Genomic DNA, 57,671 nt, shown 5'->3' with positions numbered 1-57,671 from the left:
TTGAAATCAGCTTCCTTACTGACGCTTGGTTGCGGCAACAAAATCGACGTCAGAATGTGAAGCTGACCATTATTACCCCTGCCTCCGTCCCCGGGGAAGCCTTTGGGCCTAAAAGCCAGGCATTGTTAGCGCGCTTCTTAGCCCAGCGCCACATCGACCTCATCACCCAGGCCCAATATCATCACGTGGAACATGACGCGATTCATTTGGTTGGTCATCTTGCAGTCCAAGCCGACCTCATGATCTGGATTCCTCCCTATCATGGGTCAGAACTCTTGCGCGTTAGCCAGTTAGACGATGGCTACGGCTGGTTTCCCGCCGACCCTTTTTGTGTCCATGAAAAGTGGCCCAATATTTACGGCGTGGGCGATATCAGCCGCACAGCATTGCCCAAACTCGGACATATTGCGATGATGCAAGCCCGCACAGCGGTTCATCACTTTTACGCCCTGCGCCATCATGGCACCCCTAAGCCGTTTAATCCCTACGTTTTGCATGTCGTGTGGATGGGACGGGGCCAAGGGCTGCTTACCCTGAGCAATTGGCTTTATGGTAAAGGGCATGAATGGGCCCATCCCGGCGTTTCCTCCGCCCTAGCCAAATCACTATTTGACTATAGTTACAAACTATTTTCGGGATGGATGCCCATTATGCCCTAATATCTTAGGGACTGACTAAGAGCAAAACGCTCGAAACCGCGACGACCCCTAAGACAACCCAGCGAAAGTAGCGGACATTAATCTTTTTGTGAAGATATTGACCGGTGCGTGCGCCTAAAATGATAGTGAGAATCGACGGAACGGCCATGCCAATCTCTGACCAGTGCAGCAGCCCTGTGAGACTAAAAGTCACCATCTTAAGAGCCGTCATCACGAGGTACAAAAAACTCATGCCTCCCACAAAATACACGGGAGGGGCATTCTCAGACAAAACATAAGGCGAAAGCAACGTGCCGCCAATGTTGGACAACGTACTCACGACGCCCGCCACCAAACTCAAGGGCACCCCAACCCACACGGGAAATGCCGCCTGTTTCTTCAACAGTACGCCCCCAAGCACGGTAAACAACAAAAAAAAGACCGCAACGCCACCTATTACCATCCGCAAGAGTTCCTCAGACAAATGCGCCACAATCCCGGTCCCGCCCATAATGCCGATGATAATCCCAGGCAGCACCCACAAGACCCGGCGAGTCCGAAAGGTACGGCGGTAAATCCAAAAGGTCACGATGGCGTTGGCTAAAAACATGGGCAATGTCGCCGCAATGATTAACCGGGCAGGGAAAAATAAGGCCAGCATGGGCATCACTAAAAGTCCGCCGCCCACGCCCAAAGTGGCTGTCGTCAGCGAGGCGAATAACCCCGCAATGGCAAGTACCACCACAATAGTTGCCATGAAGAGCCCACCTCTTTTCCCGCATCGCTCTAATTTTACCATGTCCCGCAAGACGACCCCTTACGGCCATTTCAGCCTGTATCGTTTTCCCCCAACCCACCTGGTCCAAAAAAGGGGGTCATGGTACACTAGCTAGCGTAAAGGAGGATGTTCGTGCCTATTTCTTTATCAGCAGCGCCTGATGACGCCATTCGCCGCGCGCTTTTGCAACGGCCCGCAGGATACTGGGACTTTCCGGCTGCCAACACGAAAGAATGGACCCACGGATATCACAGCTATCCGGCCATGATGATTCCCCAAGTGGCCAGGCATTTGATTCAGCTAATTCGCACGCATCAACCCCAGATCCGGACGCTCTTTGATCCCTTTATGGGCAGCGGCACAAGCCTTGTCGAGGGGATATTGCAACACTTAGCCGTGACCGGTTCCGATTTAAATCCGTTAGCGCGCCTTATCAGCCAAGCGAAAACCACCGTGTATGATCCCGGCTGGTTGGCACAGACGATCCCTGACGTGTTAGCGTATGCTGCAAGCTTGTCCGTATCAGAAGCCGATTGGCCAAAGTTCGCCCATCTGACGTTTTGGTTCAAAGAACCCGTCATCGCGGCGCTTATGAGGCTTCGCCGCGCTATTGACGACGTAGTCCCCGCCGGTCTTCAGCCGTTTTTCTGGGTCGCCTTTTCGGATACGGTGCGGTGGACATCTAACAGCCGCAATGCCGAATTCAAGCTCTACCGTCTCGATGCCAAACGCCTAGAGGCTTGGAATCCCGATGTTTTCGCGGTCTTTCGCAAAGTCCTTAACCGCAATGAAATCGGCAATCGTCAACTCGCATCACAAAAGCCATTGCCGCCTGTCAGACTGCATGCGGCCAACGCCATGAACCTGTCTGCGTTTGCTGATGCATCATTCGACTTAGTGGTGACGTCTCCCCCTTACGGAGACAGCCGAACAACGGTGGCCTATGGCCAATTTTCTCGTCTTTCACTGCAGTGGCTAGGCCTTGACGCAAACGAGGAGCGTCCGGCTCCCCACCAGTTGGATCGATCCTTATTGGGCGGGCAACCGACCGATGCGCTTGCCAACACCTTACCCTCACCAGTCCTCCAAAAAGCCTTAGGCCAAATTGCGGCCCGTGATCCACGCCGCGCCCGCGAAGTGTTGGCCTTTTATCAAGATCTCGACCAAGCTCTTGGTGAAATCGCCCGCGTACTGCGTCCGGGAGGCTATCAATGCTGGGTGGTCGGCAACCGTATCGTCAAAAACGTTCAACTGCTCACCGACCACATCATTATCGAACTATCAGAGCGGTACGGTCTAAAACCCATCGTCAACGTTACCCGGTCAATTCCTCTGAAACGCATGCCCAAAGAAAATAGCCCGACGAATACTGCCGGGCAAAAAGTGGCGACCATGAATGGCGAGCAAATCTTCATCTTGCGTAAGATCTAGAGGTGTATAATCAAGATTGCTTCAAGCGTTGCCCTTACCGTTCTCAGTTTCCATCGGTTTTTTGTTGGGCACGGGGCATCCTGGCATTCATCACCACGTGTTCTGGTGTGCCTACCCCTTCGCGAACCCTGTACAAACGCCGATCAGTCAGTGAATATTTTTGTTGAATTCTGCCTTCTTTCTGTCATCTTGGATCACTTGAGGCGTAACACCCAGCAATTTAGCGACCTTACCAGGGGGCAAATCCTCTTGAGAACTTGTACACCCCCAAAAATTGTAGGATGAGCGGTGGATCGATGCATGACTAGAGTGAGGCCTTTGACCCTAGACCGGGCGGTAACCCGCCCCCGGGTGCGTGCTGCGTCACGCAAATCGGTAGTCAATATACTGCGGCAGCGTAGTAAGAGGCCTTACGCATTATATCATCCACTCAACATACGGCGGCTCGGCGGTAAAGGTTTGATGCAGCACGTTTGCATGCATCGGCAACGTGTACCGCGAATGGGGGCTCGCTTGATATTTCCCCGTCGCGCCGAACTGCAGCGGATAGTCATGCATCAACCGCGCTACCGTTGTTTGGCGGATGCATTCTCCCTTTCGCTGTCACACGGCGGGGATTTTGGGACGGCCATACCATTCGCCGGAAGCGGTAAACACCCCTCGAATCCGTTCGATTTGCTGAGCTCTGGTTTAAGTCCGAACACTCGTCGGAAGATCTGGCACCACTTCGTGATCGAGATGGGGAAGCGGTGTTCATGAACGGACGGAACCACAACTTCCAAAGTGACGAGGCGCATTGCTTTTTTTGGAGTCGCATTCTCCTCTTCGAGATCTTGCAGGCGTTACCGTCAATCACGTGGGGTTTGGCCTTCCACTTTCGCAAGCCCATTCCCTACGTATGGTTTCACCGGCTCAGCGTTATACGCGGCACCCTAGCCATACAAGGTCTTGCAGGGAATTCCCCGTTCACGGACCACTTGAGCCCCACTTTTTTTGCTAGGTCCACACCCGTTTTTAACGCTCGGTCATCCGGATCGACCCATGGAGACCTCAACAGGGAATAATTGTATCATTGTGTCGCCAATCAAGGTCCACAAACCGTGCAATGGCAGAACAGCACTCACTTCCCCTCCGAGAATCCGCCAAACCGCCCATGTCGGGGCGATTCCGACTAAGCCTGCTACGTTTTTGTAATTGTTGGTATACGTTCCCATCCTTCCGCATACAATAACCGTATTCGATGGTTGACAAGATCGGAAAGATAACACATGATGCAAAAAACGGAATCATCCGCTGTATTGTAAAGAACATGGAATGCCACTCGCAGATTGTGAATGGGCCAGTAAGCGATTTCAGTAAATAATCTGAGAACACACAGGTACAGCTTGATTTACCGATCACACGCCATGTGATAGCAGTAAGGGGGATGTCATATGCCGCAGCGCGTGAATATTCCTGAACGCTTGCCGATCTCAATCGATCCGGACAGGTTGACAACTCTTTGCCATCGCTATGGGATTCGGGAATTGGCGCTTTTTGGTTCGGTATTACGGGATGATTTTACGTCTCAGAGTGACATCGACGTGCTCTATGACGTGGAACCCACATCACCCATCCGATCTCTGTTTGACGTCGGGCGTTTGGCGTTAGACCTAGAAGAGCTATTGGGGCGGCGTGTCGATGTGGCCAACAAGCAACGCCTCTATCCCGTGTTGCGCGACGAAATTCTTGCGACACGGCGGGTGATTTATGCCGAAACGTGACAACGTCAGGACGTTGACCCATATCGAGGAAGCGGTCCAACGGATCAAGCGCTGGACGGAAAGAATCTCGCACGAAGAATTTTTGGATGACGAAATCCGGCAAAGCGCGGTCATACGTCAGCTTGAAATTATCGGGGAAGCAACGGGGCGACTAACGGTGGAATTTCTACGTGCTTATCCTAATCTGCCATGGAATGTCATGAAAAGCATGCGCAATCTGCTCATACATGGGTACGACGAGGTCGACATCGATATGGTATGGACGACAGCCACCACGGACATCCCCCAGATTCATCCACCACTCCAAAAGCTTATATCAGAGGTTCGCGACGGCTAATCTCTATTCGTGTAACTCCATCATTTTGCAACGCACATGGAAACCCTAATACACGCGCATCTTCTCTTCCCTCAATCCAGAGCAGAGTCCTCCATATTCATAACGGCTTTCCCTCAGACCCGATGTAAAAGAACAAGAAGAAAAGGACGAAGAATGGATCGCCGTCTTTCGCCTCTACCTACCGCCCACATCCCCCCTCTCAACCACCCATCTGACCGCGGATGGCCCCATGCATTGCATGATTTCTTGTAGTTCAACAACGAAAGCGCCCGGGTCACATCGAACACGGACGCTTTCGTCACTTCTTGCACCATGGCCACGTCGTACGTCGAAGCGACGACCAGGTGTAGCTTATATCCGAACCTCTAGCTGCCATAACCCGTATCCCCCGTCATGTGATGGGGCAAAATTCTTCATGGCTTACTTTGTATCCCCTATCCCTCACGATTTCCCAGCGAAAAACTTCATCTCGCCAAAGACGAGGCTTAGGTACATGGCCCGTTGGTAGCGAGCAGAAGACATTTCGCCCACCCTACGAGTTGTCGTGACCATCACCGAAGCGGATGGGTCCGGCGCATGGGACGAGATATAACCTTCTCAGGTCCTTTGGCGTGGGCCTTGGCGGTATGGGATTGTTGATGGCGCCAATACCGACGCAACATGGGCCGAATCCTTGAAAACTTCAATATACACACTTTACCCTGTGAGGAGTACAATGCATGAAGCACCATGCGTCCCCTCCACTGCTCCCACGCCGTCCACAACCGTTCCACATTGACGGTCAGCCATGCCAACGCAATCATCCCGACAATTAAAAGACCCACCATGGCAAGACCAGGCCAGATATGGGTGGTAGACGGATTATATGAGGAAAATGCTTCCGCCATCCTCGAACACTCCCTTGCATTCGTATATATTTAGCATAGTCCGTGCAACACTAACGCAATACGGCCACTGTGCCTGTCATCGAAGGTCCAATGAGACCGTTCACGGCATGCATCGTGCCCGGTCTGCCTGGTTCCAAAGCACTAGGCCCAAATGCACTCGTCTGGACTATGTAGTACGGGTCGACAAACGGAGTATAATCAATGCAATTGCAAGCAGGTTGCAAAAAGGAGGATGTTCCCATGGCTGATGTTGTCATTGCAGGGAGTGGCTTTGCCGGACTCACCGCTGCCATTAAGCTCAAACGGTTGCTGCGACACAGCGGGCACCGTATCACAGTGGTAGCCCGTGATGCCACCTTTGTCTATCGCCCATCTTTAGTCTTATTAGCCTTTGGTAAAAAGTCGCTAAAAGATATTACTTTTGATTTGCGTACAATTTATAAACGGACTCGTATTCATTTTGTCGAAGCCGCCATCACCTCCATCAACCCCGAAGCGCAAACCCTTATGACGGATCAAGGGCCTATCAAATACGATAAACTCATCGTGGCCTTAGGGGAAAAACTCGCCTATGACGAAGTACCGGGCTTGCGCGAATACGGCTATAACGTGTGCACACCGGACGGTGCTTTGGCCCTTAAAGACGCTCTCACCCGCTATCACGGCGGACCGACTGTGGTGGGATGGGCCCAAAACGTGCAAACCGGCGGACCCGCCTTTGAGGTGGCCTTAGAGCTCGAAGAATGGATGAAAGACCACAAAGTGGCGGGGTCCATCGATTTTGTTGACCCTTTACCCAAACTCTGGGCCCCTGCAGGACCAGAAGCCACAGAATTTTTAACCAAAGTTTTTGCTGAACGTCACATCACGCGGCATGGTCCCGTTCAAATCAAAGAAGTCAAAGCCGACCGGGTGATCTTAAGTAATGGGGAAGAACTGCCTTCCGTTTTAACGATTATTACGCCTCCCTTTCGCGGAGAGGATGCCCAAAAATCCTTGGCCGGAGATAACCCCCGCGATTGGCTAGAAACCGGTAAGGATATGCAAAGCGTGCGTTATCCTGATATTTATGTCGCGGGTAGCGCTGTGGCCTTTGAAGGGCCCAAACAAGGCCACACCGCGATGCTGCAAGCCGAGACGGCGGTGTACAACCTCACCCAAGATTTGCTAGAAACTGGTAAACCCCATAAGCTTTATGACCATGAAATGAGTTGTGTGCTAGATCTTGGTACGGGTGAAGGTTTATTTGTGCGGCGTTCGTTGTGGTCACAAGAACATCAAGAATTTAAAATCGGCCGACAATGGCCGCTAGCGAAAGCCGCCTTGGCTTACACGTTTGTGCACACTCCCGTGTTCAAAAAATGGGGCTTGTCCATGCCAAAATAGCTGTCCGAAAATCGAGCCGCCCTGGGTGTCCGTGGCGGCTCGCTCCTTAGAAACCCCAAAACCCGGTGGTGAGGCCCCGGCCATACATGGCCCAGAGAAACAAGTTTAAGCCAAAAAACCACCACGCTTCATTAAATTTGCCGTGGCCATAATCATGCGCCAGCACTTCGCGCAATTGCCTGCCTGGACCCAAACCTCGCTCCACGAGGACCGTTAACAATGCCATGAGGCCATAGAGAATATGAAAGATCACTTTCGGACGGCCCCCCATTAAAAACAAGGTCATCCCAAAGAGCCCTAAAAGCACCGTAATGATTTGTACGTACGCCTGATATTGCCAAAACTTCGCCGGCAATTCCCCCGTTTTACGCTGACGATATGCCGCGACGACAAGGCCTGTAGCGCCCAAAAACCCGGTGATGGCACAGGTGACGTGGGCTACTAAAACGATCGTATAAACTGTTGCCGTATCTATTCCTTCTTTCTCAATACGCATGCTTATGACCTCTTTCATCATACGCCATTAAATACAGTCTCTGAAAGAATAATGCAGGCTTTGTCTAGTCCATGAATTGCTAGGATTCGATCCCCTCGGTTTTGGACAGATTAGGGTTAGTAGCGTATTGATAGGAGGTGGCTTATCTGTGGGAAAACCGCACGTTGTTGTGCTGGGTTCGAATTTTGCCGGACTCGGCGCAGCCCAAAAAATCCGGGAGTTTGCCCGCGATTCCGTTGATATTACGGTCATTGATCGCAAATCCTACTTGTTATTTGTACCGAATATCGGGATCGAAGTCTTAGAAGATCGTAACCCGATGTATTCCATGCATATGCCATTAATTCCTGCGATGAAGGAAGATCATTTGGACTTTATTCTAGGTGATGTCCAAAATGTGGACGTGGATGGTCAATGGGTAGAATATCTCCCGGTGGAGCGCCTAGGCGCTACGGTGGCAAAAATCCACTATGACTACTTAGTTATCGCCGTCGGTGCCCGTCTGGCCTATGACAAAATCGAGGGGTTTGCCGAATATGGTCATACCGTCAGTGATACATACTACGGCAACCGTCTGCGCCATTATCTCTATCATGATTATCAAGGAGGCCCCATCGCCGTCGGATCCGCCCGCTTTCACCAGGGCACCAAAACTCGTGATTTGATTCCCACCGCCGAAGCCGCTTGTGAGGGTCCGCCCGTCGAAGTGATGCTCAGTATGGGGGCTTGGCTTGAATCTCATAATCTCGGTGGGCCTGATAAAGTGACCGTCTTTACTCCGGCCGAATGGATTGCGGAGGACGCCGGCCAAGGCATTGTCCATGCCCTGTTGTCCAAAGCCGGGACCATGGGCTTTCACTATGTCAACAATACCCACGATATTAGCCGTATTACCCAAGACGGCATTGAGTTTGCCCATGGTCCCAGTATCGAAGCGGAGCTAAAAATTGTTTTTCCTGACTGGGTGCCCCATGCCTTTTTGAAAGACTTGCCCATTTCCGATGACGTTGGCTTTGTTTTAACGGATATGACCATGCGCAACCCCAAATATCATAATGTCTTTGCCTGTGGCGACGCTGCTGCGGTCACTGTACCGAAACTGGGGATCCTCGCTCATATGGGAGCGGACGTTGTCGCGCATCAAATTGCCAAGGACCTGGGCATGATGAATGCCCGTAAAGCTGACGAACCAATGCGTCCAATCGTGGACTGTATAGGCGATATGGGCCACAATCAAGCGTTTTATATCAGTTCCAACACCTGGTACGGTGGAGACCGGGAAGTCTTCCGTATGGGCCACGTACCTTTTTTGCTGAAACTGCAGTATAAAGAAATGTTTTTCCGGACCAAGGGTAAAGTGCCCGACTGGGGGATTCCGGTGGCCGACTTTTTGACCGAAATGCTGACGAAGGGGTGATATGATGAGTGATACAGCCACCTTACAGGCCAAAGACATCCCCAACCTAACCCAGGACCAATGGCAGGGTTTGGCACAGCTCGGAGATCTTGTCACCGTCGTCAACAAGCTTTTAGCAGGACCTGCCGGCGCCGTAGCGACGGAATATCTCGCCCAAGGAGCAACCTTCCTGCCAGATGGGGCTCTGCCCGCCCTACGTGAAACGATGGAGGTTTTAGCGAGTCTACACGAGCAAGGCATTATCACCCAAATTGGCACGCTGCTTGGCCTTGCGACCACGATGTTGACGCAAGACAACCTCAACCAATTCTTCGTTTCGCTATTGGATATGGCCCAAGAAACATCCTTTGCGGAAGTCTTAAAAGCTTCCATTAAGGACGCTGCGCGCCAATCGGCCCAGGAGAGCGAGCATTTGGGCGGCTTTTTGGGGTTAATGCGCGTGATGCAAGACAAAGAAGTGCAAACAGGATTGCGGATGATGGGGGTTATGGCGGGCAAGCTCGCGCCTCTCTTCCGACACCGAGCACTTCCGCAGCAAAAACACGAACACAAATAAAATGAGCCCAGGCGCCCCTTACGGGGCAGCCTAGGCTCCTCTTTATTCTTCTACCATTTCACTGGAAGCCCCTAATCCAAAAGCGGTATGAATAGCCTCAAGCGCTTGTTCGGCATGTTCACGGGCAATGATGCATGAAATCTTAATTTCAGATGTTCCGATCATTTGAATATTAATTCCTTGGCTAGCCAGGGCTTGGAAGATACGCGCGGCAACTCCAGGCCGTCCTAGCATTCCTGAGCCAATGGCGGAGACCTTGGCCACATCGGTGTCAATGACAAGCGACTGACCTCCTAGTTGACGGAGGCAGTCCTCTACAATGGGCTCAGCACGCCTAACATCTTGCTCTTCAATCGTAAAGGCAATGTCATTGAGCTGATTATGGGAGACAGCTTGAATGATGAGTTCTACATTCACCCCATGCTCAGCCAATTGCCCAAAGAGCAAGGCCGCCACGCCGGGTGCATCCGGCACGCCGATTAAACCGATTTTCGCAATATGGCGGTTTAACGCCACCGCGGTGACAGCCGGTTTCTCCATGTTGTCCGCTTCCGCTATCACAGTGCCGGGGTCATCACTGAACGTCGACCGCGCATAAATGGGCACCTGCTGGCCCTTGGCAAATTCCACGGCTTGCGTTTGCAATACTTGCGCGCCTTGACTGGCGAGCTCCAACATTTCATCATAGCTTAACGTTCCCAGGGGCGTTGCGGATGGTACGATACGTGGATCGGCCGTGTAGACTCCCGCTACATCGGAATAAATTTCACACCGGTCGGCGCCTAGCGCATTGGCCACCGCAATGGCGGTCAAATCTGAGCCCCCGCGCCCAAGCGTAGAAATGTCTCCCGCCTCCGTAATCCCTTGAAAGCCCGCGACCACTGGTGTTAGGCCTACCGCTAAGGCATTGCGTAACTCTTTGGGGTCAACGTGTTCAATGCGAGCTTTGCCGTAGTCATATGTGGTCACGATGCCTGCTAGCCGTCCAGAAAACGACTTAGCCGGAATCCCCATGTGTTCGAGCGCCATCGCCATCAGCGCACTCGACTGCGTTTCTCCTGTCGAGAGCAATTGGTCCATTTCACGGGCAGAAGGTACCGCACTCATTTGTTCTGCCAAACTGACTAAAGCGTCTGTGCTGTCCCCCATCGCGGATACCACCACCACCACTTGATACCCTTGGTCCACCGCCTGTTTCACTTTGCGCGCCACGTTGAGCAAATGTTCAGCGCTGCGCAAGGAGCTGCCACCGTATTTTTGCACAATAAGCATGTCATTCGTCACCCTTTACAAACTTTTCGTCTATAATAACAAAGTTAGAGCCTGACATCGCATGACTTTGCATATTTTTTCACATGGAAGGAGCAGACAGTGCATCGCTTGCGGATGATAAGCGTAGATATTGACGGCACGCTGCTGAAAAATCCCTACTGGCGACTTCATCTCCACCCATGGCTAGACCAGTTGGCGCGCAAGGAGCAGACATCGGTCGCAGAATTGTGGTCCTTGATGGAGAAGGAAAGTATCCGTCGACTGCGCCAAGGCCGTAAATCGGCCGCCTATGATTGGGAAAGTATCGCCCAAAAGGCCTTAGGACGCACATTGCCGCCTCCTGTCCCCATTGATCGGCGCCAAATTTTAGCGCTGGTTTTCCCCGACGCTTGGCCCTTCTTGCTGTGGCTCCAGTCTCAGCCTCTTTTAGCCGTGCTAATCACCAATGGCTGGTCTTGTCATCAACAGCCATATATTGCGACGCTGGGTTGGGACGTTCTCTTCTCCCGCATTATTGGAGCGGAATCAGGATGGGTTAAACCGGATCCCCGAATTTTTGCCCAGGCTCCTACCATTGATTGCCATATCGGCGATAAAGTGGCGCAGGATGTTCTGGGCGCACGGCGTGCCCATATTACGAGTATTCACCTAAGCCGTCGGTCAGGCGATCTCGGAGGATGGGAACCCCTTTCGCCATCCGTACTCCGCCCGGATTTCACCATCTCCTCGCTCCAAGCCCTTCCCAATTTGCTAGAATCATGGAGTGGGATTCATGCCAATAATTCAAATTAAAAAGGGAGGAGCGGGAAGAAGGGGTCACTCTTCCCCGTACATGCGATGAATGATCTGGTGATTGGCGGCAAACGTTTTGTGCATGAAACGATAATACGCGTGCGGTTTTGTGAAACAGATGCGAACCGCCACGTCAGTCAAGTCTCTTATGCCATATACTTTGAACAAGCCCGCACAGAATTTTTTGATGCGCTGATGGACGAAGGGTTTGATTGGTGGTCGTCGCAGTTCTCGATGGTTCTCGCCCACCAATCCATTACGTACTTAGCCCCTGCCTTTTATCGTCAAACCTTGCGCATCTATACGGGAGTCAGTGCCATTGGACGGTCCTCGCTTGGTCTATATCACCTCGTGGTGGATAGCGAATCGGGCACGCTCATTGCTAATCAAGATAGCACGGTCGTTCTTGTGGATGCTCTCACCCAAAAAAGCCACTCGTGGCCAGATTCCTTCCGTACTAAGATAACCCCCTTATTGCCCGAATCATGAGGCGAGAAGGACAGGCCAATCCTCGATACCGTCCAAAACATGTGAATAACCTTGGGAGGAAGCCCGTGCTGCGTAAATCCCAACGCCCCACACGCCGCGCGACGATATCATTTTAGGGTGTTTCCAAGACATCGCAGATTGACGAGAGTTCATGATTCATTACCTTAGGAAGGTATCCGGCAAGATACCTTCCCAGGTAATGAATAACACCGCCTAGGAAAATCCTTGTCAATCATATAACGGCAACTGCGGCAGGAACTGGACCTTATAGTTGATGTAGGAAGGATCACGGATTCTAGGATTGAGCGGACTCGTCATTACTAAGCGTTCTATCGTAATCGAAATGGGGGCAGGATATGATTGTGATGCCTTACCGCTACGCGTTTATCGTTTACGGGGCCGCGGCAATTATGATCGTAGCACTGCTGTTGCCGACGCGACAGGGGTTGCGTTCGCGGTACTGGAGAACTCGGTCTCAGACCACGAGCAAAAGAGTGACCTCCATGGTATCAAAGGTCGCGCTGATCGGTCTCGTCGCCTGGGCGGCCTTGACTGGAATCGCAGATTATAATCCTCATGGACAGCCCACCCGAATTCACGGCATATTCAGGGGGGAGTCGAGTTCCCAGTATTTTTGGAACTGGAACGATCCCGTAAGCTACAAAATCGGCGATACATGGGTGTCGTTCAAGCACACGACCTTTGATCCAACATCAGTGGATCGCGTATGGTTGGGGACCGACGGTACGGCGACAATCCTGAAGGCCTATCCCGTTCTTGGGAGCCCAGTGCCGGTGGTCACCTCCTTCAATCAATACCCCGCACGCAACGAAAAATGAGGCAACGTGATGAACGATCAGGCTGAAATCAGACGCGTTCATATTCATCGGCGGGATACCCTACATTAATATTTAGGCGCCGCGGGCTTTTGATACCCAAACGGCCACTTCCAATTTAACCCATAGACACTCTGGAAGAGCGGCTGGGCTTTGGGATCTTGAATCTTGAAGTACTGATCATAAATGGCGCGTGCAACAAACCCCGAATCGGCTCCCCAGTTGCCTTCCCGGATATACACTAAAATCAAAATGGTTGGGTGAGGCATGGGACCATACGTGAGGAAAAAGGCGTTATAGTTGTTGGACTGGCCCACCACCTGCGCCGTTCCGGTTTTGGAAGCGACGGGCACGGGAAGACCCGCAAGCGCCCCATACCCGGTTCCGGACACTCCCTTAGCGATGTTGGGATCTTGGGCTGACATCTCCATGCCAACATGAACCGTATGAAAGTCTGAATAGGGAACATTCACCTTGCCCTGCACAACGGGTTTAAAGGTCTTAACGACTTTCCCGGTAGGAGTCGTAATTTCACTGACCAAATGCGGCCAATACAATGTCCCCCCATTGGCAATGGCCGAGTCGGCTCGGGCCAAAGCAATCAGCGTGTAGCGGGCAATCCCCTGGCCGATGACGGTGTTTAAGTTCCATCCCCACGTCCAAGGTCCCTGTCCTGATGCCGCCAACCGCTTCGGTGTCGGAATCTGGCTCGTTATTTCATCCGGCAAGTCAATCCCTGTGGGCTTATTCAGCAAAAATGTCCGCATCCAGTGGTCCATAGTCTGAATGCCCATATCATAGCCCATGTAGTAGAAAAATACGTCGTCTGACAGTCCTAGCGCTTGCTCGATATTTAACCATCCAAAGCCTGGCGCATACCAGTTGCCAAAGGCATGGTCTTTCGGGAAATAGCCGGGATCAAAAATTTCCGTCGTCGGGGTCACCACGCCTGATCCTAAGGCTGCAATCGCCATAATCGGTTTGAAGACGGAACCCGGAGCAAACCATCCCGAAATGGCCTCATTGATAAAAGGGCTAATGCCTTCTTTCACGAGCGGACTGGACATTAACTTAGCATAATAGCTGCTGTATTCCTTGGGATCAGTCGGAATCAGCTTATTCGGGTTATACGTGGGCAAACTCGCCATCGCCAAAATGTCCCCGTTATTGGGGTTCATGGCAATCACCGCGCCTTGCACTGCGCCCGTACTATGGGAAAATGGCACGCGTGAATTTTGCATCGCCTTCATGACAAACGCTAAGGAGTTTTGCGCTGTCTCCTCAAGTCGCCAGTTAATAGTCAAATGCAGGGTATCCCCAGGAACCGGTCCCGATTTGCTTAACAGCTTCTGCAGTTGACCTTGACGGTTAACCTCGGCATACTCGCCTCCCGCATGCCCATGCAAATATTGATTGTATTCTTGTTCAAGCCCGGCCGCGCCCACAATGGACGTCATCGAAAACCCTTTATTTTTTAACTGCTGATACTCCGCCGCATTGATACGTGACGTATAGCCAATAATATTCCCCATGAGATTGCCGTAGGGATAATAACGAACCGCAATCGGCTGGATGCGTAAGTTCGGCAAGTTATTGATATTCTCTTCGATCTTGGTCATTTCCGCCGCCGTCAGTCCAGAGGTAATGACCAGAGGATCATAAGCTGGCAACTGAGCTAGCTGTTGGGCAATGACCTTTTTGAGAGAAGCCGGGGATTGCCCCAACTCTTGGCTCAGCAAGTTGAGTTCCGCAGACGGCATTGGTTGTCCGTTGGCGAGGTAGTACAGTGTCCAGGACGGCCGAGACGTGGCGACTACCTTGCCGTCCGCAGTCACAATATTACCTCGAGGCGCTGGAATAGGTAGCTTGCGTAACGTATCAGCTTGCGCCAACGTCTGATAATGGGCGCCCTCTTTGACTTGCAGATACCAAAACCGCGTTCCGACCACTCCAAATGCGGCCGTAACCAACGCCATCAAGACGATACTGCGGTTACGGGTCTGACGGTTGACCATGCGTGGTGTCCCCCTTGTTGTCTTCTCTACTTATTGTAAACGGTTTGTCTTCATTCTTGTTGGCCCATAAAAAATTACCACCAATCCCATTTCTCAACGTTGATAACCTTATACAAAACCAATATGAGAAATTCCTCAATGCCATAAACCACAACAGGCCCAAAGTAAGAAGTCTTTGCCCAGACAGCAACCGAGGCAGGAGAAACTCACCGCCGAGCTTAACCCGGCATTAATAGCCCGTAATCACTGTTATCCGTTGCACTAGTACGACGGTTGCTCCGTACGCAGCAGACAATTTCCGGAAAAATGCAACAAAAATTCCCGTTTAGCAGGAATTCTTTAGTGCTTTAGCGAATTACCGACAATCCACAGAGAGTTCTCACAAGAGCTCCCGAAGGAAAGGAGGAGGATCTATGCGCAAATGGACTATGCTGGGAGCTCTCAGCATTCTATCATTGGTTGCCGCTGGTTGCGGATCCGGGTCGGACTCGACCCCTACCACCGCATCTCCGCAATCAGGCGGCACCGTCGTCATTGCGCTGGCCGCGCAAACGTCACCTAACTGGTTTTTTCCTGAATTGTCCTTGACCGCGGACACAACGGTTAACTCGGAAATTGATGATATGAGCTACGAGCCTTTGCTGTACTTTAACAGCAAAGACCAGTTTGATCCCCGTCACTGCCTGGCATCCTCTGTCACCTGGAATCGCCAGGGCACTGTGTATACGGTGAAATTGAACAAGAAGTGGCATTGGTCCAACGGGCGTCCGGTGACCGCCAAAGATGTGGTCTTCACATGGCAGGTCATGAATGCCGGCAGCCAAAGCAATGTCAATTACGCTTGGTCTTTTGCCGGGTCAGGATCGGGCGGTGTACCTACCCTATGGAAAAGCGTCGTAGCCACAGGTCCTTACACCATACAATTCACCCTGCAGCATCCCAGCAGCCAACAATGGTTTGTTCGCAACGGAATTGGTCAAATCTACCCAGTGCCTGAGTCAGTGTGGGATAAGTATCCAAATAATATGAGCAAGGAAATGCAGTTCATCCAAAACGTGTCGAATGCCCCCAATAACGCCGTTTACCAAGTCGTGGATGGTCCCTACCAATTTCACTCCTCGGCGACCAATAGTTATTGGGCTTATGTTCCCAATCCCCATTACGATGGCCATAAGTCCTATGTCAAAAAGGTCATCTTTCAATACGAAACGTCCTCATCGGCGGAATTTACTGCACTCAAAGAAGGCACCGTCAACTACGGCTATCTTCCTGCCGCTTTGTTGGGTGTACGCAATGAATTGACCAATGACGTACTGACTCCTTTATATTCGCTAGGATTTAACTACATCCAACTCAATATGAGTCCCAAAGCCCCAGACGGCGTTGGAAAGGCTTTTGATGAACTGCCTGTCCGCCAGGCGCTGCAATTAGGTGTCAATCAGCCGGGGATCATTGACGCCGTCTATCACGGCTACGGTGTGATTGATGACACGACCTTGGCGCCCAAGCCCCAGAACATGTTTGTCGATCCGGCATTAGCGCATGACCCGTATGCCTACAATCCAGCGCGCGGCAGAAAGATTCTAGAAGCAGCGGGGTGGCACGAAGTCAACGGCGTGATGACTAAACATGGTATCAAGTTGGAGTTCACGATGTTTGCCGCGTCCGGCAGCACCAGCTACGACCATATCGACCAAATCCTACAGCAAGGCTGGGCTCAGGAAGGCATCGTGTGCCATATCGAATATCAGCAGTTCAATACGGTGGTCAGCTATAGTCCTAGCAACGCCTCTCAATGGCAAGTCTTGAACTGGAATGGCGGATGGGGATACGCTTCCGGCTATCCTTCTGGGGGTGTGCTGTTTAAGACAGGAGCGGCCGAAAACTCCGGTAGCTATTCCAGCCGAACCATGAATCATCTGATTGACGCCACCTATGCTCCCGGAACAACCAAACAAGCTATTCAGCGGATGTATGCCTATGAAGATTATGCGGCTAAGCAGTTACCCGCAGTGATTTACTTGCCAGAGTTTCCCGCGTTGGTGGTGCATGCCAAGAATTTACACGGAACATTGACAGACTACAACCCGATTGGGGGCGTGATCTTTCCCAGTCATTGGTGGATTTCGCATTGACGTTCGTTGCAGTATGCGCGCCCTCAGAGTGTTTCTGAGGGCGTGTACTTTCGACCTTACGCCGTAGGTCTCCTTATTCCGCGCTGTGAAACCCTTCGGCACCGTAAGCGCAGCCCTGGATTCCCGTGTTTAGGCCCGCTGGCTCAAAACCCACCAAGTCGGCCTCCGCATCACTGATCCTGCTCAATACCTGCTCCCCACCTGGCAAACCATCGATCAATGCGTGCTAAACGGTCTATGGCCCGAGCAGGCTGCGAATCAGCTTCATGATGCTCTTTAGGATAAATCACCAGCTCCGTGGGTACGCCTCGCTTCTTTAACGCCACATAAAGCTGTTCGGCCTGGCTCAACGGACAACGCCAATCCCACTCTCCTGCGGTAATCAGCAGAGGTGTCTTGATTGCTGTCAAGGCACTAGCCGGGGAGGAGTCATAGTATTGTTGCGGATTTTGCCAGGGAACGCCCATGTCATCTTGCCACCACAAATGGCAGTCGTCGGTACCAAAGGCCGAGCGATAGTCAAACAAGCCATGTTCGGTAACAGCCGCACGAAATCGGTTCGTGTGGCCAACGGCCCATGTCGTCATAATGCCTCCCATGGAAAATCCGGTGCAGTAGAGACGGTTCGGATCAACCCATCCTTGTTCCACCACATAGTCGACACCACACATCACATCATCATGCTCTTTGGGTCCCCATACGCCTTGGATTGCCTGGCAAAAGGCTTCTCCATACGACGTAGAGCCCCGGTAATTGACCTGAAGGACCACAAAACCGCGCCCCGCCCAATATTGGCTGTCAAACTCAAACTCCGGCGCATCATAAGACATCGGGCCCCCGTGAATGGATACTAATAGAGGAGCGGGGCCTTCGCGACGGTCAAAATCTGGTGGGAACAGCACTAAGGCCTCAATCATCGCTCCATCGTGATCCGGATAGCGAATCCATTGAAAGGTTCCCAATTTGCGCTGCGACAGCCACTGGCTGGATCCTTGACTTAATTGCGGCCCTAGACCGTCTGGCCCCCAGACAAAAATCTCCGGCCCCGTGTGGGGCAAGCCCATAAGCAGCACCACCGTTTCGGAGCACACATCAAAGCTATAGACTGTACCCATACGTTCTGTAGGATACAACACGTCCCAGGTGCCATCCATGGAGAACGCCACCAATTTTGCTTGACCAGCCATCGACGCCACCGTCAACAGCCGTCCGTCGCGGTGCCAACGCAGCGGTCCATCCACGGTGCCATCAAAAGACGGCGATATCTGTATCATGGCACTATGTTTCACGGGCACGGGATAGACACGCGCATTGGCGACAGGATCTCCGTTCCAAACATCGGGGACAATTCCGCCAATCGTCCGCCATCCTTGTCCAATATACTGTGACAAATCCTCCACCCGTTCTGCCTTCTCTAGAGAAATGCGCCATAGCCGCGGCAGCACATAGTTGTTTTCCGGTTCGGCGGACGAGATGAACCAAACCTCCTGCCCGTCGGGACTAAAGATGCCTTGCTGGGCGTCGACATCACCCCACGTCAGTCGGTAAGTTTGGTCCTCGTGGAGATTCATCAGCCATAAATCGGTGCGTCGATTGTTATCCGCGTCACCCGTTCGATTAGATTGAAAAAGAATCCATTGCCCGTCGGGCGACCACCGCGGCTCCAGTTCACTCGCCTGGCCAAAGGTTAGCTGGCGCACCGCGCCAGTCTCGCACTCGAGAAGAAACAGGTGGGTCTGCACCCCATCAAGGTATCCTTCCCCATCGTACTTATGTTGCACACGATCTAGCACCCAAGGCCCGGGTCCTTTCTTGTCTTTGAGACTTTTAAGATAAGCCGCCTCCTCCTCAGAGGGATCTCGGCTCGCAAATACGATGCGGCGGCTGTCGGGAGCCCAATCAAACGAGGCCACTCCTTGGTCCCGGTTGGTCAATTGCCGTGGCTCGCCGCCCCACTGCATGTCGTACACCCAGATTTGGTCGACGGCGTCCTTGGTCTGCTCCTCCCCACTAGACCCCCTCTTATAAGTCAGATCCGGCGAACGTTTTGACAAAATCGCGAGATATCGGCCATCGGGAGACCATCTGGGCATCCGGTCAGTCACATGATGACGACTCAATTGATGGGGCCTTTCCTGTCCATTCGTGGCTGTCACCCACAAATTGTTTGTATAATCGTTTTCATCTTTAAGAACCTGCTGCTGGATATAGGCCACCAAGCGCCCATCCGGTGATAATGCAACTTCTTTCACCGGCTTCAATAAATAGAGGTCATTTAGCGTGAGGGTCCGCATCATCATTGTCTTTGTCATAAATCGCCTCGCTTTGCGTGGGTCAGCCAGCTAGCCGTCTATGAAGACCATGCGAGTGTCGCACCGTCCCTGTGATTTCCCGCACAGATTAAGCGGCTAACAAAAAAACCCGCTCAAACTCCGCGGGTTAAACTTTTAAAAATATGGTGCCGGGAACCGGACTTGAACCGGTACGACCATCCCTGGCCGGAGGATTTTAAGTCCTCTGCGTCTGCCTATTCCGCCATCCCGGCAGGTGCCTAGTGGCTTGCGCCGCGGCCACCTCGTTTAGATTCTGTATTTCGGCGCAAATCCTGCAGACGATCTTCACTGTCTTTCATAAATCGCTGCATCTTGTCTTCAAAAGTGACTTGAGGAGCCGCACGCCGTTCACGGTCCCTGTGCCCGCCACTTTCGCGAGACGATTCACGGTGAGCGGGTTTAGGCTGCGCTTGGCGAATAGATAGCGCAATCTTGCCATTAGGATCCATTGAAAGAACTTTGACTTTAACCTTGTCATTTTCTTTCAGATAGTCCTTAATATCCTTGACGTATGCATCAGCAACTTCCGAGATGTGGACTAACCCTGTCTTTCCCGTGGGTAAAACAATGAACGCTCCAAACGGTGCAATTCCACTGACCGTTCCTTCAACAATCTGCCCAACTTCAAGTTCAGACGGCATACGTCGTATATTATCCTCCTATAACTCTCAACTCACCGATCAATGGGTTCATTATACGGTGTGGAGCTTCTGGTGTCAACGCATGAAGAGCTGGTAAATCCTTTATTGTTGGCCTATTTCCGGATTCGGAATCGGCACTGTGCCTGTAATCATGCCTTTTAGGACGGAGGGATTTTTAATTTGGCTAATGTCTGCACGCAAGACATTGTTTTTCGCTTGGGTTTGAGCGATTTGCTGTCGCAATACCTGTTCATCGTGATTCAACACCCAAATATGCAGGACCGATTTGATCGACCAAAACATCAAATAACTTAAAACAAAAATCGTCACAAATTTTTTCCAACGAAACCTTATCCGCTTATGTGGGACCACGGCCATTACAATTCATCCTCCTCCATCTCCTCATCACCGCCCATCACCCCGAGCGGGTCGCCGGCAATAATCAGCACCACTTGATAGCCTTTGGTTTTGGCGCGGTTATACAAAGTCGCAACCGTCGCTGGCGCCAACCCCAGCCGTTTGGCGATAGCTTCGCTTGAGACCCCCGTTTCTTTCAAGGCCACGACTTGGCGTTCACGAAAAGACAACTTCTCCATACCGCGAATTTCTATTTGCATAGTAAATCCCCAAGTTATCCACAGATTGTGCACAAACTGTGTACAGATTTATTACAAAACAATGACAGGTCTATTATAAGGGAGCTTGGCCATCCATGCACTACATTTGGGGTGGATTAGCGGGAGGTAATTTTTTTGACCGTCTAACACGCCAATGTCGCCCTAATGCTGTCAGCCGCTGTCCTATAAACCGGACGGGCACCGTAAGATAAAAGACCACGCGGGCCTGAAAAAAAATCACCGGCGACACGATCTTGAGGACCCAAGGGGCAGCAAGCCATGCCCATAAGCCATAACCTATGGCAATAAGGAGCAAGCTCCACACATGGAATACACCCCAGTCCGTCCACAAATAGACGGCTAAAATGATAACCGCCGCCAAGACAAACCACAGCCAGTCCATAATGTGCCCAAAGATTTTCCACCAGTGCCATTGGATGCGAAAAGCGCCATAGACGGTTGATAACAAGCCTAGGGCCATGCCGGTTAAGAGCCAAGATGCCATCACTGCTGCTGGATTCACCGTGGTACACCCCCCTTTAACGCCACAGGCGGGTCCATGTGTTTTCGGATTTCCCTGGGCGTTTACGGGAATAACTCAACGCATCGACTTCTCCTTCTGCAACGAAGTGGCCCGATTCGAGATCCAACTGTAAGATGCGCAAGCCTCGGCCCTTTACCGTCATCATGCCCATATCCGTAGAAAGAATAATGGCATCGTCATCAAAGTTTTCCACGTGCTGCACACCTTCAATCGTCAGTTGCGCACGATTGACCAATTGAACCAGATGCGCACGGTTCTTCTCATGCCTGTCTTCAGCCATAGGGGGCCCCCGCTTTCCATAGTCGGTGTCATTTTGACGTTATGCCCCCACAAGGCACTTTAGACCTCCCGGTATAATTCCGCAGCAGCTTTTGCAGGCACGTTCTCGGCAATTTTTTCAATGACAACCCGGCGCACGCCTGAGGGAAGTTGCAATTCCAACTCGTCGCCGACATTCACCTCATGGCCCGGTTTCACCACTTTTCCATTGACGATCACATGCCCGTGTTCACAGACTTCTTTCGCCAACGTCCGGCGCTTGACCAACCGGCTGACCTTTAAATATTTATCAATGCGCATACGTCCACGTTGCTCCTTCCCGAAGAAAAAAGCCCTGCCGTAGCAGGGCTAGCACACCAAGACAATTATTTAGCAACCGAGTCTTTTAAGGCTTTCCCTGCCTTGAATGCGGGCACTTTACCTCCGGCAATTTCCAAGGTATCTCCTGTCCGAGGATTCCGTCCCACACGGGCTGCGCGCTCCCGCACTTCAAACGTGCCAAATCCCACCAACGACACTTTTTCTCCCTTGGTTAGCGCATCTTCAATAGATTCCACCATGGCGTTTACGGCACGCTCCGCGTCCTTTTTACTCATCCCTGCGCGCTCTGCTACATCTGTAACCAAATCTGCCTTGTTCACTCTAATCCCTCCTGCAAATTCATAAAATCATCACGGCTTTTCCTGATCCGTCACCGGGTGACTGTCTCTTTCCTGACTGGCGAAGGCCAGACGTTTCCACAATGCCCACTCAGCATCCTGCTGATGCTGACGAGCCACATCTGCCACAGCCCATGCGGCATCGGCCAGAATTTCTTCTAGTGTCCCCTCTTGATTGGAAATATATACCTTCAAAAGCTCTGAAACCGCTTGAAATACGCGCGTTTGCGGCTTAAGTCCTCGCTTGGATAGACGCTTTGCCCAGACCAAACCAGGAAATGTCCACTCCGCGTCATGCGGTCTGGAAGGCTCTAAGGCCTTTAAACGTTCCCACCGGTCGTTAATGGCCTCGACGCTTTTCGCCGGATCCTTGGCAAACACATGTGGATGCCGCCTCACCAGCTTAGCCACTTGCGTTTGCACCACATGGTCAAACACCTCAGGCGAAGCGAGGGCACTATGAAAGACCACTTGAAATAACACATCGCCCAACTCGTCGTAAAACGCCTGACGGTCTCCCGCCACCAAAGCTTCAGCAGCTTCATAACTCTCGTCGAGCAAGTAGCGGAGTAGGGATAGGGAGGTTTGTGACTGGTCCCACAGACATCCCCCCTGAGGATCAAGCAGCCGCTGCATCACATGTTCCAAGGGGCCACACGATGTGGGATTGCCCGGCAATTTAAGTCGGTCATGCAAATGAAGGGTTATGTGCTGTACGTCATGCCAGGTAATAGGATACGGATCGCCCTGGTGGGGAAAAACTATCGCTGAGGAATCGCCGGGAAAACGGTCACCAAACAACACCTGGATATCTGGACCAGAGAATGGGCCTTCAATGAAAAACCCGTCAGACACACTATCTGATGTGCGTAGTGCCCATTCAGACAAGTTCCAGGCTCCTCTCCCTGAGCGATAACTCAGTATACCAGGTTATCCCTGACATACCAAAGAATATAGGGTTTTGGGCTATTCCCGCAAGCTTTTTAGCACATTTAACTCTCCGACCATGGCCATGAGTAAAAAATAAATGACAACGCCGATGCCCACAGCCGTCGCCACCGGCCATATGAGCCCTGTCGTCCAACCCATCCGCATCCACGTTTGCACCCCCATCGCCATCACCACAGTCCCCACTAATGGCCACAAAGCCCCCATCCACGGGTTTTGGCGGGCCCCAACGAGTCGACGCCAATCGCGCCAATTCAGCCAAGCCGCACCAAAACTCGCCGCCACTGTGCCAAAAGCCGCCCCTTGAATGCCTAACACCGGTATGCCGGTCAGACGCCATGTCAGCACAAACTTGATGACCGCCGCGATTAAAAGGTTTTTGACAGGAATCCACCCATGGCCACTGGCTTGGAGGGAAGACCCTAGCACCTGTTGAATGGCTAACACAGCGCTCCCTATCGCCAACAATTGCAACGAACGGGTCGCACCGGTATGTCCATAGAGAAGCCGCGTCAAGGGATGCGCCAACACAATGAGTCCTCCCGCCATCGGTAAGCCCAAAAGCCAGATTAAGCGAATCGCCACATGAACCCTTCCCGCAGCTGCCTCGGTATCATTGCGTGCCATCGCTTCTGCAATGGCGGGCACCAACGAGACCGCCAAAGCGGCCCCTACCACCATCGTTAAATTAATCAACGGCATGGCCTCGCCACTTAATTGTCCAAATTGGGCTGTGGCCTGCCTTAACGACAAACCGGCTTGCATGAGTTGGCGCGGGACAAACAAGGAATCGGCCAAAAACATCAGTGGAAACAAAAGCCCCGAGAGAGACATGGGTAAAGCCACTTTAACCAAGCGCCATAAGGCTTGCCATGGCACAGGCCAGCGCAGCGCGTAAGAGCGGCGCCGCCACCGCATCACCATTAAAAACACCATGCCCACCATCGCTCCAGCAGGAGCCCCAAGCGTCGCACCGGCAGCCGCCCAAGCGGTCCCTTTAGGCAGCCATAACAGCGCCAAGGGAAACATCACGGCCACGCGCGATATTTGTTCAAACACTTGCGACAGGGCCGTCGGGGCCATTTCTTGATACCCCTGGAAGTATCCCCGAAAGCCCGCTTCCACCGCGACAAAGGCTAAGGCTGGCGCCAGCGCGCGAATCGATAACGTGGCCGCTGGCTCATCAAAAACTTGTCGTGCGATCCACGGCGCCGCAAGCTCTACGGCTAAAGCCATCAAGATCCCCATAAGACCTAAAAATAATTGTGCCCATGACGCCAACACTTCGGCGGCCATGTAGTCGTTGCGTGAGAGGTTTTCGGCGGTTTGCTTGGACAATGCGGTCGGAATACCATTGACTGATACAGCGAGAATCAAGGCATATAAGGGATACGCCATTTGAAAGAGACCGACCCCGTAATCACCCAAGACCCGAGGCAAAAAAATTCGGTACAACGCCCCAATCATTTTAGAGACCAGAGCCCCAATGGACAGCCAAAAGGCTCCTTGCCATAGTACGTTTTTTTTCATTTCATCCACCTTAATCCGTCGTGACGTCCTTACAGCAGGATATTCGGAGGATCAAATGAAAAAGACCAAGCCCGGTAAGATCGTTTCCGAGCTTGGTCCAAGAACTTTAAGCCATTTGGGCAAAACTCTTGCGGCAGGCCTCGATGGTCTCATCAATATCGCTTGGCTGATGAGCTGCAGAGACAAACAATGCTTCAAAGCGACTAGGGGCCAGATAAATACCTTGGGCTAACATCAACTGATGAAAACGGGCAAATTGGCCCCCGTCCGCTTGTTTGGCGGTGTCATAATCATAAACCGCTTGCGGCCCAAAAAATACGGTCAGGGCAGAGCCTGCACGGTTAATGGTTATCGTCTGCCCATAGTCGTGGGCGGCTTGGAGGATCCCCTGTTCAAGAGTTTCGGCCAATTGCTCCATCCGTGCATACGGCTGGTCCTCGCGCAATACGTCGAGCGTCGCTAGCCCTGCGGATGACGATAGGGGGTTCCCCGCAAAAGTGCCGGCTTGAAACATTCCTCCCAGAGGCGATACATATTGCATCACATCAAAACGCCCGCCATAAGCTCCGGCTGGCAATCCCCCCCCAATTATTTTGCCCATGGCATAGAGGTCAGGCACCACGCCCAATGCCGGTCCCACCGCGCCATAGCCAAAGCGGAACGCGGTAATCACTTCATCGAAGATTAATAAGGCACCCACCTTGTGGGCAGCGTCTCGCATCGCTTGCAAATACCCCTCGCGCGGCGGGACGATGCCCATATTGCCCACGATAGGCTCCGCTAAAATGCACGCCACCTGGTCTCCTATCTGATCCATCGTTCGGGTCAAGATCTCCACGTCATTATAGGGTAAGCTGATCACGTCCTGAACCACGCCAGCGGGTACGCCTAAGCTGTCTTGCGTGCCTACGGTGGAAGCGCCGGATCCGGCTTTGACCAACATCCCGTCACTATGCCCATGATAGGCGCCTTCAAACTTGACCACTACGGATCGGCCCGTAAAGGCTCTCGCCAAACGGATTGCCGACATGACCGCCTCAGTGCCTGTTGTGGTCAGGCGTACCTGATCGAGACCTTCCACATCATGGACCAGCCGTTCTGCCAACAAAATCTCAAAGGGCGCGGGCGTTCCCCACATCGCCCCATCTGCCGCGGCCTGACGAATCGCATCCAGCACCCGAGGATGGGCATGCCCCAACACTAAAGGGCCAAACCCGGCCAAATAATCAATATACCGATGTCCATCGACGTCAAAAAAATACGCACCTTCCCCACGCGCCATCACGATAGGAGGGTCTCCACCGACCGCGCGAAACGACCGTGCTGGTGAATTCACTCCTCCCGGTATGACGTGTCTTGCGCGCTCAAACCATGTGGCGCTGCGTGAAGTGTCTTGCATAAGTTTGGTAGCCTGCCTTTCTGGCGTCCTGTTCCAGGACAATGTCATCAAACGCTTTTTATCATGCCTCAAAATTTCCAGAAAGGGAATTCACCTAAAGGCCTGGTTGTGTCGACAAGCTAGGCTGGTTACTATAGAAAAAGACTACCGAAGGGACAGATTTACCGTGGATCGTATTCGCCTCATTAGTCTCATCTTAGGGAGTTGTGCCATCGTGGCGTTAGGCGTATTCGTTCATAGCGACCTGGTGGCTACACCCCAAGCAGCCGTCCTCCAAACCTCGCGTGCCGTGTTAAACGCCGAAGTTGGCATGAATCCTCGTGAACCGCAGCAATTAACGCAGTTAACGCGTTTCCTCGTTCCCGGAAGTCAAGCTCAATTCCTTACGACGTGGTTATGGCAACAAACCGCCCGAGGCGATACTTTAAGCGGGCTTAAGCCAGTCTTTACCCACATCGCGATGCAGAGCCAACAAATCGATGCGCTGTCGTCGACGCGCGCGGTTGTCGATTACCGCATCACGGTGACGCGCCAATTTTACCCACGCGGTCGTCAAACCAGTCAAGAAATCGCCACCTTTTGGTTGGAAAATACCCAAGGGCAGTGGCGCGTCTACGGCGTATCCTTTAACTTTGATCCCATTGATTTGCCAGGACGGCCAGATTCTTTAGGCTATGATACATGGCACCTCAATCCGGCGCCCGCCCCCCCTCATGGCATTTAACTATAAGAAAACCGCAATGATCCGAAGATCACTGCGGGCTTCCTACCGAAAAAGATCAGGACGTGTGGAAATGAAGGCTATTGTTCCATCTGCTTCGCCAGGAAGCCCGCCGCCGTTTCCGCCAGTTTGACCTCCATCTCACCCATTTTTACATCGGGCTCGCGCGTACAGATAATTACAGCGCCTATCGGGTCGCCTTCGGAAATAATCGGCGCGATCACTTCGACTAGAAATTTATCTTCGTCCTCATCCCCGACCAGGCTGCCTTTAGGCTTGTGGTCACCTTTGTTATAGAATGCGGTTTTACGCTCTTCCATCGCCTTCTCAACCAAAGCCCCTAATGGCTTATTTAAAAACTCCTTTTTCGGTGCTCCCGATACCGCAATAATCGCATCACGGTCGGCAATCAGCGCAATATGTCCCACAGCCTCATACAGAGAATCCGCATATTCTTTTGCAAAATCGCCGAGTTCTCCAATGGGGGAGTACTTTTTGAGAATGACTTCGCCATCGCGATCGACGAAAATTTCCAATGGGTCTCCCTCTCGGATTCTTAGGGTTCGGCGGATCTCCTTGGGAATCACCACACGACCCAAGTCATCTATTCGGCGTACAATGCCGGTAGCTTTCACTAATGGCCCTCCTTTCGCCTGCGGCCTCTCAGGGGTAGTATATCGATCGGCCTAGACGTTTATGCATTTTTTCCAAAACTGCCGGATGGTAGTAACTTCCCGATCAAAGCAATGTCACGTGGGCTCGACGGATAATAGGCGCTGACCACTGGTCAAACACATTGGACCGCGAGGCTTGCCATAACTGCTCCTTGGCCCCGTTAAATGCTGTACTCAAGGGAAGCGGCGTCCCGCCCTGAACCGCTTGAACTTCGATGATAGCGTAGCCTAAACGCGTGTGAACTATACCACTGTGTCCAGGCGAATGTTCCGCTAAAAAGACTTGGCTTGGCGATGTGACATCGCCCTTGACCCAAACCCATCCCATTGTCCCGCCCGCCATGCGGTTCGCGCGGTCAATGGAATATTTTTGGGCTAACGCCGCAAAATGCGCCCCATGGGTCCACTGATACATGACCGACGCCGCCTGACTACTCGAGGGCAAAACAATCTCACGCGCCAAGACCTCCTTGGGCGTTTGGAATTCAGACAAATGATGCGCGTAAAACGCTTGCACGGCGGTTGCCGAAGGGGCTGGCACCTTTTGGGTCACGTGATGGAAGGCTGCCATGAGCCACATTTGGCTTTTGACATAGCTCATTAAATCCCCTGGACCTATCTGATACCGGTGCAGCACGGCAAATAAAGCCGCCCGGTTCCCAAAATGAGCCCGGACGGCTTGTGCAATCGTGGCCGACGCTTGAGTGGTCGCCGCTTGCGGTGTCAGCCAGTGGTGATGTTGACTATATTGAATAATTGCCAACTGGTTAGCATAGGTACTCAGCTGTGGTTTTTGCCACCTGGGATCGAAATTGGGTGTTTGGCCCGTCATCAGCGCATTGCTTCGCAGAATCGTGTCCCACTGCGCCTGCGTAATTTTTTCCCCGTTGACAATCGCGAGCGTCTGCGAAGGCGATGATCCACATCCTGCTAAGGCTACCCCCAAGGCCAGCCCCCATATGACTTTAGCCGCTTTCTTGTTTCCCATTGGCACCTGCTCCTCGGATGGTCAGCAACACGTCTTCCGCAACATCCAGTGCTTGATCGACACTGTGGCGTAAAGGGAGTCTGACACTGAGTTCCGGAGCTTTAGCGGCCCCTGGGACAAGACGTCCAGGGTAGGCGCGCGCCAAACGATGCAGCGCCTCATTGTCGATGGGAGCATCAGGCAAGCTCTTGAGATAAATTCTGTCCTTTTTGTGACTGACTTGGACGATTTTCATGTCTTTGGCCATCACCCGCACTCGTCCCAATTGAAGCAAGCGGGCCACTGGTGCTGGCACTGGACCAAACCGATCGACAAATTCATCCGCTAACGCTTCGATTTCCTCTAAGCTTTGCGCAGATACCAACCGTTTATACAAAGACACTTTAAGGCTTGCCGCATTCACATAGGTATCCGGTAAATAGGCATCGACGGCTATGTCGATCGCTGGGTCAACGTCTTGAGGCGTTTCTTCGCCCTTTAATTCGCGAACCGCTTCGGCGAGTAACTGTGTATACAAATCAAATCCAACCGATGCAATAAATCCGTGCTGTTCCGAACCTAATAGATTTCCTGCTCCCCGAATCTCTAAATCGCGTAAAGCAATTTGGTACCCTGCTCCGAGTTCTGTAAATTCGCGAATCGCTTCCAGCCGTTTTTCCGCTTGGGGCGTCAACGTCTTATCCCGACGATAGGTAAAATAGGCATAGGCCAAGCGCGCCGAACGTCCCACCCGCCCTCGAATTTGATACAACTGAGCCAGTCCCATGCGGTCGGCATCTTCAACAATCAAGGTATTCGCATTGGGAATATCTAATCCCGATTCAATAATACTTGTCGCCACTAAAATATCGTATTCTTGCTCAATAAACCGCGCCATCACGTCTTCAATGCGTGTTTCGTCCATCCGGCCATGAATCACCCCAATGGCCGCTTCCGGAAACATTTTCATCAGACGTGACACCGTCTGGTCAATCGCCAAGATGCGGTTCTGTACATAAAAGACTTGACCCCCGCGGTCCAATTCGCGGCGAATGGCTTCTTGAATCAACGCCTCATCAAATTCTGCTACGACCGTCTCTACAGGCAGGCGGTCCAACGGTGGGGTCTCAATGAGGCTCATATCACGCACACCCACCATTGCCATGTGCAACGTGCGGGGAATTGGCGTGGCAGACAACGTCAAGACATCAATGTTCTCGCGCAAAGCTTTAATGCGTTCTTTGTGCGCGACACCAAATCGATGTTCTTCATCAATAATGAGCAAACCCAAATCCCGAAATTTCACGTCCTTGCCTAAGAGACGATGGGTGCCAATAATCAGGTCAACTTGACCTTGTGCCAACTGCGCGAGGGTCTGCTTCTGTTGCTTCGGCGTACGAAATCGGCTTAGCACGTCGACCGTTACCGGGAATCCCGCAAATCGGGCTTTTGCCGTGGAAAAATGTTGGTCCGCCAACAACGTCGTCGGCACCAAAAATGCCACTTGCTTACCGGACATGATGGCCTTAAACGCAGCACGCAATGCTACCTCGGTTTTCCCGTAGCCGACGTCTCCACAAAGCAGCCGATCCATGGGCCGCATTTTTTCCATGTCCCGCTTTATTTCTTCGATAGACCGGAGTTGGTCATCAGTTTCCTCATAGCCAAAGGCCGATTCGAAATCTTTCTGCCATGGCGTATCTTCCGCAAAGCTGATGCCAGGCCGCGACTCCCTTACGGCATACAGCCGGATTAATTCTTTGGCCATTTCCCGTACAGAGGCGCGGACTTTGTCTTTAACCCGCGACCATTCCTGCCCGCCCATTTTGGACAGTTTAGGATCTTGCCCTTCGACGCCAATGTATTTTTGAATTAATCCCAATTGGTCCGTTGGCACATAGAGCGTATCCTGCCCTGCGTACTGCACATGCAGGTAATCTTTATGCTGATTTTGAATTTCCAGCGTGACCATACCCAGGTAGCGTCCAATGCCATGCGTAATATGCACGACATAGTCCCCCGGCTTCAAATCGGCCAAGCGGACCGTCTGCTTCGGTTCTTGGGCGCGGCGTAAACGCGGCTGTTCCCGTCCTGACAGTTCGGTCTCGGCTAATACGGCAATCCCGAGTTCCGACAAGATGAAGCCATGAGCCAATTGGCCCGTCAACAAACCTACTTCGCCTACCGCTCCCATCCCCTCGTGGGCGGGAATCCCGAAGTCCATCAGCTGCCGCTGCATAACCTTAATGGCCGCCTCGTCACGCAAAATTAAGGCGACTTTCAGTCTAGACTTGCGTAAACGGGTCACTTCGGCTTTGAGCAAATCGATCTGCCCATGAATCCGGGGCGCCGGCCGCCCCGTCAAATTTAAATGAATCCCATTTTCCTTGCGGGGATGTGGCATCAATGACAAAGTGAGCTCGCCCAATCCCTTTAACCGCGCAAAGAATTGGTCCTGCGTTAAGGTCGACTCCGCTTCCACTGGCAAAAAATCTCCCCGCTCCAGTCGCCTTACGCGCTCTTGCGCCTCGTCCAAATCCCGTCCCCTTAGGGCTTCGGTAATGCGCGGCACATCATGATATATCACCAATGGTGGCGTGGTAAAAATTTCGGTCACGGCCTTAAGCGGATAAAAGGCCGCACCGTACCGCTCAAGGCCGGGGAAAACTCGCCCTTCTGCAAGATCGGCTAACCAATGCCCAAAGCGCTCTTTCGTCTTGTGGGCGAGATCCAATTGCCCCATGGATTCTAGATTGTGATAAAGTGTGGATGCCTCATGGGCTATGCGCTCAATACCACGGTCCCGTTCGGCCGGTGTCAACAAGACTTCTCGTGCCAACCCAATTTGCGCCTGCTGCCGCATTTCCACGGTTTTCTGTGAAACCACGTCAAAAACGCGGATGGAATCGATTTCATCTCCAAACCATTCGATGCGGTAAGCAGGGCCTCCGGGCACATAGACATCGATGATGCCGCCTCGCACCGCATACGTCGCCTCTTCGCCCACTTCCACTTCGCGGCGATACCCGAGCTGGACCAACCTACCCATCACCACCTCAGGGTCCACCACGTCGCCGACGTGGAGATGCAAGGCCTTTTGCAACACCGGCATCACTAATTGGCGCACAGCTTCCACTGGCGCCACCAAGATGGTCCGGGGATCATTTGCCGCCTGGTCAAGCGCTTCAAGCCGGCGCAATGTCCATTCATGGCTTTGGGCCTGAACCTCGCCCACCACATGCGGTCTGGGCGGCAACAGGTGAATGGGACGACCGGGCAAAAACTGTACCAATTCCGCTTCGAACGTCTGCGCTTCCGCAAACCCCACGGTCACTACCAAGACGGGACGGGATATACCGTCCACTACGTGGGCGGCAAGAAAGGACGGCAAAGAGCCCGACAATCCGAAGACGTGGGCTGTTTTTCCGGAACGTAAGGCATCCGTTAACTCTTGCACTGGCGCATACCCGGACCACAGCGTGCGCAGCGAACTCAAATCGGCCATGACAATTCCTTTCATGCCTAACAATGCTAGAAAAATCGCCGGGATGTCAGCTTTGTTCCTAGTTATACCATAAGCCCTCATCATAGGGAACGGGCAGGCAATGCTCACACAAGATCCGGACTTCCGTCACATCCGCACTCACGGGCGCAACAAAGGCCCTTTGATCTTCCGCAGACAATTGCACGAGTCCCAATAACGGATCGTCCCATGCCCCCGGATATTCGCCAATACGGCGTCCACAGCGCCGACAACGGTATACAACCACCGCGTATCCTCCTCGTTTGCGAAGATACCGTTAGTGTTCCCGTCGTCGTCTCTTTCCACCCCAAATCAGTGGCTGTTAAAGTGATTCATCGCATCCACGGGCCCTTTCACCACAACCCATTCCGCGGCGTCGCTAGCCTTTTCCAAAGCAGGTTGGAGCACCGTCCAGTCCGCCGCTGTAAATCGGCTGAGTACCCAATCTATCACCGTCATCCCTTGCGTCGGGCGCCCAATCCCAATCTTGACGCGTGGAAAATTCTCCGTCCCTAACGCGTGAATAATGGATTTCAGACCGTTATGGCCGCCGCTAGAACCGCGGGCACGCACTCTAATCGTTCCCAACGGCAGGTCAAGATCGTCAGAAATCACCAAAATCTCAGCGGCCGTAATTTTATAAAACCGTGCGAGCGCCCCGACTGCGTCACCACTTAAGTTCATAAATGTTAGAGGTTTGAGCAAAAAAATGTTGCCCCACTTCGCTATGAGCCCAAAGCGATTGCGCATAAATACCGCATTGTGCTTTTCAGCCAAGCGGTCTAATGTCATAAATCCCACATTATGCCGCGTCTTGGCATACTCCAGTCCCGGATTGCCTAACCCCACGATGACGCGAATGCCCTCCTTGTTCATTCGAACAATTTGGACACCGACAGATCCTCATGGACCCGCATGATGGCCTCCGCCAATAATGTGGCCACGCTAATCACCGTCGTACGCGCCATCGGTTCTTGCAACGAAATCGTGTCCGTCACAAAAAAGTCCTCAATCACCGAATCCCGAAGAATTTGCGCAGCCCGTCCCGAGAAAACGGGGTGCGTACACGCGGCATAGACGGCTCTCGCCCCTAAATCCATAATCGCTTGGGCCGCCTGCGCGATCGTGCCCCCGGTATCAATCATGTCATCCACAATTACCACGGTCTTATCTCGCACCTTGCCAATGACGTTAACCACTTCCGATACATTGGGCCCCGGCCGTCTTTTGTCAATAAAGCCCAACGGCGCTTCCAAATACTTGGCCATCTTGCGAGCCCGGTGCACGCCCCCAGCATCCGGCGAGAAAATCATCAAGTTATCTAATTGCTTTTCATGGATGGCTTCAGAAAGGATACGAACCCCTTGCAGGTTGTCCACAGGGATATCAAAAAAACCTTGAATTTGTGGCGCGTGCAAATCCATCGTCAACACACGCCTAGCGCCAGCCACGGTAATCAAGTTGGCGACGAGTTTGGCGGNATATCGGCTCGCGTCCCTGTTCCTTGCGGTCTTGGCGTGCGTAACCATAAAATGGCACAACCGCCGTGACCCGTCGAGCCGATGCCCGGCGGGCCGCATCGATGAGCAGCAGCAATTCCATCAAGTTTTCGTTTACGGGCTGCGATGTCGGCTGCACAATAAACACATCGGTGCCGCGGACATTTTCGAGGAGCCGTACGCGAATCTCCCCATTGGAAAACCTCCCGACGTCTGCCTGGCCAAGGGAAATGCCCAGGTGCGAGACAATCTTTTCCGCCAGCACCCGGTTGGCCGTGCCGGTAAATATCTTCAGTTCCCCTTCCCGTTCAAAGCTCATTGGAACAATGATCCCCTTCCTGCTGCATTAACTTCTCGCCGCGTTTATGATTTTCGGCGCGAGCTCGCCCACTGCGCCTTGTTTTCTTGCCGCGCACGGGCAATTCCCAAACTATCGGGTGGCACATTCTGTGTGATAGTCGATCCTGCCGCGACGTAAGCCCCGGACCCAATTTCAACGGGCGCAACTAAATTGGCATTGCACCCCACGAACGCCCCATCGCCAATAAAGGTCGGATGTTTCGCCTTGCCATCATAATTCACAATGACGGTGCCTGCCCCAATGTTCACCCCGCCACCTATCGTCGCATCGCCGAGGTAGGAATGATGCCCCGCTTTGGTCCCTGTGCCGACTCGGGTATTTTTCAATTCGACAAAGTTCCCGATTTTCACATTATGATCTAAAGAGGTCCCTGGACGCAAATGACTAAACGGTCCTACTGAGGAACGACTCGCAAGCTGACTCAGCTCCACGACCGAGCGGTCGACGCGCACCCCGTCCCCTAAACGGCTCGATACAATTGAGGTCATCGGCCCAATATGGCATTCCCGACCGATTTTCGTGTGGCCGCGTAAGAATGTCATGGGATAAATAACGGTATCTTGTCCTACTTCCACATCAATGTCCACATACGTGGAATTGGGATCAACAATGGTGACACCCTCGTCAAACAGGCGATTCAACGTCAGTTCCCGAAGATAGGCTTCCGCTTGGGATAAATCACGACGCGTATTGACACCCATCACGCGCGCCGCATCAGGAGCCGTATAAACATCCACCCGCTTCCCTTGAGCCACAAGAGCTTCCACCGCGTCTGTCAAATACCGTTCATCTTGATGCCAAGGCAGTCCCTGCAAAATTTTGGACAAACCCGCGACGGACCATACCCCGATGCCGGTATTGACTTCCGTAATTTGATATAAGGCTGGATCACTGGAAGCCTCTCGGTCTTCGACAATACGGCTCACCCGGTCACCTGACGAGCGAACAATGCGCCCATATCCTCTGGGATCCGGCACTACCATGCTGACAATTGTACAATCCGCCCCAGTATTTTCATGCCGAGCTAAAACATCCTGAATCAATTCGGGAGGAACGAGCGGGCAGTCCGCCAATAATACCACCAGGTACTGCGTATCTTCGTCGAGCACCGCCAACGTCTGAGCCACAGCATCCCCCGTCCCACGCATCTCTGGCTGCTGGACAAAAAGTGCTTGGCCCTCTAAGGCTTCTTCCACCCGTGGCGCTTGATGCCCCACAACCACCCAGGGTTTCCCTAATCCGGCTTGGCGTACGGCGCGCACGACGTGCTCTACCATCGGAACGCCCCCTAGTTCATGCAGGGCTTTGGCCAATCCCGAGTGCATACGCGTTCCCCGTCCTGCCGCTAAAATCACGCATTCTGCCTGTGGCAAAACAATCCCTCCGATTTCTGGTGATTCATCCTGGTTAGCATACCAAAATTTTAGGCTGTGATGAATCACCTGTCCCGCGTGCGCATCACGAAACGTGTCGGTGCCGTCGTTTAGTGCCATGAAAGCCAACACCCCTCGCACTAGGAGAACGAGGGGTGTTGGCTTGACTCCAGACCGACTCAATCACCTGCGGTACGGATCTCTGAGGCAGCCTTATGATTGTCTTATACCACACTTTCATAAAATACATCGAGCACAGCTTTTTGAATGCGCTCCCGGGCCGCCGGAGTAATGGGATGCGCCACGTCTCGAAATTCACCATCCGGCGTTTTCCGACTGGGCATGGCCACAAAAAGCCCCTTAAGTCCCTCCACAACCTTGACGTCGTGAATGACAAACTCCCCATCCAAAGTTACCGATGCGACGGCCTTCATTTTTCCCTCAGTTGTCATGCGGCGGAGCCGCACATCCGTAATCTCCACGCTGAATCCTCCTTATGCCTATGGGTGGCCCGGTTGTCCGGAAGTACTGTATTCGCCATAGACACAGAGAATTCCTTCATATTTTCAAAAATTTAGTATATATATTCACTCCGTCAGCTCTGAATCGACACATTATATCCATCTATCCGCAAATTCTCGACAATTTCCTGAACATGTTCACGGTTTCTTGTCTCCAGCACCATTTGAATGGCCACTTCCGCGGGAGATAGCGTGGGACTCCACCTTTCATGCTCAACCCGAATGACATTGGCATGCAATTCAGCCACCCGCCGTAGTACCTTCGCCAATTGTCCCGGACGATCTCCTACGGTAGTTTTCAAGTGGACTTGACGCCCTTCTTCCACGAGGCCTTTCTCAATGATCCGGTTGAGCAGCGTCACATCAATGTTGCCGCCACTCACCACCACACCCACGGTTCCCATCCCTAGGGGGATCTTGCCCGCTAGCATGGCGGCCAAGCCGACGGCTCCAGCCCCTTCCACGACAAGTTTACTGCGTTCCAAAAAAATGAGAATCGCACGAGAGATCTCCTGCTCGGACACGGTGACAATGTCGTCAACGTAACGCTCGACCAAAGCATAGGTCAAATCGCCAGGGGTTTTCACGGCAATTCCGTCCGCTATCGTCCGACCATTGCTGGCAGGAACAAGCCGCCCCGCCTTGCGCGATTGGGCCATTGCGGGCACAGATTCTGTTTGCACGCCAATGACTTTGACACGGCAGTTTTGAGCCTTGGCCGCCATCGCGATACCGCCAATTAACCCCCCACCACCGACCGGCACCACCAAGACGTCCAAGTTGGGCCGTTCATCGAGCATTTCCAGCGCAACAGTGCCTTGCCCGGCAATAATCATGGGATCGTTAAAGGCGGGAACCATAATGCGCCCCGTCGTCTCAGACACCCGCAAAGCTTCTTGATAGGCATCATCAAAGGTTTCCCCAAACAGACAAATCTCCGCGCCATAATTTCGCGTGGCCTCAATTTTGGTGAGAGATGCGCCTTCGGGCATATAGATTCTCGATGTCGTTCCCACCAGCCCCGCTGCCAATGCCACACCCTGGGCATGATTGCCGGCCGATGCGGCTATCACGCCTCTTTTGAGTTCTTCTGGGGTTAATTGGCGCAACCGGTTATACGCCCCCCGGAGCTTGAACGACCCCGTTCGCTGTAAGTTTTCGAGTTTGAAAAATACCCGGGCCCCAAGCAAATCATTAATGTACACCGACTCCTGCAAAGGGGTCACGACCGTCACGCCTTGTAAGGCTTGGGCCGCTTGGCGGACGCTTTCGAGGGTAATACTATCAATGTCGGTCATCAGTGTCTCCCTTTCTTTCTGCGCATAAGTCCTTTGCCCATACGCTGGGAACGACCGTGGACAGAGTCTCATCCCATTCTAAAAGGCTCCAAAACTTTCCAATCAGTTTATGCGTCGGTTCCCTCGTGGCGACTAAAACTCCCGCCCCCACGACCTGCGCCCCAAATTCCCCTAAGAGGTCTGCTGCCGCGCGTGCCGTTCCCCCGGCTTTCATAAAATCGTCCACAAACAGCACCCGACTCTCTCGCCCGAGAGCCCGCCTGGCCAGTGACATCGATTGAATACGCCGCGAAGACCCGGACAGGTAGTTGATAGAGACCGCCGACCCCTCCGACAAGCGGCTATCACGCCGAATCAACACCACGTCCGTGCCTAGGGCTTTGGCACACGCCATCGCCAACGGAATGCCCTTGGTTTCCACTGTCGCCACCACATCCACTTTTTGCTGGCGGAATGGAAAGGCCAACAGCTCTCCCATGGGCTCTATCATCCGGGGTTCGAAAAGCAAATCGGTCATATAGAGAAATCCATCGGCGGTCAATCGGTCTGGCTCTGTTAACCGCGCCGTCCATGCCGCTAAGGTTTCTGATGCCCGCACTCGGTCGAGGGCCGGCACAAACATGACGCCCCCTTGCGCTCCCACATGAGTCACAACAGTTCCTTGCCCCGTCTCTTCTAAAATGCCTTTAATAAATAATAAGTCCTCGGACAGCGTTGACTTTGCTACGTGCAAAGCCGCACTCAGTTCCGTAAGACTCCACTGTGTATGAGGATGTGTGAACAAATAGCTCGTCAGGGCTAAAAGCCGTTTGTACCGGACCTGTATCCGCCCTGATGCCTTAATATCCGTCGTTGTGTCTCCCTCTCGCATAATCTCTCCTTGGCTCTTATGGCTGTTGCACTGAGGCCGGAGCGCTCTGCCCATTGCCCAACAGGCGGTCTGCCATTTCCCAGTCCTGGGGTTTGTCAACATCGACGCCCACTTCAGGATAGTCAAAGATTAATGCTTGCCCCTTAATCCCTAACAACTGCGCCACCCGCTTTTGTGCGTCTTCGATGCCTAAGCGGCCGATTAACCACTTCACCAAAATTCCTAGACCGATATCTCCAGCTAAACGCCTGGGGGATTTGCGATGTTCCAGCAATTCGGTTACAGCCGTACGGCTCCGCAATACCGCTTCTTTACGGACCATGAAGATATTCCCCCCTGTAAAGGTGCCATCCACTAGTCGCACATAGGTCCTTTGCGTTTGCGGAAACCGCGCCTCTACTAAGGATTTTTCGATGATAGGATAGACCACGTCGTAGTGGTCGTCCGCCGCGTCGACAAAAGCGCTGACCGCCTCAGGCGTTAAAAACGGCACGTCTGCCGTCGCGATTAAAACCGGTCCGTCCCCCACACAATCCAAACCGCTAATGACATTAGCAAACATTTCATCATGGACAGGCGCCCAGATTACATCGTGCAGTGGCAACGACGAGGGTCCTACCACAACAATCGGCGCAATGCGGCCCGATTGTCGCAAAGCGTCCACGACGTATTCCACCAGAGCGCGACCACCCACCCTGATTTCTGCCTCCCATTGAAAGGCAGATAAGCTGGCCAGGCGACCATCGTTGCGTTGTCCTGCTAGCACAATTGCCGGACGCTGATTCATGATGTCCACTCCTTTACCGGCACAGCCGGCGCAAACTGCGTCACTTGTGTCCATGGTATGCCATGCTTGCGCAAAGTGCGATGTGCACGCTGCAACAACTCTAAATCCCGATGCAAGGTGAAATACGCCGACCCACTGCCCGACAACGTCCAGATTAAGCCCGTCAGTTGCTGCAATCGTTCTTTGAACGCATGCACTGCTGGCTCGATAGCCCATGCCGCGCGCTCTAAGGCATTGTAAAATGCCGGTACTGGCGCATCTTGGCGCAGGGCCCGAACCCACATCTCCGGATCGTTGTCGCTTCCATCGTTTGCTGCCGGCAATTCGTCGAATGCTTGGTAAGCGCGGGCCGTTGAGATACTGACATTCGGGAATGCGAGCAACACGCCCCAGGTCGGCAACGCCGGCAAAAACCGCACCTGCTCGCCATATCCCTCCGCGATGGCTGTACCTCCCTCGAGAAGAAACGGCACATCCATACCTAACTGAGCGGCTTCTCCAGCCAAATGGGTTTGTGGTGCGACCTCGTGAATCCAGCGCAGCATCGCAGCCGCATCGGCACTCCCACCCCCAAGCCCCGCTCCTGTTGGAATATGCTTGCAGCACACGACGGCCACAGAAGGAACCTGGCCGGGAGCATACTGTTGGCCCATCCGGTAGGCTTTCGTGATTAAATTACCCTCAGGATCGCCGGTAATCTTGGGCGCTTGAAGCTGATAGTGGTCAGCCACTTCAATGTCTATGGTATCCGCAAGTCCAATGGTCTGCATCAGCGTGCGCACAGGATGATAGCCCCGTGCGTCACGGGGCCCCACCCATAGTCCTAAATTAATCTTGGCATTGGCTCGAAGCCGCCAACTACTTCGCGGCGTGGCCGTCCCCTCCCTCACGCGTACTGGGAGTATCTTACACCAAAGTGCCCGCGAGCTAAAGATGACCGCGCCAAGGATTGTCACGCCAATGATTTGACCGATTCCTGGGCTCTCGTGCCTAACGCCTCGAGAGCCGCTTGCCGGGCCCCTTCATAATGCTCAAACAAGGCGACCACCAGGCTGCCTGACGGAGCCATGGTCACTGCTTGCTTGACCGCCTCCGCTTCATTCAACACCACCGTCCATTGATTGGCGGAGATATGGTCGTTCTGTAACGTTTCGACCATTAATTGCGCCATCTCTCCCGGCCTACGCCCCCTCAAATCTTCATCTTCTCGGATGACCAGATAATCGGAGAAATTTTGCGCTTCTTGGACCGCGTGCATGAGGTCTTGGTTGCGTCGGTCTCCTGGTAGCCCCAAAACTGTCGTCACATGAGGGTATCCTAAAGCACGTACGACATCGCCCAGTGCCGCCAATGCCGGTTGATTGTGGGCATAATCCAATAGGACATCTACCATCTCCCCCTGCATCAACTCCAAACGTCCCGGATTTTGCCGCTCCTGGCCCACATCGAAAGAAGCGAGGCTCCGCCCAATAAATGCCGGCTCCAGTCCCATGGCTAAAGCGGCAGCGGCAGCGGCCATGGCATTTTGCACGTTGAAAGTCACACGTCCTCGCCAACTCGCTGGCAACGCGCGTCCGCCAATAATGCGCCGCGCCTGGGTCCCGTGGCGGTAGACCAAAAACCCCCGGCTCAACACCACTGCTTCCCCTCCCGATGCCAAATGGTCCAGTACAATCGGATTATCCTCGCGCAAAGAAAACCAGACGATACGTGCCTTCGTCCTATGCGCCATCGACGCCACCCGAAGGTCATCCGCATTCAGCACGCAAGCGCCTGTGGGTCTGGTCACGTCCACTATCAAAGCTTTTAAGTGGGTGAGATCGTCTAGCGTGTCAATGTCATCCTGACCGAGATGGTCCGCCCCAATGTTCGTCACAACGGCGACGTCGCAATCATGAAAGCCCAGTCCATACCGAGCCATGCCCCCGCGGGCCGTTTCCAATATCGCCACTTCCGTCGTCTTGTCGCCCAACACCACATCGGCTGACCAAGGACCAGTTAAATCGCCCGACTGAATCTGGCGATCGCCAATCATAATCCCGTCCGTCGTCGTAGCACCCACAATTTTTCCGGTCTGCCGCCAAATATGAGCCAGCATACGCGTCACTGTGGTTTTCCCGTTGGTGCCGGTAACAGCGCACACGGGAATACGTCCATCATGGCCCTTAAATAGGGCATCGACAATCGCCTCGCCCACGGCCCTAGACGCCCCTTGAGAGGGATAGAGATGCATTCTTAATCCGGGTGCCGCATTAATTTCAATGACCCGTCCGCCCGTAGCCGTTAAAGGTTTTTGAATATCGTCTGCTATGACGTCCACTCCAGCCACATCCAGCCCTATCGCCCGTACAGCTCGCACGATATCCTCCTGGAACTCCGCGCCTAACTCGTCTGTCACATCACAGGCGTCCCCTCCGCTAGACAAATTCGCCGTTTCACGTAGCAATACGACTTGTCCCGCCGCAGGAATGGATTGCAATGTGAGATCTTGATGCGCCAATGCCGTCCATAACCCCTCATCTTCCCCAATAAAGCTCAAGGGTCCTAAGTGCTCAGCGCGCCGCCGCGGATCGCGATTGGCCTCTTCTAGCAGAAAAGAAATCGTATGGATGCCGTCGCCTTCGACCGTGGGCGGGCGACGCAAACTTGCTGCCACCACGCGGTCGTGCACCACCAATACGCGGTAGGGAGCCCCAAATATCTGTTCTTCAATCAACACCTGGCTCTGTTCTTGCTGAGCCCAATCAAACGCCTTATGCAGTTCCTCCTCCGAACGCACGCCCGTTGTCACGCCCCGGCCCTGTTGTCCAGCATTGGGTTTAACCACCAAGGGATACCCTAAATGGGCCGCTGCCTCCCTAGCCTGTTGCCAAGAGTTCACCACATAGCCAACGGGTACCGGAATGCCTTGGCGACCGAGCAACTGCTTCGTTAACCCTTTATCTTGACACACATCTGCCGCGATCACGGAGGTCTGGTCCGTCATCGCGGCCATCACCCGCCGTTGAGCGGCGCCGAGCCCTAACCGCAGATAGTTCGCATCATTAAGACGCTTCACCGGAATGTCTCGCGCTCGCGCTGCCTCAATAATGGCTTGCGTCGACGGTCCAAACTGAAAGCCACGAATGGCCTCGACCACACTGGTCACTTGCATGGCCAGTTCATCATCCCCAGTCCTGTCGTCCCATAAAGCGCGTATGATGTGGACCGCAGCGCTCAAAGCCTCAGCTCCGCCTGGCTGGGTTCCACTTTCAAAGACAATACGAACAAGGTCCGTTCCAGTAATTTGCCGCGTCTTTCCGTAATGCCCATCCTCTCCCGCAAGAAACAGCAACTCTAAGGCTAAATGCTCCACCACATGGCCCAGATAAGTGCCTTCATGAAGCCGGTCCACAAACCCGCCTGGGTATCCTTTCGAACAGACATGGTCTTGCAATCCGGGTGCTAGACGCAGCAATCGTTGGGTAAAATCCGGACGATGGTTCGTCGGATACTCTCCGTACCCGCCGAGTTGCACAATCGCCTCTATGGCACTATGCAGCGTATGGCGATTGGGCCCGTCATAAAATCTCAGTTGTTCAATCTTCACCGCGTTCCTCCTCCTGCAGATGTCCGGCCCGGTGCGCAAATGGCTGCCGGGAACTAAGGTGAAGGCCATACCCTTGCGCCAACACATGCAGCCTCACATGGGTCAGAGTCAGGGCTTGCGTGGGCCCTGATTCTTGCACATTGGTCTCTTCCACAAACCGCCCGTCAAGAATCGTGACATTTTGCGAGCCGTAGACCGTCATGTTTTGGGTATTCAGATCGACCAACAAAGCGGTATCCTCATCAATGCCTACGCCCAACACAGCAGGATTTTGAGCTACCGCCGCAAGCAGACGGCCGATACGCCCGCGCTGGGTAAAATGCTGATCAATCACCACGTTATCCCACAGCCCCATTCCCGCTGCCATACGCACCACAGCACGGGACGGCGGGGCTTGGGCGAATCCTTCCACAATCATGGTCGATGACATCATGGAAGCACCCGCTGATGTGCCTGCAATAATTAAGCCCTTGTCCCACTGACCCCGTAACGCTTGGTGAAAGGCCGTTCCCCCTAAAAGGCTTGTAATCCGCAGCTGATCGCCTCCCACAAAGAAAACCGCGGCACACCTTTCAAGGCGCGTGGACCACTCATGACTCTGGGCTTGAAGGCGGGAACTGATAAGAAATGGCACCACATCGTGGACCCCTAATGCACTAAAGGCGTGTTGGTACGTCGCATAGGCGTCTTCCCCCATTGTGGATGCCGTTGTCACGACACCAATGCGCTTCGGTCGCTCAACTTCTCGTACCAAATCTGTCAGGGTCAAGAGAACGTCTGGTGTCGTTCTCTTGTCTTCTTTTCCGCCGATAATTAGTAACGGACCAATAAAGGTCTCCCCCCATCGCAAAACGTAAAAAGAGAACGCCTCAAGGCGTTCTCTATTGTGTTCAGCCCAACAAATTTCTATGCGAAAATTTGGTCTCGTCACGGAGACCCCAAAACTTGATTAATTGGACAGAGATTCAGGAAGTATAAGCTCTACCGTTTCGGTTAACACGTCCGTATACGAATACGACACGCGCCGTTCACCTCGTTCGGAAAGGTGTTCCTCTTCGATCTTGACGATAAAGATATGGGGGTAGGTTTTTTCTAAAATCCCTTCCTTTTCGTCAACCTTCTTGCGGCCTTTATTGGCCTTTACACGAATCTTTTCTCCCACATGAGAGTCGAGTTCCTTTTTTATATCTTCGAGGACGCTTTTTGCCGCCACGCGCTCACTTCCTTCCTCAACTGATGAAGGGCAACAAAGATATCCTAACATTTATTTCTTCGCGTGTCAAGTAAAGATAACTATTCTACCAACTCTATCTAGCCATGGTCAAGAGAAAATTTGGCTATGCCATAAACTTTTTGTCGCCTTCGCTATTTCGTATACTTGTCAGCGACTTTAGAGGCACCAAAGGAATAGGGCTTAATGGCCGCATGGTAGCCACTGCCCGTTACCATTCCTACAATCTCGCGAATCAATTCCTTGGTGTCGCCTTGCTGACCCACGTCAATATGGATTTCCACATCGAGATCGGGAAGACCAGACTTTTCCAAAAGCCCTGTCAGTTGAGCTGCCACATTCAGGCTTAAAGAGGTCTCGTACATGATTTTTTGACGCAAGCTTTTAATGGCGCGACGGTGGGATTTATTAAAAAAGTACCGACCCCCTTTGCCCATGCGGTGTATGACGACAGCCGTCACAAAAACGGTCTCATGGCGGGTGTGGGAATCGGAACCAATAATCAGTTTGTAGCGCGCATTGGGGGCCTCAGCGATATAACTCAAAATTTCGCCGTACATACTCTCGAGCGTCAACCGTCCCTTGGAGGGACTCTCGAACACCACAAGGACCACCTCACTTGGTTGCAACCAGTTTGGCTAACGCAATCCACTCCTGCCAGCTAAGGGCTTCTGGACGTTTCGCTGCGTCCAGACCCGCATGCTGCAGCACTTCGGTCCAGCCTTGAGCATTCCACGCCGATCCGGGCGCCATGGCTAACGACTGCCGTATCATTTTGCGGCGATGTGAAAAGGCCGAATGCACCACCCATTGCAAAGCGGTCAACGGCACCATAGGCGACGGTCTTCGCGTTAATTGTATCACAAATGAGTCAACATCTGGAGGGGGTGAAAAGGCTGCACGCGCGACAGGCATTAATGCCTCAACATGGGCCACATAGCGCAGCAAGACACTGAGCGCAGAGGTTTGACGCTGGCCAGGCTCAGCCACGAGCCTTAACGCCACTTCTTTTTGCAACATGACGATGGCCGTATCCCATGTCGTCACATCCTCGAAAAGCTTAGCCATGAGCGCCGAGGACACATAATACGGCAAATTCCCACAAATATTAAATCGGCCTTGACGTGCAAGCGCTAAGCCTTGCCATGACGTAGTCACCGCATCAGCATGAATTACGCTCAGCTGTTCCGGAAATTCTTTCGCTAAGGAGTCCTGCAGCCACCTAGCCCATGCCCCATCTAACTCCACGGCAACCACGTTCAAACCTTTTTCCAATAAAGAAACCGTGAGCCCGCCGGGCCCTGGACCAATTTCTAGCACCCATTGAGGATGGGTGCTAGCCACTTGAGCCGCCATTTTCTCAAACACTGTCGGGTCAGTCAAAAAATGCTGACCCAGTTGTTTATTCGGCCGCAACCCAACATGCGCTAGCACCTCATACAGGCCTTGTGGAGAGCGTGGGTCTATAAACTTCGCCGTCAACGCCCACCTTCTTCATCTAATTTCCGAGAATATCCACCATTAAAGGCTGTACTCCCCAATCCATAGCTTGCCCTTGATCATTGAAACATAAATCAATGCGGTTGCCGATAATCGCAGACCCCGTGTCCAAAGCCACAGCATAGCCATAACCCGGAATATAAAGCTGCGTTCCTAACGGGATGACACTCGGATCGACCGCCGCCACTCCATAATGGGCCGGTGTGCCACTCGCTGTGAGACCAGTAGACCATGAGGGATTAGGCCAATAACCCGTGCTGACCATGTACATCTGCTTTGTGATCATCATGGTCTGCCCGTTAATGGTGATGGGCTGAGCCGTGCCATACGCAACCACCTCAGGCGACGGGGGCTGAATAAGTTTTTTAGCCACCACTTTGTTATGCAGCGGCGTACCATCTTGGACAAGATATTGTACCGTCGTCGCCACCAAACCTTTGCGGCCGTTCTGTAAGATTTGGCGATGCCCCTTGATAAGATTGGGATCAGGACGATATGTAACGCTAAAAGGCAAACTTGACGTGATCGTCTTATTTTCCAGCCATTGCCGGATAACATCCACATGCGCTCCAGCCACAAGCGATGCGGTCAACGGGGGCCGGACTTTGTCTAATGGACCGAGTTTGATGCCAAGCGCCGACAGAACACTGCCAACGTGATAATCTGTGGTCCAATATTTGAAATGGTGATGGGCTGTACGCACCCAAACCGGTATGGCTTCGCGAATCGCAATGGTTTTAGTTCCCGCCGATGAGGTCTTTACACGCACCACATCGCGTGCACTCGCGGCAATTTTAGCCTGAGCCAGAATATTCCGGACCTTCGAGCGGAAAGTCCAAAGTTTAAGGGTCCTCGCACCCGCCGGACTGTAGACTTGAATCTCCACCGGCCTATATTGCGTAGTCACCAGCCCCGTGCCAATGGCTGTCGCCGCGAGGGCCCCAAATAACCAAGGACGCATCGCCTTAAAACTCCATGTAGCCAAAAGCTGTCCTCCTTTATCATCCTTCTTTTCTCTTCGGTGAATCAGCCAACTTTCGTCAGCGTTCCTCCGCTACCATTCACCTCCATAATATCCAATAATTGGAACTATCCTCCGATAAGAGGAAAAGCATTTAATATATTCGCCGTGGTCTGCGCAAATACCTGCTGTGTCGAAAAATTTTTTTGAGCGGCTACCACTTCCGCCACACGAATCACCCGCAAGGGCTCATTGCGTTGGCCACGCCACGGCGCAGGCGACAAATACGGGGAGTCGGTTTCAATAAGGAGTCGGTCGGACGGCACCTGTGTGACGACTTGACGCAGAGCATGCGCACTTTTGAACGAAATGGGCCCCGCAAAAGAAATGTAGAAGCCTAACGCCAAAAGATTGGCGGCAAAGGATTCATCTCCTGTAAAACAATGCAGGACTCCTTGAATTCCTGGCACTTGGCGCAAAATCTCCACCGTGTCTGATTCTGCCTCTCGCGAATGCACCGAAACAGGGAGCGCTGTTCGCTTCGCCAACTCGACTTGTGCCAAAAACACCTCTTTCTGCGTCTCTTTAGGACTATTCATATAATGATAATCTAGACCGATTTCCCCAATCCCCACCACTTTCGGTTCAGAGGCGAGCCGCTCTAATTCCTTTAAGTCGTGAGCTGTAAACGTTGCGGCATCGTGCGGATGCACGCCCACCAAAGCCCAAACCCCTTCGTGGGTTTGGGCAAATTGCACAGCTTGAATGGAGGACTCAATCGTATAGCCTGGGACAATCATCCCGATGTTTTGTGCCCGGGCGCGGTGATACGCCTCTTCTCGGTCCTCCTGAAACGCTTCATCTTGCAAATGGCAATGCGAATCAAAACAAGTCAACGTCACTTTACGCGCGCTCCTTCCGGCAACGGCCTGGCGGGACTGACAATGCTTAACTGCTGACCCTGAGATCCCGCTAACAGCATGCCTTCACTTAAAATCCCACGCAATTTCACCGGCTTTAGATTCGCCACCAAGACCACTTGCTGCCCAATTAACGCTTCGGGCTCATAATAGGCTTTAATGCCCGATACAATGGTCCGTTCGCGCTCGCCATCAAACACGGTCAACTTCAGCAAGCGATCGGCGCCTTTTACGGGTTCTGCCTGACGAACAGTGCCTACGCGCAGCTGGATCTTCTGGAAGTCTTCCAACGTAATGAACTCCTCAGACGCCGGAACCTCAGCCGGCAGCTTAACCTCTGCTGCGGTCTCTTCGCGCAAATCCAAGCGGGGAAACAGCGGATCCCCTCGGCGAATGCGCTCGCCCCCTTGAAATCCGCCATAAATCGCTTCCCGGTAGGATTCCACGGGCTGGTCTACCCCTAGCTGCGCACGGATTTTCTGAGGCGTCTCAATCAGGAATGGGGTCAACAGGACTGACACCACACGCAACGACTCGGCCAAATTATATAAAACATTCTCCAGCTCCTCTTTTCGTGCCGGATCTTTCGCCAAACTCCACGGCGCCCGTTCCTCAATATACTTATTAGCGGCGTGCACCAAACGGTAAATCTGACTTAAAGCGTCCGAAATCAAGAGCTGATGCATTGCCTTGTCGACCTGCTCATAAATTTCCGCGGCGATTTGACCAAGCCGTTTGTCCTCAGGGCCAAAGGCATGGGGCTGGGGAATTACCCCATTGGAAAATCGTTCAATCATTGCCGTGGTACGGCTTAAAAGATTGCCTAGGTCATTGGCCAAGTCGACATTAAACCGCAGCCGTAAAGCATCTTCGGTATAGCTACCGTCGGCCCCAAACGGGACTTCCCGGAGAAGAAAATAGCGCACGGCATCCACGCCGTAGGTCTGGCTCAACACAATGGGATCGACCGCATTGCCACGAGACTTTGACATCTTGGTATCACCAATCAAAAGCCAGCCATGGCCAAACACCCGCTGCGGGAGGGGAAGATTTAACGCCATTAGCATGATGGGCCAAATAATGGTGTGGAAGCGAACAATTTCCTTTCCCACAATTTGCACATCTGGCGGCCAAATCTGGCTAAACCGTTCCGGATCGGTGAGGTAGCCGGCAGCCGTCAAATAGTTAGACAGCGCATCAAACCACACGTAAATCACATGATCCGGGTCGTTGGGCACCGGAATTCCCCACGCGAGACCCGTGCGCGATATCGACAAATCTTCCAATCCCGCCTCCAAAAAACTCAACATTTCGTTACGTCGGCTAGCAGGCTGGATAAAGTCGGGATGGTCCAATATGTGCTGAATCATGCGATCTTGGTATCGACTCATCCGGAAGAAGTAACTGGATTGTTTGACGCGCTCCACAGGCCGTCCACAGTCGGGGCACTTTCCATCCACCAACTTGGATTCTGTCCAAAATGTTTCATCGGGCAAGCAATACCAGCCCTCATATTCGCCCTTATAAATGTCCCCCCGCTCTTGCAGCGTCAAGAAAATTTGCTGCACGACCTGATAATGGTCGGGGTCAGTGGTCCGAATAAAACGATTGTAAGAAATACCCAAAGAACGCCATAAGGGGTCTTGAATGAAATGAACAATCTTGTCAACAAATTGCTTCGGACTCACCTGGGCCTCTTGAGCCTTTTGCGCAATCTTTTGCCCGTGCTCATCTGTGCCCGTTACAAACCACACAGGTTCCCCTTTAAGACGGTGAAACCGTGCCAACGCATCGGCTGCCACGGTTGTGTAGGCATGCCCAATATGCAGATTATCGCTCGGATAGTAAATGGGCGTCGTGATATACCAGGTATTCTTATTCGTCATCAAAAGCCTCCATTCGTCGATCTGAAATCTCCGTCACCCCAAAAAAAATGACCCACCATCAAGGGGCGGACATCATGCCGCGGTACCACCCTTGTTTACCCTGGGGCCTTTTTGTCGGATAACGGCGACACCGGGAACGCTACTGACTTCACGTCCCTGCTCAAGGGCCATAACTTATTGAAATCCGGCCGAACTCACACCCTCTCCGGCTCGCTTAAGCGGATACAACAATAAGCGCTCCCTGTCGTTGCAAGTAACCGAATTATACTGAAAAGGACCCATACCGTCAAATACGGCGGGTGTTGCCGTGAGAACAGACGACCCAGCGCTATGCTAAAATAATGCCATTGTTGGTTCCGACTCATCATATGGAATAGATAGGAGCTTTCTCTTGTGAATCCGATGCGCTCAACAACTCGCCCCCTCCTTGCTCTGGCACTTTTGACCCTTATTTGGGGATATAACTGGGTCATCATGAAATCGGCTCTTGTTGATGCGCCGCCGCTCTATTTTGCGGCGTTCAGAGTCTTGGGCGGCGTCATCGTCTTGTTCGGGGTTGGCATTGCCACCAAGCGCCCCCTAAAAGCCCCCACGTGGCGTTATGTCATTCCTTTAGGCTTGCTGCAAACGACAGGATTTGTTGGGTTTGCCTTATGGGCTCTCCAATTCGGTGGAGCCGGGCAGACGGCCATGCTCGTCTACATGATGCCACTTTGGCTGATTATTTTGGCCTGGCCGCTTCTCGGCGAACGCGTGCACGGACTCCAATGGCCCGCCTTAACTTTGGCACTAGTCGGATTGGTCTTCATTCTCAAGCCATGGCATACACAGCCCCATACCTTAGGCACTCTCTTAGCCCTGCTCTCAGGGGTCTTTTGGGCCGCCTCAGCGGTCTGGCAAAAACGCGCCGCCCCGCCACAAACGGACATCATCGCCGTCACGGCATGGCAAACCGCCGTGGGGGGACTGGCTTTGATTCTGCTCGCGTTTTGGTTAGAACCCTTGCGCATTCATTGGACCCCTCTATTCATCGGAGCTCTCCTCTATAATGCGATTCCCGGCAGCGCTATTGCCTTATTGCTCTGGGCGTATGCCGTCGACCGCCTCCCCCCGGGGATGGCGGGTATGGCCACGCTCTTTAGCCCCTTAATTGGCGTCCTAGCGGCATGGCTTCAGCTAGGAGAACGTCCGGGGTTGTTTGAAGGCATGGGGATGACGGCCATTTTCTTGGCACTAGCGTTGGTGACCTGGCAGCATCTTCATTCACACGATGTCGAATTCTCCCCGGCAAGACCGCAAACACCCCGTTAATGGGGAAAATTTTGATTAGGGGCAGGAGGCCCTGCGCCACCGACTTATAGACAATTAAAGGAGTGCAATGAGACGATGGTGCCTAAAGCCTTATTGCGGGCGACACGCCATGTCAGCTACTGGCTACGCTGGGTAATTGAACTGCTCATTTTACTGACGCTCGTATTCGGGATCATCGCATTTCTTGCCCACTGGGCGGTTATTGCGGAACATCCCGGTGTTCTGCTGTCGCACTTACGCGAAGTGCTGGATGATATTTTCACGTTGGTTCTGCTCGTCGAGATGCGCGATTTGTTCCGTCACCTCTCCCCGCCCAAGTTGTTGGATATCGTAGCCACCGTCATGGCCCGCCAATTGGCTCTCAATCATAATCTCCATGGCATGCTGTCCACGGCTTTGGCTATTGCCGCCATTGTCATCGTCCGAGGGTTTTGGACGCGCTTTTTCGAAAAAGACGACCCAGAAAAAATGGTGTAGGCCTTCCCTTTTGTATTTTTTTCCAGGATGTTTCTCGACAAATTGTCCAGATCCATTGACTATAATTTGGAATTTCTGGTATGATGCTTCCAACAGATTGTCGAATAAAGGAGTGGACACGCATGAAATCAACGGGAATTGTTCGGAAGGTGGACGAGCTAGGTCGGGTTGTATTGCCCATCGAATTGCGGCGCACCTTACGCATTGAGGACAAAGATTCACTTGAAATCTATGTCGACGGGGAAATGATTGTACTCCGGAAGTACGAGCCCGCTTGCATTTTCTGCGGCAACGCTGACAACATTGAAACCTTCCGCGGCAAGAACATTTGCCATGACTGTCTCACGAGCCTTCACATCGAAGCGGTCTAATTGTTTCGCCGCATACTTTGAATGCGATTATATAGCTCTCGGCGTGAGACGTGATGGGTTGAGGCGATATATTCTATCGCCTCTTTTGTTTTTTCTCCGGCCTCAACCCGCTCTTCTACCGCGCGCATACACGCTTCCCAATCGGTTTCTTGCACCACTTCCCTAGGCGGCGCCAGCACAAGGACAAGCTCCCCGCGCCACATGCGCTCTTGTGCTAACAAATCTCCCAGAGTTCCTTGCCAAAATTCCTCAAAGCGCTTCGTCAATTCTCTACCAACGGTCACTTGTCGATGAGAGCCTAGGGCTTTGGCCAAGGTTTCTAAGGTCTTCTCCATATGGTGCGGTGCAATGTACAGCACACCCGTAAATGCCGAGGCCGCAATCTCCGCCACGCGCTCGGCACGCGCTTTACCAGCGCTGGGCAAAAACCCCCAAAAGACATAGGGATGGGGATAGCCGGACGCCGCATAGGCCACCACTTGGGCCGACGGTCCAGGCACTACCGTAAAAGGCCATGCGTGTTGGTACAAAAACGCGACCAATTCTTGTCCCGGATCGGAGACAGCAGGCATGCCTCGATCGGAGACCATCGCCAAACTTTGGCCCTCTGTTAACCATTGGGCAATCAACGGCAAGCGTTTTTGTGCATTATGCGCGTGAAATGACACGAGCGGTCGAGTGATGCCAAATTGGCGGCACAAAATCTCTGTTTCGCGGGTGTCCTCACATAAAATACGGTCCACCTGCCGCAATACGGCTTGTCCTCGGGGAGAAAAATCTTCTAAATTACCAATGGGAGTGCCCACCAAATAGACATGGCCTGGCTCCACCCACCTGCGTTCTTCTGCGTTAGCCAATCGCTTGCAAGGCCTCCTTGGCATGATGGGATAATTTTTTTAGCCGTCGTTCTTCTTGTAAGGCGAGAGTGTGAGAATAGGGCCCAAATTGACACCAAACTTTAACAGGTCGATGCGCCCTTGTATAGCGGGCGCCTCGTCCTTTCTGATGCGCAGCAAATCGTTTCGCGACATTGCGCGCAATGCCCGTATAAAAAGAACCATCTTCACAAAGCAATATATAAACCCACCAGCTTGCCTCTTGCTTATCGCACATGGCTATAGACACTCGCTAAAATTTCGCGCGCAATCTCGGCATTGCCGTTCGATTCCATATGGTGAAACGCTTGAAACGCGGCATCCCACAGTGATAAATACCCTGGGTTTCCAGTCTCTCGAAATCGTGCTTTAGCCCAGTAGGCCAGATCAATCACACCTGTCGGGGTTAAAGGATTTTGTTCTAGCAGCTTGTCAGGTGAGAAGTTTTGGTCCAAAGCGTTTTGTTCGGGGGTCCTGGGCGCACGCACGATCTGACAGCGACTGCGGACTGTTTCCAGTAATCCCGCAGGCTGGTTAGTGGCTAGAATAAATGTCACATAGGGCGGTGGCTCTTCTAAGCTCTTTAAAAGGTAATTCTGGGACGCTTCGGTCATGCTGTCAGCTTGCTCAATCCACACCACTTGGCGTGGGGCCCATAACGGCAAGCGAAATAGACTGTGCAACACGGGCACCAAGCGCTCGCGACGAATGCGCATCTTTTCGGGTTGCACATGGACGAGATCGGGGTGCTCTTCCAATTTTCGAAGGCAGGAACGACACGTGCACCCGACCTCGCCCGTTGCTTCACATAGGAGCTGGCGGGCTATGGCCTCGGCTAGACGACGCACGTCATCGTCCGTTCCCATCAGAAGCAACGTCTGTCCTAACACCTTGTGCTGCCAGGCTTGGGCCACAGCAGGCCATGACGCTACATAAAGGCTGTTAAAACTTTTCATAACGGTCAATGTCGACAACAAAAATGGTGGCGCCCCCCACCGTCACTTCCACTGGAAAAGGAATATACGGTTCACCGCTGTGGCTCGGCGTCTGTGGCGTCAGCGTTTCCTGTCGTGCGGCCGACGTGCGCTTCAGAATGTGAATGACCGCTTCGACATCCTTTTCCTCAATCCCCACTAATATGGTGGTGTTGCCTTCCCGCAAGAATCCTCCCGTACTGGCTAGCTTCGTGGCGCGAAATCCCCGTCGGTTCAATTCGGTCACCGCTTGGGACGCGTCCTTATCTTGTAAAATGGCAATCACCAATTTCACTCCATCCAGCCTCCTCTCAATGTTCGCTCCACATATGGTGGAGTATGCTTTGAATGTCTTGACCGACAACCTCCACCGGGCGCTGGCTATCAATAATCTGCCACCGCGTAGGGTTTGCCTGTGCCAACGCTAAATAGCCCTGCTCAACCCGAGCAAAAAATTGTTCGTCTTGACGCTCCATGTTGTCTTCCCCGCGAGCAAACGACGGGCCTCGCAACCAAAATGTCACATCGGGTTCAATCCCTTGCATCACTTGCTGATTGACCATTGTAATCCATTTTACATCTAAGCCGCGTCCAAAACCTTGATATGCGACGGAGGAATCTGCAAACCGGTCCACAATGACAATATGGCCTTCTGCCATCGCCGGAGCAATAACCGTGGCCACCAGTTCGGCTCGCGCGGCAGCAAAGAGCAAAAACTCGGCATGTGGGCTATGTATCTGTACGGTATGCAAGAGCATGCCCCGAAGTGTTTCGCCGAGCATCGTCCCCCCAGGTTCGCGTACGACTGTTACGCTATAGCCTTGTGACCGTAGCCACACGGATAAATGACGAATCTGCGTGCTCTTTCCCACTTTTTCTAAGCCTTCAAACGTAATTAATTGCCCACGACTTCGCTGGTCACCCATAGACCTTGTTCTCCTTCTTTCGCTAAGGTTCCCTCAGGCGGGGGAGCAAATCCCTGCACGTCCCCCGTCTTTTGCCCACACCAAGCAGATGCGCTTTGAAGCCATGATATCATGGCCGAATCTATACGCTCTCCCGGCATAATGACCGGCACGCCAGGCGGATAGGGTGTCACGGGCGCCGCTGCTATGCGCCCGCAAGCCTCGCGCACCGGCACCCACTCGCGCGGTTGACGCATCGCTTCTGCTGGAGACAGCAGCATTTCGGCTTGCGGCCACTGTGCGAGATCCGGCCATACATTGCCAGCCATGCCACCCCCTATCCCGCGTATCGCCTGCTCCAGAACCGGCCACTCGTCGTAGGGAGTCAGCACCAATGTCACGCCAAACGGGTCCGCCTTTTCGGGTTCCCCGTATTGGCGCAGATGGCTTAGCAGCGCATCTCCCGTCCCTATGAGGGTCAATTTGGCTGGATCCGCCATGCCCCCCTGATCTCTCCACCATTTTTGTAAGACGAGGACGTCCTTCTTCTCCAAATCATCCCACACTTTATGAGCCGCATCGGCTAACGCTTCCCACCGTGCATGATACGCTGGGGTCTGGCGCAGCCCTTGCAAGGTGTCGAGAGAGGCCATGAGCAGATATGACGGACTGGATGTGGCCAACAAGTCCCACGCCTGTTGTATTTGCTCAGTGCTGACCCGGGACGTATTTTGGTGCAATAACCCTGTCTGGGTCAAGACGGGTTCTGTTTTGTGCGTCCCATGACATACGAGATCCGCACCCTGCGAAAGAGCGGACAACGGAAAGCCCCTGTGGCCAAAAAAATGGGTACCATGGGCTTCATCTACAATCAACGGAATCTGCAGCGCCTGACAGGCGGCAACGGATTCTTTGAGCGAGGCGGATAATCCATCGTAGGTCGGATTCGTCACAATAACGGCTTTAGGCTTATGACGGCGTATCATCTGGGCCCGGACCTTATCGGGAACAGGCAACACATAGGCCCCGGGCCCCAATGCAGGATAGATCCATAGCGGACGAGCCCCGGCCAACACAAGACCCGACAACACGCTACGGTGCGCATTGCGGTCAACTAACACGGTATCGCCTGGCCGACACGCCGCCAAGATGGAGGCCATAACAGGCAACGTCGCTCCTTGAACCGAGTACCATGTGCGCAGCGTCCCAAAAGTTTTGGCCATCAAATCCTCTGAGGTATGCAACGGATCGCGGCGGTGGGATTTAGGGGTCAACTCCCCAACCTCAGTCACATCTGATGCCCCGTCGACGAGCCCCATGGGCGCTTGCCCTTTGTGACCCGGCGTGTGCCACCGCGCTTTCCTCTCATCTTTGTAACGCTGCAGCGCCGCAATCAATGGCTGCTCAGCCGACACAGTCTTTCCCCCTATGCGTGCCATAATCCCCGGTGCTGGAATAAGATAGCAGTTTTCGTCCGGATTACCACCCTCCAATGGGCGGGCTGGCTCAGTAAATAGGTCGCCAGCGCCGTGCCTGGAGCCCACAGCACATAGCGAATATTATAGCGTGTCCACAGGTTAGTGGGATTAGTTGTCAGGTTTTTCACATCCATGTATTGGGTAATTTCCGGCCCTTGGAGATAAAAATCTGTGCGGCCATCAATAAAGACCGGAATGTGTCGATAAATGAGGTATCCTCCCCAATGATACATATTAAAGACATGTCCGGAGTGGTGTTGCAGATAGTTCGCGGCAAGCACAGGTTCCCCGCTTTCCACTCCAGCAGAAACAATCGGGTGGGCCAACACGATGACAACACTTAATGCGGCCACAAAAGGCGCTCCAATCCACCCTGAAGCGCGCCGAAATTCCCAGGGGGCCACCATCACTCCCAATAACACAGGCCACTGTAGATCCCAGTAGGGAAGAAATCGTACCGACTTCATAGTGGCATAAAAGAGCCCCGCTGCCAAAAAGAAATCGGGCCAGGGCATAGGCGTGTCTCCAAATAATGACCATAGCACCAGCACAAACATAGGAACTAAGATCAGAAGCACCATGGACACATCGTGAAAATCCGGCGATTGCCATTCCGCAATGATATCTGAAATACGGTGGGAAAACGTGACGTGCCATGAGTAGGCCCAAAGGCCAGGACCATTGGGATTGAGAAACGACAACAACAACGCCACAACGAACACCGTGGCCCACTGTTTGCCACCCACTTGCGTCGGCGGGGTCATCACGCGCTGGGTATTAACAGGTAAGCGTCCCCACAGCCCCTCCAACCCTAGCGACAAGAACCCTAAGAGAAAACTGCCATGCACATTGGTCCAAAACCATAGCAAAGGAACCGCGGCCCATAAGATATGAGGGTTCTTACGGGATTTCGTTAAAATAATAAGCATGAGGACAAAGAGCGCATAACTCAGCGTTTGCGGGCGGTCTTTGACAAATACTAAAAGTCCGGGGGTTGCCATCAACACCAACAAGCCATTCTTAATCCCATGCGTGCCCCGAAGATGTAATAACCATGATAAAAGAACCACCGTTGCCGTGCCCACGCCCGCCGATAGTAACCAAAAGCCAACAGGGCCAAAACCCTTGACCACGGCGGCCAACAACACTTCATAACCCCATTCTTCGGTCACCCACGGCTTATGAAAAAGCGTATAGGAAAACACATCCCGATGCAAAACCATGTGGTGTGCCAACATATAACGTCCGGCCTCCCACTGCCAATACACGTCCCCACTGAGCCCCGTATGCATATCATGTGCCCAAATCATACTCGCGGCTAATAAGACCAACATCCACCCTAATACTCGATGATCAATTCGCGTCGGCATTGGCATACTCCTAAAGTTTTCTTACTGAGGTTGTTCGCAACTCGGACTAAAAACTCCTGCTTACGAATATCTCGTAACACAGGAGGGATGGACATGAAGCAAAAATTTTCGATGTCCCGCAGAACCGCTGGCTGGCTGATGGCGCTTCTTGTCGCGTTTGTTGTGGTGCATTATGCCTCAAGCGGATCAACCGCGGCGCTATCGCGAGCGGTGACAGGGCAGCCGGCGATTCAAGTCGCCATGCGCGGAGAAATCACTAGTTACAGCGACCATTCCGTGTCGTTAGCATTAGAAGATCCTCACGGCAACCTCACCACCTTATCCCGTAACGTGCAGCTTACAGACAAAACTCAATACGTCACACCAGGCGAACCGCCGATAACGGGTCCCAAAGGCATGAAATATCTAAAACCCGGGTACCGCGTCTATGTACGCGGCCAAGGCACCGCCGACAACCAGGTTATCGCCCAATTGGTCCACGTCTCCTTCCCCCCTATCACGGGCACAATTAGACAAATTAGTCCGTCTGTGATTACCGTATCAATCCCTAACCAACCGCAAGCGGCCAATATTGCGCTGACGAGCCATACCGCTATTTACGTGCCCCAAGGCGACTGGTCCAAACTGACCCCAGGCGCCACGGTTCGTGTTTGGGTTATGCCCCAAGCACATAGCGAATCCCAAGGTCTCGTAGCGCTTTCCGTCATGGTGCTTTCGCAAGAAACCTCGTCGGCCAACCCCAAAGTCTAATGGGAATGACGAGGAGCCAACCACTCATCACCTCGCTGTGAGCCGCAGGGGGTTCATACCAGGCGACGCCCTATACGCAAGGGTCCCGCGGCCACCCGGCCACGGGCCCTTGCGTATAGGGCGTAAGACAAGCCTAAGCATGTCTGAGAGCGCGGTTCAGATGGCATCATCAGGTTATCGATCAGCGCGCCTAAAAACACTCCTCCGGTAGCCTGGTTAAAAAAACCTACGATAATCTCTTTCGGCTTTTCTCGGCCCCTAACGGGACCCGCAGTCCTCACAGGATTCGTCTGCTCGGGG

General features: G+C 52.9%; 60 protein-coding genes, 1 tRNA gene and 1 pseudogene (1 of these 62 running past the window's edge). 16 read left to right on the top strand and 46 right to left on the bottom strand.

Features of this window, described 5'->3' with window-relative positions; translation table 11 throughout:
- Positions 1–659: the 3' portion of an NAD(P)/FAD-dependent oxidoreductase gene (locus tag CO251_RS12205; protein ID WP_103376095.1), read on the top strand. It extends 514 nt beyond the left edge of the window; only the last 659 of its 1,173 coding nucleotides appear in the window; its start codon lies beyond the left edge, outside the window; the stop codon is at positions 657–659.
- Positions 660–663: 4 nt separating this feature from the next.
- Here the strand turns inward: CO251_RS12205 and CO251_RS12200 are convergent, their stop codons facing one another.
- Positions 664–1,395 (bottom strand): sulfite exporter TauE/SafE family protein, encoded by a 732-nt coding sequence (locus CO251_RS12200; protein ID WP_158246325.1) that lies wholly within the window; start codon positions 1,393–1,395, stop codon positions 664–666.
- Between the two features lie 153 nt (positions 1,396–1,548).
- On the opposite strand from CO251_RS12200, the gene CO251_RS12195 reads away from it, so the two are divergent.
- The 3 genes from CO251_RS12195 (at position 1,549) to CO251_RS12185 (ending at position 4,947) form a co-directional block, all read left to right on the top strand.
- Positions 1,549–2,847, top strand: a complete 1,299-nt coding sequence (locus tag CO251_RS12195; RefSeq protein ID WP_103376093.1) for a DNA methyltransferase — start codon at positions 1,549–1,551, stop codon at positions 2,845–2,847.
- Positions 2,848–4,280: 1,433 nt separating this feature from the next.
- A complete protein-coding gene (locus CO251_RS12190; protein ID WP_103376092.1) occupies positions 4,281–4,610 on the top strand; it encodes a nucleotidyltransferase family protein in 330 nt (109 codons plus the stop codon).
- Positions 4,597–4,947, top strand: coding sequence for a DUF86 domain-containing protein (locus CO251_RS12185; RefSeq protein WP_103376091.1), 351 nt, complete (start codon positions 4,597–4,599; stop codon positions 4,945–4,947). The genes CO251_RS12190 and CO251_RS12185 overlap by 14 nt, the downstream gene beginning before the upstream one ends.
- A gap of 551 nt (positions 4,948–5,498) precedes the next feature.
- Here the strand turns inward: CO251_RS12185 and CO251_RS12180 are convergent.
- Positions 5,499–5,834, bottom strand: a complete 336-nt coding sequence (locus tag CO251_RS12180; protein WP_103376090.1) for a hypothetical protein — start codon at positions 5,832–5,834, stop codon at positions 5,499–5,501.
- A 240-nt stretch (positions 5,835–6,074) separates the two neighbouring features.
- Between CO251_RS12180 and CO251_RS12175 the strand changes: the two genes are divergently transcribed.
- Entirely contained in the window at positions 6,075–7,220 is a 1,146-nt protein-coding gene (locus CO251_RS12175) for an NAD(P)/FAD-dependent oxidoreductase (RefSeq protein WP_103376089.1), read from the top strand.
- A 46-nt stretch (positions 7,221–7,266) separates the two neighbouring features.
- On the opposite strand, the gene CO251_RS12170 is transcribed toward CO251_RS12175, so the two are convergent.
- Positions 7,267–7,716 (bottom strand): hypothetical protein, encoded by a 450-nt coding sequence (locus tag CO251_RS12170; protein WP_103376088.1) that lies wholly within the window; start codon positions 7,714–7,716, stop codon positions 7,267–7,269.
- A 148-nt stretch (positions 7,717–7,864) separates the two neighbouring features.
- Here CO251_RS12170 and CO251_RS12165 point away from each other — a divergent pair, with 148 nt between their 5' ends.
- Positions 7,865–9,133, top strand: coding sequence for an NAD(P)/FAD-dependent oxidoreductase (locus tag CO251_RS12165; RefSeq protein ID WP_103376087.1), 1,269 nt, complete (start codon positions 7,865–7,867; stop codon positions 9,131–9,133).
- 1 nt (position 9,134) lies between these two features.
- A complete protein-coding gene (locus CO251_RS12160) occupies positions 9,135–9,689 on the top strand; it encodes a DUF1641 domain-containing protein (protein WP_103376086.1) in 555 nt (184 codons plus the stop codon).
- A 42-nt stretch (positions 9,690–9,731) separates the two neighbouring features.
- On the opposite strand, the gene CO251_RS12155 is transcribed toward CO251_RS12160, so the two are convergent.
- The gene (locus tag CO251_RS12155; protein ID WP_103376085.1) at positions 9,732–10,961 is read right to left on the bottom strand and encodes an aspartate kinase; all 1,230 of its coding nucleotides are present in this window, start codon (positions 10,959–10,961) and stop codon (positions 9,732–9,734) included.
- A gap of 99 nt (positions 10,962–11,060) precedes the next feature.
- Between CO251_RS12155 and CO251_RS12150 the strand changes: the two genes are divergently transcribed.
- From CO251_RS12150 to CO251_RS12140, 3 genes are all read left to right on the top strand, one after another.
- Entirely contained in the window at positions 11,061–11,753 is a 693-nt protein-coding gene (locus tag CO251_RS12150) for an HAD family hydrolase (protein WP_103376084.1), read from the top strand.
- 78 nt (positions 11,754–11,831) lie between these two features.
- A complete protein-coding gene (locus CO251_RS12145) occupies positions 11,832–12,242 on the top strand; it encodes a thioesterase family protein (protein ID WP_158246324.1) in 411 nt (136 codons plus the stop codon).
- A 356-nt stretch (positions 12,243–12,598) separates the two neighbouring features.
- A complete protein-coding gene (locus tag CO251_RS12140) occupies positions 12,599–13,081 on the top strand; it encodes a hypothetical protein (RefSeq protein ID WP_103376082.1) in 483 nt (160 codons plus the stop codon).
- A gap of 65 nt (positions 13,082–13,146) precedes the next feature.
- Here CO251_RS12140 and mrdA read toward each other — a convergent pair whose 3' ends face one another.
- Positions 13,147–15,093, bottom strand: a complete 1,947-nt coding sequence (mrdA, locus tag CO251_RS12135) for a penicillin-binding protein 2 (protein WP_103376081.1) — start codon at positions 15,091–15,093, stop codon at positions 13,147–13,149.
- A 413-nt stretch (positions 15,094–15,506) separates the two neighbouring features.
- Here mrdA and CO251_RS12130 point away from each other — a divergent pair, with 413 nt between their 5' ends.
- Positions 15,507–17,228 (top strand): peptide ABC transporter substrate-binding protein, encoded by a 1,722-nt coding sequence (locus CO251_RS12130; RefSeq protein ID WP_103376080.1) that lies wholly within the window; start codon positions 15,507–15,509, stop codon positions 17,226–17,228.
- A 170-nt stretch (positions 17,229–17,398) separates the two neighbouring features.
- On the opposite strand, the gene CO251_RS12125 is transcribed toward CO251_RS12130, so the two are convergent.
- The 12 genes from CO251_RS12125 to hemL all read right to left on the bottom strand — a co-directional run bounded on the left by CO251_RS12125 (position 17,399) and on the right by hemL (position 26,178).
- Positions 17,399–19,540 (bottom strand): S9 family peptidase, encoded by a 2,142-nt coding sequence (locus tag CO251_RS12125; RefSeq protein ID WP_103376079.1) that lies wholly within the window; start codon positions 19,538–19,540, stop codon positions 17,399–17,401.
- A gap of 144 nt (positions 19,541–19,684) precedes the next feature.
- Positions 19,685–19,773: transfer RNA gene (locus CO251_RS12120), tRNA-Leu, on the bottom strand.
- A gap of 6 nt (positions 19,774–19,779) precedes the next feature.
- Positions 19,780–20,202, bottom strand: a complete 423-nt coding sequence (locus CO251_RS12115; RefSeq protein ID WP_103376078.1) for a S1 RNA-binding domain-containing protein — start codon at positions 20,200–20,202, stop codon at positions 19,780–19,782.
- 102 nt (positions 20,203–20,304) lie between these two features.
- Positions 20,305–20,580 carry a hypothetical protein gene (locus CO251_RS12110; RefSeq protein WP_103376077.1) on the bottom strand — a complete coding sequence of 92 codons (276 nt, stop codon included), beginning with the start codon at positions 20,578–20,580 and terminating at the stop codon, positions 20,305–20,307.
- Positions 20,580–20,819, bottom strand: coding sequence for a sigma factor-like helix-turn-helix DNA-binding protein (locus CO251_RS12105; protein WP_103376076.1), 240 nt, complete (start codon positions 20,817–20,819; stop codon positions 20,580–20,582). Before CO251_RS12105 ends, CO251_RS12110 begins: the two co-directional genes overlap by 1 nt.
- Before the next feature lie 100 nt (positions 20,820–20,919).
- A complete protein-coding gene (yabQ, locus tag CO251_RS12100; protein ID WP_103376075.1) occupies positions 20,920–21,342 on the bottom strand; it encodes a spore cortex biosynthesis protein YabQ in 423 nt (140 codons plus the stop codon).
- 16 nt (positions 21,343–21,358) lie between these two features.
- Positions 21,359–21,643 carry a sporulation protein YabP gene (gene yabP / locus CO251_RS12095; protein WP_103376074.1) on the bottom strand — a complete coding sequence of 95 codons (285 nt, stop codon included), beginning with the start codon at positions 21,641–21,643 and terminating at the stop codon, positions 21,359–21,361.
- A gap of 59 nt (positions 21,644–21,702) precedes the next feature.
- Positions 21,703–21,942 (bottom strand): RNA-binding S4 domain-containing protein, encoded by a 240-nt coding sequence (locus CO251_RS12090; RefSeq protein WP_103376073.1) that lies wholly within the window; start codon positions 21,940–21,942, stop codon positions 21,703–21,705.
- Between the two features lie 65 nt (positions 21,943–22,007).
- Complete coding sequence (locus CO251_RS12085) at positions 22,008–22,283, bottom strand: HU family DNA-binding protein (RefSeq protein ID WP_103376072.1); 276 nt, start codon at positions 22,281–22,283, stop codon at positions 22,008–22,010.
- A gap of 30 nt (positions 22,284–22,313) precedes the next feature.
- Positions 22,314–23,189 carry a MazG nucleotide pyrophosphohydrolase domain-containing protein gene (locus CO251_RS12080; RefSeq protein WP_103376071.1) on the bottom strand — a complete coding sequence of 292 codons (876 nt, stop codon included), beginning with the start codon at positions 23,187–23,189 and terminating at the stop codon, positions 22,314–22,316.
- Positions 23,190–23,267: 78 nt separating this feature from the next.
- Complete coding sequence (locus CO251_RS12075; protein ID WP_103376070.1) at positions 23,268–24,779, bottom strand: polysaccharide biosynthesis protein; 1,512 nt, start codon at positions 24,777–24,779, stop codon at positions 23,268–23,270.
- Between the two features lie 106 nt (positions 24,780–24,885).
- A complete protein-coding gene (gene hemL / locus CO251_RS12070) occupies positions 24,886–26,178 on the bottom strand; it encodes a glutamate-1-semialdehyde 2,1-aminomutase (protein WP_103376069.1) in 1,293 nt (430 codons plus the stop codon).
- A gap of 166 nt (positions 26,179–26,344) precedes the next feature.
- On the opposite strand from hemL, the gene CO251_RS12065 reads away from it, so the two are divergent.
- The gene (locus CO251_RS12065) at positions 26,345–26,902 is read left to right on the top strand and encodes a hypothetical protein (protein WP_103376068.1); all 558 of its coding nucleotides are present in this window, start codon (positions 26,345–26,347) and stop codon (positions 26,900–26,902) included.
- A gap of 77 nt (positions 26,903–26,979) precedes the next feature.
- On the opposite strand, the gene spoVT is transcribed toward CO251_RS12065, so the two are convergent.
- From spoVT to metG, 21 genes and pseudogenes are all read right to left on the bottom strand, one after another.
- Positions 26,980–27,534: a stage V sporulation protein T gene (gene spoVT, locus CO251_RS12060; protein WP_103376067.1), complete on the bottom strand. Its 555-nt coding sequence runs from the start codon at positions 27,532–27,534 to the stop codon at positions 26,980–26,982.
- 103 nt (positions 27,535–27,637) lie between these two features.
- Positions 27,638–28,561 carry a peptidylprolyl isomerase gene (locus tag CO251_RS12055; protein WP_103376066.1) on the bottom strand — a complete coding sequence of 308 codons (924 nt, stop codon included), beginning with the start codon at positions 28,559–28,561 and terminating at the stop codon, positions 27,638–27,640.
- A complete protein-coding gene (gene mfd, locus CO251_RS12050) occupies positions 28,539–32,060 on the bottom strand; it encodes a transcription-repair coupling factor (RefSeq protein ID WP_242968582.1) in 3,522 nt (1,173 codons plus the stop codon). Before mfd ends, CO251_RS12055 begins: the two co-directional genes overlap by 23 nt.
- Before the next feature lie 43 nt (positions 32,061–32,103).
- Positions 32,104–32,310 (bottom strand): anti-sigma-F factor Fin, encoded by a 207-nt coding sequence (locus CO251_RS12045; RefSeq protein ID WP_103376064.1) that lies wholly within the window; start codon positions 32,308–32,310, stop codon positions 32,104–32,106.
- 65 nt (positions 32,311–32,375) lie between these two features.
- Entirely contained in the window at positions 32,376–32,912 is a 537-nt protein-coding gene (gene pth / locus CO251_RS12040) for an aminoacyl-tRNA hydrolase (RefSeq protein ID WP_369825273.1), read from the bottom strand.
- 23 nt (positions 32,913–32,935) lie between these two features.
- Positions 32,936–33,543 (bottom strand): annotated as a pseudogene (locus CO251_RS17785) (ribose-phosphate diphosphokinase); the annotation flags it as partial.
- A gap of 1 nt (position 33,544) precedes the next feature.
- On the bottom strand, positions 33,545–33,881 hold a 337-nt coding region (locus CO251_RS17780), incomplete at its 3' end, for a ribose-phosphate pyrophosphokinase-like domain-containing protein (RefSeq protein WP_242968581.1).
- A gap of 44 nt (positions 33,882–33,925) precedes the next feature.
- Complete coding sequence (glmU, locus tag CO251_RS12030) at positions 33,926–35,416, bottom strand: bifunctional UDP-N-acetylglucosamine diphosphorylase/glucosamine-1-phosphate N-acetyltransferase GlmU (protein WP_103376063.1); 1,491 nt, start codon at positions 35,414–35,416, stop codon at positions 33,926–33,928.
- Positions 35,417–35,520: 104 nt separating this feature from the next.
- The gene (spoVG, locus tag CO251_RS12025; RefSeq protein ID WP_103376062.1) at positions 35,521–35,778 is read right to left on the bottom strand and encodes a septation regulator SpoVG; all 258 of its coding nucleotides are present in this window, start codon (positions 35,776–35,778) and stop codon (positions 35,521–35,523) included.
- Positions 35,779–35,891: 113 nt separating this feature from the next.
- Positions 35,892–37,115, bottom strand: coding sequence for a threonine ammonia-lyase (gene ilvA, locus CO251_RS12020; RefSeq protein ID WP_103376061.1), 1,224 nt, complete (start codon positions 37,113–37,115; stop codon positions 35,892–35,894).
- Positions 37,102–37,986: a pur operon repressor gene (purR, locus tag CO251_RS12015; RefSeq protein WP_242968580.1), complete on the bottom strand. Its 885-nt coding sequence runs from the start codon at positions 37,984–37,986 to the stop codon at positions 37,102–37,104. The genes ilvA and purR overlap by 14 nt, the downstream gene beginning before the upstream one ends.
- A gap of 16 nt (positions 37,987–38,002) precedes the next feature.
- On the bottom strand, positions 38,003–38,773 hold the full coding sequence (locus CO251_RS12010; protein WP_158246323.1) for a nucleotidyltransferase family protein: 771 nt from the start codon (positions 38,771–38,773) through the stop codon (positions 38,003–38,005).
- Positions 38,770–39,663 carry a 4-(cytidine 5'-diphospho)-2-C-methyl-D-erythritol kinase gene (gene ispE / locus CO251_RS17250; protein ID WP_158246322.1) on the bottom strand — a complete coding sequence of 298 codons (894 nt, stop codon included), beginning with the start codon at positions 39,661–39,663 and terminating at the stop codon, positions 38,770–38,772. Before ispE ends, CO251_RS12010 begins: the two co-directional genes overlap by 4 nt.
- 62 nt (positions 39,664–39,725) lie before the next feature.
- Positions 39,726–42,362: a cyanophycin synthetase gene (cphA, locus tag CO251_RS12005; RefSeq protein WP_242968579.1), complete on the bottom strand. Its 2,637-nt coding sequence runs from the start codon at positions 42,360–42,362 to the stop codon at positions 39,726–39,728.
- Positions 42,352–43,212 carry a cyanophycinase gene (locus CO251_RS12000; RefSeq protein ID WP_242968578.1) on the bottom strand — a complete coding sequence of 287 codons (861 nt, stop codon included), beginning with the start codon at positions 43,210–43,212 and terminating at the stop codon, positions 42,352–42,354. Before CO251_RS12000 ends, cphA begins: the two co-directional genes overlap by 11 nt.
- A gap of 99 nt (positions 43,213–43,311) precedes the next feature.
- The gene (locus tag CO251_RS11995) at positions 43,312–43,575 is read right to left on the bottom strand and encodes a Veg family protein (RefSeq protein ID WP_173677105.1); all 264 of its coding nucleotides are present in this window, start codon (positions 43,573–43,575) and stop codon (positions 43,312–43,314) included.
- Positions 43,576–43,727: 152 nt separating this feature from the next.
- The gene (locus tag CO251_RS11990; protein WP_103376057.1) at positions 43,728–44,198 is read right to left on the bottom strand and encodes a ribonuclease H-like YkuK family protein; all 471 of its coding nucleotides are present in this window, start codon (positions 44,196–44,198) and stop codon (positions 43,728–43,730) included.
- Positions 44,199–44,208: 10 nt separating this feature from the next.
- Positions 44,209–45,075 (bottom strand): 16S rRNA (adenine(1518)-N(6)/adenine(1519)-N(6))-dimethyltransferase RsmA, encoded by an 867-nt coding sequence (gene rsmA / locus CO251_RS11985; protein WP_103376056.1) that lies wholly within the window; start codon positions 45,073–45,075, stop codon positions 44,209–44,211.
- A gap of 16 nt (positions 45,076–45,091) precedes the next feature.
- On the bottom strand, positions 45,092–46,078 hold the full coding sequence (locus CO251_RS11980) for a 3D domain-containing protein (protein ID WP_103376055.1): 987 nt from the start codon (positions 46,076–46,078) through the stop codon (positions 45,092–45,094).
- A 104-nt stretch (positions 46,079–46,182) separates the two neighbouring features.
- Positions 46,183–46,956, bottom strand: a complete 774-nt coding sequence (locus tag CO251_RS11975; RefSeq protein WP_103376054.1) for a TatD family hydrolase — start codon at positions 46,954–46,956, stop codon at positions 46,183–46,185.
- Complete coding sequence (gene metG / locus CO251_RS11970; protein ID WP_103376053.1) at positions 46,953–48,860, bottom strand: methionine--tRNA ligase; 1,908 nt, start codon at positions 48,858–48,860, stop codon at positions 46,953–46,955. Before metG ends, CO251_RS11975 begins: the two co-directional genes overlap by 4 nt.
- Positions 48,861–49,262: 402 nt before the next feature.
- On the opposite strand from metG, the gene CO251_RS11965 reads away from it, so the two are divergent.
- The 3 genes from CO251_RS11965 (at position 49,263) to CO251_RS11955 (ending at position 51,019) form a co-directional block, all read left to right on the top strand.
- Positions 49,263–50,171 (top strand): DMT family transporter, encoded by a 909-nt coding sequence (locus CO251_RS11965; RefSeq protein ID WP_103376150.1) that lies wholly within the window; start codon positions 49,263–49,265, stop codon positions 50,169–50,171.
- Positions 50,172–50,246: 75 nt separating this feature from the next.
- Entirely contained in the window at positions 50,247–50,648 is a 402-nt protein-coding gene (locus CO251_RS11960) for a hypothetical protein (protein WP_103376052.1), read from the top strand.
- 122 nt (positions 50,649–50,770) lie between these two features.
- Complete coding sequence (locus CO251_RS11955) at positions 50,771–51,019, top strand: AbrB/MazE/SpoVT family DNA-binding domain-containing protein (RefSeq protein WP_103376051.1); 249 nt, start codon at positions 50,771–50,773, stop codon at positions 51,017–51,019.
- Here the strand turns inward: CO251_RS11955 and rsmI are convergent.
- Genes rsmI through CO251_RS11920 form a run of 7 tightly spaced genes read right to left on the bottom strand, consistent with a single transcriptional unit; the run spans position 51,016 to position 56,621 of the window.
- Entirely contained in the window at positions 51,016–51,876 is an 861-nt protein-coding gene (gene rsmI, locus CO251_RS11950) for a 16S rRNA (cytidine(1402)-2'-O)-methyltransferase (RefSeq protein WP_242968577.1), read from the bottom strand. The two genes, CO251_RS11955 and rsmI, sit on opposite strands and share 4 nt — an antisense overlap.
- Positions 51,869–52,132: a GIY-YIG nuclease family protein gene (locus CO251_RS11945; RefSeq protein ID WP_103376049.1), complete on the bottom strand. Its 264-nt coding sequence runs from the start codon at positions 52,130–52,132 to the stop codon at positions 51,869–51,871. Before CO251_RS11945 ends, rsmI begins: the two co-directional genes overlap by 8 nt.
- Positions 52,122–52,871: a DNA polymerase III subunit delta' gene (locus tag CO251_RS11940; RefSeq protein ID WP_146039077.1), complete on the bottom strand. Its 750-nt coding sequence runs from the start codon at positions 52,869–52,871 to the stop codon at positions 52,122–52,124. Before CO251_RS11940 ends, CO251_RS11945 begins: the two co-directional genes overlap by 11 nt.
- Positions 52,837–53,163, bottom strand: a complete 327-nt coding sequence (locus tag CO251_RS11935; RefSeq protein ID WP_103376047.1) for a cyclic-di-AMP receptor — start codon at positions 53,161–53,163, stop codon at positions 52,837–52,839. Before CO251_RS11935 ends, CO251_RS11940 begins: the two co-directional genes overlap by 35 nt.
- A 16-nt stretch (positions 53,164–53,179) precedes the next feature.
- A complete protein-coding gene (tmk, locus tag CO251_RS11930) occupies positions 53,180–53,794 on the bottom strand; it encodes a dTMP kinase (RefSeq protein WP_103376046.1) in 615 nt (204 codons plus the stop codon).
- A complete protein-coding gene (locus tag CO251_RS11925) occupies positions 53,764–55,188 on the bottom strand; it encodes an aminotransferase class I/II-fold pyridoxal phosphate-dependent enzyme (RefSeq protein WP_158246321.1) in 1,425 nt (474 codons plus the stop codon). Before CO251_RS11925 ends, tmk begins: the two co-directional genes overlap by 31 nt.
- An 11-nt stretch (positions 55,189–55,199) precedes the next feature.
- Complete coding sequence (locus CO251_RS11920; protein WP_103376044.1) at positions 55,200–56,621, bottom strand: hypothetical protein; 1,422 nt, start codon at positions 56,619–56,621, stop codon at positions 55,200–55,202.
- A gap of 93 nt (positions 56,622–56,714) precedes the next feature.
- Here CO251_RS11920 and CO251_RS11915 point away from each other — a divergent pair, with 93 nt between their 5' ends.
- Positions 56,715–57,371 (top strand): DUF5666 domain-containing protein, encoded by a 657-nt coding sequence (locus CO251_RS11915; RefSeq protein ID WP_103376043.1) that lies wholly within the window; start codon positions 56,715–56,717, stop codon positions 57,369–57,371.
- A 53-nt stretch (positions 57,372–57,424) separates the two neighbouring features.
- Here CO251_RS11915 and CO251_RS17660 read toward each other — a convergent pair.
- On the bottom strand, positions 57,425–57,671 hold a 247-nt coding region (locus CO251_RS17660; RefSeq protein WP_207654680.1), incomplete at its 5' end, for a hypothetical protein.

This window comes from Sulfobacillus sp. hq2 (genome assembly GCF_002903155.1).
Lineage (GTDB): Bacteria > Bacillota > Sulfobacillia > Sulfobacillales > Sulfobacillaceae > Sulfobacillus > Sulfobacillus thermotolerans.
The sequence above is the reverse complement of the archived record's forward strand: the minus strand, read 5'-3'. Positions and strand labels throughout refer to the sequence as shown.

Excerpts from the sequence above, each read along its gene's own strand:
- CO251_RS12200 (WP_158246325.1), bottom strand. The coding sequence starts at position 1,395 with ATGGCAACTATTGTGGTGGTACTTGCCATTGCGGGGTTATTCGCCTCG.
- CO251_RS12190 (WP_103376092.1), top strand. The coding sequence starts at position 4,281 with ATGCCGCAGCGCGTGAATATTCCTGAACGCTTGCCGATCTCAATCGAT.
- CO251_RS12185 (WP_103376091.1), top strand. The coding sequence starts at position 4,597 with ATGCCGAAACGTGACAACGTCAGGACGTTGACCCATATCGAGGAAGCG.
- CO251_RS12180 (WP_103376090.1), bottom strand. The coding sequence starts at position 5,834 with ATGGCGGAAGCATTTTCCTCATATAATCCGTCTACCACCCATATCTGG.
- CO251_RS12175 (WP_103376089.1), top strand. The coding sequence starts at position 6,075 with ATGGCTGATGTTGTCATTGCAGGGAGTGGCTTTGCCGGACTCACCGCT.
- CO251_RS12170 (WP_103376088.1), bottom strand. The coding sequence starts at position 7,716 with ATGCGTATTGAGAAAGAAGGAATAGATACGGCAACAGTTTATACGATC.
- CO251_RS12160 (WP_103376086.1), top strand. The coding sequence starts at position 9,135 with ATGATGAGTGATACAGCCACCTTACAGGCCAAAGACATCCCCAACCTA.
- CO251_RS12155 (WP_103376085.1), bottom strand. The coding sequence starts at position 10,961 with ATGCTTATTGTGCAAAAATACGGTGGCAGCTCCTTGCGCAGCGCTGAA.
- CO251_RS12140 (WP_103376082.1), top strand. The coding sequence starts at position 12,599 with ATGATTGTGATGCCTTACCGCTACGCGTTTATCGTTTACGGGGCCGCG.
- mrdA (WP_103376081.1), bottom strand. The coding sequence starts at position 15,093 with ATGGTCAACCGTCAGACCCGTAACCGCAGTATCGTCTTGATGGCGTTG.
- CO251_RS12130 (WP_103376080.1), top strand. The coding sequence starts at position 15,507 with ATGCGCAAATGGACTATGCTGGGAGCTCTCAGCATTCTATCATTGGTT.
- CO251_RS12125 (WP_103376079.1), bottom strand. The coding sequence starts at position 19,540 with ATGACAAAGACAATGATGATGCGGACCCTCACGCTAAATGACCTCTAT.
- CO251_RS12115 (WP_103376078.1), bottom strand. The coding sequence starts at position 20,202 with ATGCCGTCTGAACTTGAAGTTGGGCAGATTGTTGAAGGAACGGTCAGT.
- CO251_RS12110 (WP_103376077.1), bottom strand. The coding sequence starts at position 20,580 with ATGGCCGTGGTCCCACATAAGCGGATAAGGTTTCGTTGGAAAAAATTT.
- CO251_RS12105 (WP_103376076.1), bottom strand. The coding sequence starts at position 20,819 with ATGCAAATAGAAATTCGCGGTATGGAGAAGTTGTCTTTTCGTGAACGC.
- yabP (WP_103376074.1), bottom strand. The coding sequence starts at position 21,643 with ATGGCTGAAGACAGGCATGAGAAGAACCGTGCGCATCTGGTTCAATTG.
- CO251_RS12090 (WP_103376073.1), bottom strand. The coding sequence starts at position 21,942 with ATGCGCATTGATAAATATTTAAAGGTCAGCCGGTTGGTCAAGCGCCGG.
- CO251_RS12075 (WP_103376070.1), bottom strand. The coding sequence starts at position 24,779 with ATGAAAAAAAACGTACTATGGCAAGGAGCCTTTTGGCTGTCCATTGGG.
- hemL (WP_103376069.1), bottom strand. The coding sequence starts at position 26,178 with ATGCAAGACACTTCACGCAGCGCCACATGGTTTGAGCGCGCAAGACAC.
- CO251_RS12055 (WP_103376066.1), bottom strand. The coding sequence starts at position 28,561 with ATGGGAAACAAGAAAGCGGCTAAAGTCATATGGGGGCTGGCCTTGGGG.
- mfd (WP_242968582.1), bottom strand. The coding sequence starts at position 32,060 with ATGAAAGGAATTGTCATGGCCGATTTGAGTTCGCTGCGCACGCTGTGG.
- glmU (WP_103376063.1), bottom strand. The coding sequence starts at position 35,416 with ATGGCACTAAACGACGGCACCGACACGTTTCGTGATGCGCACGCGGGA.
- ilvA (WP_103376061.1), bottom strand. The coding sequence starts at position 37,115 with ATGACCGACATTGATAGTATTACCCTCGAAAGCGTCCGCCAAGCGGCC.
- purR (WP_242968580.1), bottom strand. The coding sequence starts at position 37,986 with ATGCGAGAGGGAGACACAACGACGGATATTAAGGCATCAGGGCGGATA.
- CO251_RS12010 (WP_158246323.1), bottom strand. The coding sequence starts at position 38,773 with ATGAATCAGCGTCCGGCAATTGTGCTAGCAGGACAACGCAACGATGGT.
- metG (WP_103376053.1), bottom strand. The coding sequence starts at position 48,860 with ATGACGAATAAGAATACCTGGTATATCACGACGCCCATTTACTATCCG.
- CO251_RS11965 (WP_103376150.1), top strand. The coding sequence starts at position 49,263 with ATGCGCTCAACAACTCGCCCCCTCCTTGCTCTGGCACTTTTGACCCTT.
- CO251_RS11960 (WP_103376052.1), top strand. The coding sequence starts at position 50,247 with ATGGTGCCTAAAGCCTTATTGCGGGCGACACGCCATGTCAGCTACTGG.
- CO251_RS11955 (WP_103376051.1), top strand. The coding sequence starts at position 50,771 with ATGAAATCAACGGGAATTGTTCGGAAGGTGGACGAGCTAGGTCGGGTT.
- CO251_RS11945 (WP_103376049.1), bottom strand. The coding sequence starts at position 52,132 with ATGTGCGATAAGCAAGAGGCAAGCTGGTGGGTTTATATATTGCTTTGT.
- tmk (WP_103376046.1), bottom strand. The coding sequence starts at position 53,794 with ATGGGTGACCAGCGAAGTCGTGGGCAATTAATTACGTTTGAAGGCTTA.
- CO251_RS11920 (WP_103376044.1), bottom strand. The coding sequence starts at position 56,621 with ATGCCGACGCGAATTGATCATCGAGTATTAGGGTGGATGTTGGTCTTA.
- CO251_RS11915 (WP_103376043.1), top strand. The coding sequence starts at position 56,715 with ATGAAGCAAAAATTTTCGATGTCCCGCAGAACCGCTGGCTGGCTGATG.